The organism is Mesorhizobium sp. KR2-14 (genome assembly GCF_040049255.1).
In the GTDB taxonomy this organism is placed as follows: domain Bacteria; phylum Pseudomonadota; class Alphaproteobacteria; order Rhizobiales; family Rhizobiaceae; genus Pseudaminobacter.
On sequence record NZ_JBDZDR010000009.1, the window covers coordinates 114,594 to 170,653 of the forward strand.

Annotated in this window: 53 protein-coding genes (1 of these 53 only partly in view); 21 read left to right on the top strand and 32 right to left on the bottom strand. The window is 64.6% G+C overall.

Annotation, left to right across the window (positions count from 1 at the left end):
* From kynU to ABLE86_RS19870, 4 genes are all read right to left on the bottom strand, one after another.
* Positions 1–247 carry the 5' portion of a kynureninase gene (gene kynU, locus ABLE86_RS19855; RefSeq protein ID WP_348780716.1) on the bottom strand. The gene continues 1,001 nt to the left of window position 1, outside the view, so only the first 247 of its 1,248 coding nucleotides appear in the window; its start codon is at positions 245–247; its stop codon lies off the left edge, out of view.
* Between the two features lie 19 nt (positions 248–266).
* On the bottom strand, positions 267–1,196 hold the full coding sequence (locus tag ABLE86_RS19860; protein ID WP_348780771.1) for an ABC transporter permease: 930 nt from the start codon (positions 1,194–1,196) through the stop codon (positions 267–269).
* A gap of 6 nt (positions 1,197–1,202) precedes the next feature.
* Complete coding sequence (locus tag ABLE86_RS19865) at positions 1,203–1,982, bottom strand: ABC transporter ATP-binding protein (RefSeq protein ID WP_348780717.1); 780 nt, start codon at positions 1,980–1,982, stop codon at positions 1,203–1,205.
* 66 nt (positions 1,983–2,048) lie between these two features.
* Positions 2,049–3,035, bottom strand: a complete 987-nt coding sequence (locus ABLE86_RS19870; RefSeq protein ID WP_348780718.1) for an ABC transporter substrate-binding protein — start codon at positions 3,033–3,035, stop codon at positions 2,049–2,051.
* 154 nt (positions 3,036–3,189) lie between these two features.
* On the opposite strand from ABLE86_RS19870, the gene ABLE86_RS19875 reads away from it, so the two are divergent.
* Entirely contained in the window at positions 3,190–3,954 is a 765-nt protein-coding gene (locus ABLE86_RS19875) for a GntR family transcriptional regulator (protein WP_348780719.1), read from the top strand.
* A gap of 2 nt (positions 3,955–3,956) precedes the next feature.
* Positions 3,957–4,934 carry a pyridoxal-phosphate dependent enzyme gene (locus ABLE86_RS19880; RefSeq protein ID WP_348780720.1) on the top strand — a complete coding sequence of 326 codons (978 nt, stop codon included), beginning with the start codon at positions 3,957–3,959 and terminating at the stop codon, positions 4,932–4,934.
* Positions 4,935–4,946: 12 nt separating this feature from the next.
* Here ABLE86_RS19880 and ABLE86_RS19885 read toward each other — a convergent pair whose 3' ends face one another.
* Genes ABLE86_RS19885 through ABLE86_RS19920 form a run of 8 tightly spaced genes read right to left on the bottom strand, consistent with a single transcriptional unit; the run spans position 4,947 to position 12,554 of the window.
* Positions 4,947–6,347 carry an amidase family protein gene (locus tag ABLE86_RS19885; protein WP_348780721.1) on the bottom strand — a complete coding sequence of 467 codons (1,401 nt, stop codon included), beginning with the start codon at positions 6,345–6,347 and terminating at the stop codon, positions 4,947–4,949.
* Between the two features lie 25 nt (positions 6,348–6,372).
* Positions 6,373–7,131: an SDR family NAD(P)-dependent oxidoreductase gene (locus ABLE86_RS19890; RefSeq protein ID WP_348780722.1), complete on the bottom strand. Its 759-nt coding sequence runs from the start codon at positions 7,129–7,131 to the stop codon at positions 6,373–6,375.
* A 24-nt stretch (positions 7,132–7,155) separates the two neighbouring features.
* Entirely contained in the window at positions 7,156–7,911 is a 756-nt protein-coding gene (locus tag ABLE86_RS19895; protein WP_348780723.1) for an SDR family oxidoreductase, read from the bottom strand.
* Positions 7,908–8,729, bottom strand: a complete 822-nt coding sequence (locus ABLE86_RS19900) for a polysaccharide deacetylase (RefSeq protein ID WP_209709991.1) — start codon at positions 8,727–8,729, stop codon at positions 7,908–7,910. Before ABLE86_RS19900 ends, ABLE86_RS19895 begins: the two co-directional genes overlap by 4 nt.
* Before the next feature lie 16 nt (positions 8,730–8,745).
* On the bottom strand, positions 8,746–9,534 hold the full coding sequence (locus ABLE86_RS19905) for an ABC transporter permease (RefSeq protein WP_348780724.1): 789 nt from the start codon (positions 9,532–9,534) through the stop codon (positions 8,746–8,748).
* Entirely contained in the window at positions 9,531–10,382 is an 852-nt protein-coding gene (locus ABLE86_RS19910) for an ABC transporter permease (RefSeq protein WP_348780725.1), read from the bottom strand. The genes ABLE86_RS19905 and ABLE86_RS19910 overlap by 4 nt, the downstream gene beginning before the upstream one ends.
* Complete coding sequence (locus ABLE86_RS19915) at positions 10,379–11,467, bottom strand: ABC transporter ATP-binding protein (RefSeq protein ID WP_348780726.1); 1,089 nt, start codon at positions 11,465–11,467, stop codon at positions 10,379–10,381. Before ABLE86_RS19915 ends, ABLE86_RS19910 begins: the two co-directional genes overlap by 4 nt.
* Before the next feature lie 58 nt (positions 11,468–11,525).
* Entirely contained in the window at positions 11,526–12,554 is a 1,029-nt protein-coding gene (locus tag ABLE86_RS19920; protein ID WP_348780727.1) for an ABC transporter substrate-binding protein, read from the bottom strand.
* Positions 12,555–12,648: 94 nt separating this feature from the next.
* On the opposite strand from ABLE86_RS19920, the gene ABLE86_RS19925 reads away from it, so the two are divergent.
* Together ABLE86_RS19925 and ABLE86_RS19930 are read left to right on the top strand one after the other, a co-directional pair.
* Positions 12,649–12,798, top strand: a complete 150-nt coding sequence (locus ABLE86_RS19925) for a hypothetical protein (protein ID WP_348780728.1) — start codon at positions 12,649–12,651, stop codon at positions 12,796–12,798.
* Complete coding sequence (locus ABLE86_RS19930) at positions 12,788–13,303, top strand: MarR family transcriptional regulator (protein WP_348780729.1); 516 nt, start codon at positions 12,788–12,790, stop codon at positions 13,301–13,303. The genes ABLE86_RS19925 and ABLE86_RS19930 overlap by 11 nt, the downstream gene beginning before the upstream one ends.
* Before the next feature lie 65 nt (positions 13,304–13,368).
* Here ABLE86_RS19930 and ABLE86_RS19935 read toward each other — a convergent pair whose 3' ends face one another.
* The 7 genes from ABLE86_RS19935 to ABLE86_RS19965 form a co-directional block, all read right to left on the bottom strand.
* Positions 13,369–15,165: an ABC transporter ATP-binding protein gene (locus tag ABLE86_RS19935; RefSeq protein ID WP_348780730.1), complete on the bottom strand. Its 1,797-nt coding sequence runs from the start codon at positions 15,163–15,165 to the stop codon at positions 13,369–13,371.
* A 61-nt stretch (positions 15,166–15,226) separates the two neighbouring features.
* Complete coding sequence (locus tag ABLE86_RS19940; protein ID WP_348780731.1) at positions 15,227–16,171, bottom strand: acetamidase/formamidase family protein; 945 nt, start codon at positions 16,169–16,171, stop codon at positions 15,227–15,229.
* Positions 16,161–17,786 (bottom strand): ABC transporter substrate-binding protein, encoded by a 1,626-nt coding sequence (locus ABLE86_RS19945; protein ID WP_348780732.1) that lies wholly within the window; start codon positions 17,784–17,786, stop codon positions 16,161–16,163. The genes ABLE86_RS19940 and ABLE86_RS19945 overlap by 11 nt, the downstream gene beginning before the upstream one ends.
* 45 nt (positions 17,787–17,831) lie before the next feature.
* Positions 17,832–18,752, bottom strand: a complete 921-nt coding sequence (locus ABLE86_RS19950; RefSeq protein ID WP_348780733.1) for an ABC transporter permease — start codon at positions 18,750–18,752, stop codon at positions 17,832–17,834.
* Positions 18,752–19,645, bottom strand: coding sequence for an ABC transporter permease (locus tag ABLE86_RS19955; protein WP_348780734.1), 894 nt, complete (start codon positions 19,643–19,645; stop codon positions 18,752–18,754). Before ABLE86_RS19955 ends, ABLE86_RS19950 begins: the two co-directional genes overlap by 1 nt.
* Positions 19,642–20,241, bottom strand: coding sequence for an ANTAR domain-containing protein (locus tag ABLE86_RS19960; RefSeq protein ID WP_348780735.1), 600 nt, complete (start codon positions 20,239–20,241; stop codon positions 19,642–19,644). Before ABLE86_RS19960 ends, ABLE86_RS19955 begins: the two co-directional genes overlap by 4 nt.
* A complete protein-coding gene (locus ABLE86_RS19965; RefSeq protein ID WP_348780736.1) occupies positions 20,238–21,401 on the bottom strand; it encodes a transporter substrate-binding domain-containing protein in 1,164 nt (387 codons plus the stop codon). Before ABLE86_RS19965 ends, ABLE86_RS19960 begins: the two co-directional genes overlap by 4 nt.
* A 277-nt stretch (positions 21,402–21,678) precedes the next feature.
* Between ABLE86_RS19965 and ABLE86_RS19970 the strand changes: the two genes are divergently transcribed.
* The gene (locus ABLE86_RS19970; RefSeq protein ID WP_348780772.1) at positions 21,679–22,407 is read left to right on the top strand and encodes a Crp/Fnr family transcriptional regulator; all 729 of its coding nucleotides are present in this window, start codon (positions 21,679–21,681) and stop codon (positions 22,405–22,407) included.
* 5 nt (positions 22,408–22,412) lie between these two features.
* Here the strand turns inward: ABLE86_RS19970 and ABLE86_RS19975 are convergent, their stop codons facing one another.
* Positions 22,413–22,934, bottom strand: a complete 522-nt coding sequence (locus tag ABLE86_RS19975; protein ID WP_348780737.1) for a hemerythrin domain-containing protein — start codon at positions 22,932–22,934, stop codon at positions 22,413–22,415.
* Between the two features lie 184 nt (positions 22,935–23,118).
* On the opposite strand from ABLE86_RS19975, the gene ccoN reads away from it, so the two are divergent.
* The 10 genes from ccoN to ABLE86_RS20025 all read left to right on the top strand — a co-directional run bounded on the left by ccoN (position 23,119) and on the right by ABLE86_RS20025 (position 33,858).
* Entirely contained in the window at positions 23,119–24,732 is a 1,614-nt protein-coding gene (gene ccoN, locus ABLE86_RS19980) for a cytochrome-c oxidase, cbb3-type subunit I (protein WP_348780738.1), read from the top strand.
* A 9-nt stretch (positions 24,733–24,741) separates the two neighbouring features.
* Positions 24,742–25,473 carry a cytochrome-c oxidase, cbb3-type subunit II gene (gene ccoO, locus ABLE86_RS19985; RefSeq protein WP_348780739.1) on the top strand — a complete coding sequence of 244 codons (732 nt, stop codon included), beginning with the start codon at positions 24,742–24,744 and terminating at the stop codon, positions 25,471–25,473.
* Between the two features lie 10 nt (positions 25,474–25,483).
* Entirely contained in the window at positions 25,484–25,636 is a 153-nt protein-coding gene (locus ABLE86_RS19990; protein WP_348780740.1) for a cbb3-type cytochrome c oxidase subunit 3, read from the top strand.
* A 2-nt stretch (positions 25,637–25,638) separates the two neighbouring features.
* A complete protein-coding gene (gene ccoP / locus ABLE86_RS19995; RefSeq protein ID WP_348780741.1) occupies positions 25,639–26,502 on the top strand; it encodes a cytochrome-c oxidase, cbb3-type subunit III in 864 nt (287 codons plus the stop codon).
* 17 nt (positions 26,503–26,519) lie between these two features.
* On the top strand, positions 26,520–28,073 hold the full coding sequence (ccoG, locus tag ABLE86_RS20000) for a cytochrome c oxidase accessory protein CcoG (protein WP_348780773.1): 1,554 nt from the start codon (positions 26,520–26,522) through the stop codon (positions 28,071–28,073).
* On the top strand, positions 28,073–28,570 hold the full coding sequence (locus ABLE86_RS20005) for a FixH family protein (protein WP_348780774.1): 498 nt from the start codon (positions 28,073–28,075) through the stop codon (positions 28,568–28,570). The genes ccoG and ABLE86_RS20005 overlap by 1 nt, the downstream gene beginning before the upstream one ends.
* The gene (locus ABLE86_RS20010) at positions 28,567–30,837 is read left to right on the top strand and encodes a cation-translocating P-type ATPase (RefSeq protein ID WP_348780742.1); all 2,271 of its coding nucleotides are present in this window, start codon (positions 28,567–28,569) and stop codon (positions 30,835–30,837) included. Before ABLE86_RS20005 ends, ABLE86_RS20010 begins: the two co-directional genes overlap by 4 nt.
* Complete coding sequence (ccoS, locus tag ABLE86_RS20015) at positions 30,834–30,986, top strand: cbb3-type cytochrome oxidase assembly protein CcoS (protein WP_348780743.1); 153 nt, start codon at positions 30,834–30,836, stop codon at positions 30,984–30,986. Before ABLE86_RS20010 ends, ccoS begins: the two co-directional genes overlap by 4 nt.
* A gap of 462 nt (positions 30,987–31,448) precedes the next feature.
* Positions 31,449–32,546 carry a carboxynorspermidine decarboxylase gene (gene nspC, locus ABLE86_RS20020; RefSeq protein WP_348780744.1) on the top strand — a complete coding sequence of 366 codons (1,098 nt, stop codon included), beginning with the start codon at positions 31,449–31,451 and terminating at the stop codon, positions 32,544–32,546.
* Between the two features lie 46 nt (positions 32,547–32,592).
* Positions 32,593–33,858, top strand: a complete 1,266-nt coding sequence (locus tag ABLE86_RS20025) for a saccharopine dehydrogenase family protein (RefSeq protein WP_348780745.1) — start codon at positions 32,593–32,595, stop codon at positions 33,856–33,858.
* Between the two features lie 247 nt (positions 33,859–34,105).
* Here ABLE86_RS20025 and ABLE86_RS20030 read toward each other — a convergent pair whose 3' ends face one another.
* The gene (locus tag ABLE86_RS20030) at positions 34,106–35,068 is read right to left on the bottom strand and encodes a LysR substrate-binding domain-containing protein (protein WP_348780746.1); all 963 of its coding nucleotides are present in this window, start codon (positions 35,066–35,068) and stop codon (positions 34,106–34,108) included.
* Positions 35,069–35,271: 203 nt separating this feature from the next.
* Between ABLE86_RS20030 and ABLE86_RS20035 the strand changes: the two genes are divergently transcribed.
* On the top strand, positions 35,272–36,825 hold the full coding sequence (locus tag ABLE86_RS20035) for a trimethylamine methyltransferase family protein (RefSeq protein WP_348780747.1): 1,554 nt from the start codon (positions 35,272–35,274) through the stop codon (positions 36,823–36,825).
* An 82-nt stretch (positions 36,826–36,907) separates the two neighbouring features.
* Here the strand turns inward: ABLE86_RS20035 and ABLE86_RS20040 are convergent, their stop codons facing one another.
* The 5 genes from ABLE86_RS20040 to blh are packed head-to-tail and all read right to left on the bottom strand — an operon-like array spanning position 36,908 to position 40,146.
* On the bottom strand, positions 36,908–37,681 hold the full coding sequence (locus ABLE86_RS20040) for a sulfite exporter TauE/SafE family protein (RefSeq protein ID WP_348780748.1): 774 nt from the start codon (positions 37,679–37,681) through the stop codon (positions 36,908–36,910).
* A complete protein-coding gene (locus ABLE86_RS20045) occupies positions 37,678–38,109 on the bottom strand; it encodes a DUF6691 family protein (protein WP_348780749.1) in 432 nt (143 codons plus the stop codon). The genes ABLE86_RS20040 and ABLE86_RS20045 overlap by 4 nt, the downstream gene beginning before the upstream one ends.
* Positions 38,109–38,519, bottom strand: coding sequence for a YeeE/YedE family protein (locus ABLE86_RS20050; RefSeq protein WP_348780750.1), 411 nt, complete (start codon positions 38,517–38,519; stop codon positions 38,109–38,111). The genes ABLE86_RS20045 and ABLE86_RS20050 overlap by 1 nt, the downstream gene beginning before the upstream one ends.
* Positions 38,516–38,848, bottom strand: coding sequence for a sulfite-sensing transcriptional repressor BigR (bigR, locus tag ABLE86_RS20055; protein ID WP_348780775.1), 333 nt, complete (start codon positions 38,846–38,848; stop codon positions 38,516–38,518). Before bigR ends, ABLE86_RS20050 begins: the two co-directional genes overlap by 4 nt.
* A gap of 5 nt (positions 38,849–38,853) precedes the next feature.
* Positions 38,854–40,146 carry a bifunctional sulfur transferase/dioxygenase Blh gene (gene blh, locus ABLE86_RS20060; protein WP_348780751.1) on the bottom strand — a complete coding sequence of 431 codons (1,293 nt, stop codon included), beginning with the start codon at positions 40,144–40,146 and terminating at the stop codon, positions 38,854–38,856.
* Between the two features lie 620 nt (positions 40,147–40,766).
* Between blh and ABLE86_RS20065 the strand changes: the two genes are divergently transcribed.
* The gene (locus ABLE86_RS20065) at positions 40,767–41,345 is read left to right on the top strand and encodes an undecaprenyl-diphosphatase (protein ID WP_348780752.1); all 579 of its coding nucleotides are present in this window, start codon (positions 40,767–40,769) and stop codon (positions 41,343–41,345) included.
* A 31-nt stretch (positions 41,346–41,376) separates the two neighbouring features.
* On the opposite strand, the gene ABLE86_RS20070 is transcribed toward ABLE86_RS20065, so the two are convergent.
* Positions 41,377–41,616, bottom strand: coding sequence for a hypothetical protein (locus ABLE86_RS20070; RefSeq protein WP_348780753.1), 240 nt, complete (start codon positions 41,614–41,616; stop codon positions 41,377–41,379).
* A gap of 285 nt (positions 41,617–41,901) precedes the next feature.
* On the opposite strand from ABLE86_RS20070, the gene ABLE86_RS20075 reads away from it, so the two are divergent.
* On the top strand, positions 41,902–43,317 hold the full coding sequence (locus tag ABLE86_RS20075) for a deoxyribodipyrimidine photo-lyase (RefSeq protein WP_348780754.1): 1,416 nt from the start codon (positions 41,902–41,904) through the stop codon (positions 43,315–43,317).
* A gap of 127 nt (positions 43,318–43,444) precedes the next feature.
* A complete protein-coding gene (locus tag ABLE86_RS20080; RefSeq protein WP_348780755.1) occupies positions 43,445–44,161 on the top strand; it encodes a LuxR C-terminal-related transcriptional regulator in 717 nt (238 codons plus the stop codon).
* Between the two features lie 65 nt (positions 44,162–44,226).
* Here ABLE86_RS20080 and ABLE86_RS20085 read toward each other — a convergent pair whose 3' ends face one another.
* Positions 44,227–46,227, bottom strand: coding sequence for a glycosyltransferase (locus ABLE86_RS20085; RefSeq protein ID WP_348780756.1), 2,001 nt, complete (start codon positions 46,225–46,227; stop codon positions 44,227–44,229).
* A 125-nt stretch (positions 46,228–46,352) separates the two neighbouring features.
* On the opposite strand from ABLE86_RS20085, the gene ABLE86_RS20090 reads away from it, so the two are divergent.
* Complete coding sequence (locus ABLE86_RS20090) at positions 46,353–47,156, top strand: hypothetical protein (RefSeq protein ID WP_348780757.1); 804 nt, start codon at positions 46,353–46,355, stop codon at positions 47,154–47,156.
* A 57-nt stretch (positions 47,157–47,213) separates the two neighbouring features.
* Here ABLE86_RS20090 and ABLE86_RS20095 read toward each other — a convergent pair whose 3' ends face one another.
* Entirely contained in the window at positions 47,214–48,131 is a 918-nt protein-coding gene (locus ABLE86_RS20095) for a tetratricopeptide repeat protein (RefSeq protein ID WP_348780758.1), read from the bottom strand.
* Here ABLE86_RS20095 and ABLE86_RS20100 point away from each other — a divergent pair.
* The gene (locus ABLE86_RS20100; protein WP_348780759.1) at positions 48,098–48,910 is read left to right on the top strand and encodes a hypothetical protein; all 813 of its coding nucleotides are present in this window, start codon (positions 48,098–48,100) and stop codon (positions 48,908–48,910) included. The genes ABLE86_RS20095 and ABLE86_RS20100 overlap by 34 nt on opposite strands.
* Before the next feature lie 116 nt (positions 48,911–49,026).
* Here ABLE86_RS20100 and ABLE86_RS20105 read toward each other — a convergent pair whose 3' ends face one another.
* From ABLE86_RS20105 to ABLE86_RS20115, 3 genes are all read right to left on the bottom strand, one after another.
* Positions 49,027–50,424 carry an HlyD family type I secretion periplasmic adaptor subunit gene (locus tag ABLE86_RS20105; RefSeq protein ID WP_348780760.1) on the bottom strand — a complete coding sequence of 466 codons (1,398 nt, stop codon included), beginning with the start codon at positions 50,422–50,424 and terminating at the stop codon, positions 49,027–49,029.
* A complete protein-coding gene (locus tag ABLE86_RS20110) occupies positions 50,390–52,537 on the bottom strand; it encodes a peptidase domain-containing ABC transporter (RefSeq protein WP_348780761.1) in 2,148 nt (715 codons plus the stop codon). The genes ABLE86_RS20105 and ABLE86_RS20110 overlap by 35 nt, the downstream gene beginning before the upstream one ends.
* A gap of 250 nt (positions 52,538–52,787) precedes the next feature.
* Positions 52,788–55,931 (bottom strand): hypothetical protein, encoded by a 3,144-nt coding sequence (locus ABLE86_RS20115; protein ID WP_348780762.1) that lies wholly within the window; start codon positions 55,929–55,931, stop codon positions 52,788–52,790.
* Positions 55,932–56,060: the final 129 nt, after the last annotated feature.

A 56,060-nucleotide genomic window follows, 5' to 3' on the forward strand; every position in this document is an offset into this window, starting at 1 on the left:
CCTTGTCGCCCAGTTCGACGGTGAGGTCGAACCAGCCCGCCTTGTTCCAGCTGCGGATCAGGCCCTCGGCCCATTCTTCCCGCGCCGCCTTGTCCAACTCGACGAAGACATTCTTGGAAGCTGCGCCAAGCGAGTTTCCGTCGAGATAGATCACGCCTTCCGGCAGCACGAAGCGGTCGCGCATGTGGCGCAGCGGATCGGCGGCATCGCGGGCTTCGATCGACGCCAGGTCGGGAATTGCAGTCATGACTTCGACTATCCTCGTATTATTCGCGGAAGGCTTCGCGGGCGGGGGCCGGGCCGCGGCTGCGGCCGCGGCGCAGGCTCGGCAACGCCAGCATGGCGAGCACGAACAGGCCGGTGGCGAGCTTCAGGTCCGGGGGCGGCATGCCGGCCGCAAGGCAGAGCGACACGAGCTGGTAGTAGACAATGGCGCCGACGAAAGGCGCCGTCAGCTGGCGCAAGACCGTCTGCTTGCCGACGATGGCCTCGCCGATCATCAGTGCGGCCAGGCCGTTGATGAGGATGCCGAGACCCATGTTGACGTCGGCAAAGCCCTGCGACTGCACCATCACCGCCCCGCTGAGCGCGGAGAAGGCGCCGGCCAGCCCGACGCCGCCGATGGTCGCGGCCCAGACATTGATGCCCTGCGCCTCGGCCATATCAGGATTGGCGCCGACGGCGCGAACCGCCGTGCCCTGCTCGGTCTTGAAGAACATGTTGAGCAGGATGAACACGATGAGCGCGATCAGGCCGGCCGCAATGATCTTGCTGACCGGGAAGCCGGGCTGCACGAAGGGCACCCAGTCGAACACGGTGGGCGCACCGAACACCGACAGGTTGGACTTGCCCATGATGCGCAGATTGATGCTGTAGAGCATCGTCATCATGAGAATGCCGGCCAGCAGCGTGTGGATGCGGAAGCGCAGATGAATGAAGGCCGTGCAGCAGCCGGCGGCGAAGCCGGCCAGCAGCGCGCAGGCAATCGCCGTCAGCGGCGAAGCCCCGGCGGCCAACATGACGCCGCATACGCAGCCGCCGAGCGGAAACGCGCCCTCGCTGGTCAGGTCGGGGAAGCTCAGCATGCGGAAGGGAATCATGATGCCCAGCACCACGAAGCTGAGGATCAGGCTCTGCGCGAGCGTGACGGGAATGAGCGAGATGAAGCTCGCAACGGTGGTTTGAACGAAATCCAGCATCGGTCAGCTCGCCAGCAGCATGCGGTCGGTTTTCACGGCGAAATGGCCGATCAGGTCGGCGACAGTAACCTTCGCCTTCTCGTCGCCACCAATTTCGAGCCGAACGCGGCCGGCATCCAGCATGATCACGCGATGGCCGAAATCGACCGCGTGCTGCATGTTGTGGGTGACCATCAGCGTCGTCAGCTTCAGCGCCTCCACGGCGCGCACGGTAGCATCCATGACAATGTCGGCCGTGCGCGGGTCGAGTGCTGCCGTATGTTCGTCGAGCAGCAGCAGGTCGGGTGAGCCGCCCACCGCCATGATCAATGAGAGCGACTGGCGCTGGCCGCCCGAAAGCAGTTCAACGCGCGTGTCGAGGCGGTTTTCAAGGCCAAGGCCCAGGATGGAAAGGCGCTCGCGATAGGAAGTGAGCCGGGCAGCGGTCAGGCCGCGCCGCAACGTGCGCTTCGAGCTGCGCAATTCGGCAAGCAGCATGTTTTCGGCCACCGTCATGGAAGCGGCGGTGCCCTTCATCGGGTCCTGGAACACGCGCGCCAGCCGCACCGCGCGCTTGTGCACGGGCATGCCGGAAACGTCGTTGCCGTTGACCAGTATCTGTCCTGAATCGAGGCCCAGGGCGCCCGAAATGGCATTGAGCATGCTGCTCTTGCCGGCGCCGTTGGAGCCGATGACGACTCCGAACTCGCCGGTGGCAAGCTTCAGGTTCAGCCCGTCGAGGGCGACCTTTTCGTCTGCCTGTCCGCGGTAGAATGTTTTTTGCGCCGACCGGATTTCCAGCACGGGCACCTCCCTTTTACGGATGCGGCGGCGCGAACCGCGCCGCCGCATCTGTTGGATGACGACAAATCAGTCGACGAAGCAGTTGCAGTTTTCCAGCTCAGCCGGCAGCTCGGCGCCGAATTCCTTGAGGGTCGCCTTGTTGATCAGGGGCGCATGGTCCTCATAGGCCGGGCGGCTCGGAGCGATGGTCTTCGGGTCGGCGCCCTTCAGGATCTCGGCCGCGATCTTGCCGCCATTCATGCCGACCTGCGTGTAGTTGACGGCGAAGCTCGCCGGCACGATGCCCTTGCGCACGGCGTCGTCGTCGGAGTTGACGATCGGGATGCCGGCCTGGCGGGCAGCGGCGGCAACGGCGGCGATCGCCGGCTGCAGCAGGTTGGAGGCAGGCGTGTAGATCACGTCGGCCTTGCCGGCGAGGGAGGCGATGCGCTGCTGGATGTCGTTGACATTGTCGACGCCCACCGGAACGACCTCAAAACCGGCTGCCGGAGCGGCTTCCTTCACCTTGTCGAGCAGCGCCACGTCATTGGCCTCGCCCGGATTGTAGGGCTGGCCGAAGCGCTTGGCATTGGGCAGCAGCTTGCGCGTGAATTCCATCACCGCGGCGATGTCCTGCAGGTCGGTTGCGCCGGTGATGCCTTCGTCGCCGGCATCCCACGACGGAACCAGATTAGCCGCGACCGGATCGGTTACTGCGGTGAAGACGACCGGGATGCCCGAGCCGGCCAGCGCCTTCTTGGCGATCTGCGAAACCGGCGTGGTCACGGTGTAGATCAGCTTCGGGTTTTCCGCCTGCAGCTTGGCGATCATCTGCGGCACCAGCGAAGCGTCAAAATTGGTGTGGCTTTCGGTGTAGACGACGTCCGTGCCCTCGACATAGCCGGCGTCGGCCAGCGCCTTCTTGAAGCCGTCGATCGAGGCGTTGAGCTGCGGATGCTCGCCGAAATTGGCGATGCCGATCTTGATCGGATCAGCCAGCGCGGAGCCGATGCCCGCCGCGAAAACGCCAGCCGCCACGATGCCGCGCAGCCAGCCGGTCTTTGCCTTGTTCATGTCATTCCTCCCATATCGAAACCTGCCGCGACGATCGCGGACCGCAGCTGGTGGCTGCGATTGGAGAAGGATCATAGCCGGCGCAAATCACCTGTCAAACATTATATATAATTCTTGCGAAGCACCCTCATGATATATAACCCTTGTTACCGAGATGCAGAACGGCGAACACACCACCAAGACCGAAGCCGCCTACCAGACGCTGCGGCGGGACATTCTGGAGACGCGCCTGAGCCCCGGCCAGCACTTGAAGCTGGGCGCTCTGCGCACAGCCTATGGCATCGGCTGGACACCACTTCGAGAAGCCCTGTCGCGGCTGGAGGCGGAAGGCCTGGTGACGGCGGAGAGCAATCGCGGCTTTGCCGTCGCGCCCGTGTCGCGCGCTGAGCTGGAAGACCTCACCCGGGCACGGCAGGTGGTGGAGGTTCCGCTCTTCATCGAGTCGATCAAAAACGGCGGCAGCGACTGGGAAGAGGCTGTCGTGACGGCGCATTTTCGACTGTCGCGCTGCAAGCTGGCCGTGGACGATCCATCCGACGACGCCGTCAATGAATGGGACGAGAAGCACCAGGCCTTCCATGCCGCGCTGCTGAGCGCCGCCCACTCACGCTGGCTGCTCCACTTCCGCAAGACACTTGCCGACCAGTTGCGGCGGCATCATCGCTTCCTCGGCCTGGCGCCGACGCTTCGCGCCGCCGCCGGCCTCAAGAGCGGCTATGAGGAAGCCGTGGCCGCCCTGCGCGAAGCCATGGCTCTGGAGCACCACACCGCGCTGATGGAGGCCGCACTCGACCGCGATGTGGAACGCGCCAGGGCGTTGATGACCGAGCACATCGGCTACACGCTGCATGTCTACATTCACGCCGAGGAAGAGCGGTCGAGCTCCGCAGCTCCCGCAAAGGCCGAAGCGACCAGCTGATCATGATAGAGAAGACTGCTCCCCGTCGCCCGACGCTGGACGAGGTTCATGCCGCGCGGGACCGTCTCGCGCCGCATCTTGCCCGCACGCCTCTGATCCCTCTCGACCTTGGCCTGCCCGACCGCCAGATTTTCCTCAAGCTCGAAACGCTGTCGCCCATCGGCGCATTCAAGATCAGGCCCGCGCTCAATGCCGTGCTGACGCGCGATGCCACGGCCTTGCGCGACGGCGTCGCCACAGTTTCCTCCGGCAACATGGCCTATGGCATGGCCTGGGCCGCGCGCCGCGTGGGCATCCCGATGGCGGCCTACATGTATGCCGACGCGCCGAAGGCCAAGATAGATGGCGTGCAGAAACTCGGCGGCGAGGTGCGCTTCATCTCGCACGAGGCGTGGTGGCAATACATCACCGATGCCGAGCGCCCGGAGCTGACCGAACTTCTCATCAACCCGGTGACAGACCAGGCGGTGCTGGCCGGCAACGGCACCATTGGTCTGGAAATCGTGGAAGACCTGCCCGAAGTCGACTGCGTGCTGACGCCCTATGGCGGCGGCTCCCTGACCAGCGGTGTCGCTAGTGCGGTGAAGGCGCTGCGGCCCGAGGCAAAAGTCTTCGCGGTCGAAGGCGAGCACGCCGCGCCAGTCACGGCAGCCCTCGCCGCCGGCCGCATCGTCGATGTCGAAACCACGCCGGCCTTCATCAAGAGCATCGGCGGCCCTTCGCTACTGCCACAGATGTGGCCCCTGGTGCGCGAACTGATAGACGGCTCCGCCGTGGTCACGCTCGCCCAGGTGGTGGAGGCCATGCGGCTGCTGTTTGCCAGGGCGAGGATCGTTGCCGAAGGTGCAGGCGCTGCCGCACTTGCAGCAGCGATGACCAACCCGCACGCGACCGGCAATGTCGTCTGCATCGTCTCCGGCGGCAATATCGACGCCGAAGATTATATGCAGGTGCTGCGCGGGGAAATTCCTTCGGCCTGACCCCCTACGCGCTCACCGCGGCAAGAGGTGAGCCGACGAAAAGCCGACCGCCTCTTCCAGCTTCGCCGCGCAGTCGAGCAGGAAGCGGTCCTCGTGCCAGCGCCCGACAAGCTGCAGGCCGATCGGCAGGCCGGCGGACGACAAGCCGCTCGGAATGGACAGCGCGGGATGGCCCGTCAGGTTGAACGGGAAGGTGTAAGGATACCAGGCACCCCGGATCGTGCCTGCGTCCTGATCCGCGATCTCGACGCGGCCCAGCGGATCAAGCCCGACCGGCAGCGCCGGGGCCGAAAGTGTTGGCGAAGCAATCACGTCGCAGCGCTCGAGCACCTCCTGCACCTTGGCAAAGCAGGCAGTGCGCGCAAACTGCGCCTCGCAGAGATCGGCCGCCGAGTAATTCATGCCGGCCTTGATGGTCTCGATCAGGGTCGGATCGAGCTTTTCGGGGGTCTTTTCCATCGCCTTGCCAACGCGCGCCCAGAGCAGCGAGCGCAGCACGACCAGGAATGGCTCTTCCATAGATACGAAATCGAGCTCGACCGGCTCCACCTGCATGCCGAGCGCCTCGGCCTTGCGCATCGCCGCCACGGTCGCGGCCTCGACCTCCGGATCGAGGATATTGCCGCATTTCAGCAGAAAGCCGACGCGCACCGGCTTGACGGCATCGCGCTCGACCGGCGCGGGTGCCGCCTGGCCGAACGGATCGCGGCGGTCGGGTCCGGCCAGTACGTCGAACATCATCGCCGTGTCGGCGACGTTGCGCGCCATCGGCCCGACATAGGAATTCGCGCCGAACAGATCGGGCGCCTGCAGATTGGGGATGACGCCGAGCGTCGCTTTCAGGCCCACCACGCCGCAGCAGGCGGCGGGGATGCGTATCGAGCCCCCGCCGTCGGTGCCGAGCGCCAGCGGCCCCATGCCGGCCGCGACCGCCACGGCCGCGCCGCCGCTCGAGCCGCCGCAGGTGAAATCGGTGTTCCATGGGTTGAGCGTGCGGCCGAAGAACGGCCCTTCGGTAAAGGGCTTGTGCCCGAATTCCGGCGTCGTCGTCTTGCCGATCAGAACCGCGCCCGCCGCCCGCGCGCGGGCCACGCCGACCGCATCCGCCGCCGGGACCTGATCTGCATAAAGCGCCGAGCCTTGCGTGGTGGCAATGCCCTCGGTCGTGGTCAGGTCTTTTACCGAAAACGGCAGGCCGTGCAGCACGCCAAGCTCCTCGCCGCGCATGACGGCGGCCTCGGCCGCTTTGGCTTCTTTGCGGGCGCGCTCATGCGCCAGCGCCATGAAGGCATTGAGGTCGGAGCGTTCCTCGATGCGCGCGAAGGCCGCCTCCACAGCCTCGATCGGCGAAACCTCCTTCGCGCGGATCGCGGCGGCCAAGGCTACGGCGGACAGTTCAGCAATCTCGGTCATGGCAGCCCCCGGCGGAAAAATTCGGTCAGATCATCCAGCGGCCGCCGTCAATCAGCAGCGTCTGGCCGGTGATGAAGCGCGCGTCCTGGCTGGCGAGGAAGCAGACCACGCCAGCCACGTCTTCCGGTTCGCCCACGTAACCGGCCGGTGTCGCCGCCTTGATGCGGTCGAGCACCTCCGCCGGCATCTTGTCATGCGCGCGGGTGCGGATGGCGCCGGGCGCGACCGCGTTGACGGTCACGCCATGCGGCGCCAGCTCCCGCGCCAGCGAGCGCGTGAAGCCGACAATGCCCATCTTTGCCGTCGCATAGTCGACCAGCCCGGCATCGCCGACAAAGGCGGCGTCGCTCGACATGTTGACGATGCGACCGCCGCGCTCACGCATGGTGGGCGTAACCAGCCGCGACAAGCGCATGGTGCTGAATAGCGAGACTTCGAAGACAAAACGCCAGACATCTTCCTGCGAGGCATGGAAGGGCGCGGAGCGCTCGCGCCCGCTCTGGCCGACATTGTTGAAGAGGATATCGACCGGTCCGAATTTTTCCGTCGCTTCCGCATGGAAGCCTTCCAGCACGGCGGCGTCGATGCAGTCGCCGGCCATGGTCAGCACGCGGTCCTGCGGCAGGTCGCCAAGGCCTTCAGCCAAGCCGGCGGCATCGAGGTCGATTGCCGCGACGCGCGCGCCTTCCGTAACAAAGCGCCGGGCCGTCGCCGCGCCGATGCCGTTGCCGGCGCCGGTGACCATGGCGACTTTGCCCTCGAAACGACCCGTCCCTGCGCTCATGCGTTCAAACCTCAGTGGCCCCAATCAATGGAATGTGCGGCCACCGTCGACGGCCATGGCCGTGCCGGTGACATAGGACGACTCCGGCCCCGACAGCCAGAAGATCGCCGCCGCGATCTCGTCCGGCGTCGCGATGCGGCCGAGCGCATAGCGGTTGCGGATGGCGGCAAGGGCTGCGTCGGCGTCCTCTGTGATGCTGGAATGCAGCAGCGCCGTTTCCACAGCACCTGGGCACACCGTGTTGACGCGGATGCCGAACTCGGCCGCTTCCATGGAAAGCGATTTGGAGAACATCTGCAGGGCGGCCTTGGAAGCCGAATAGGCGCTGCGATGGCGCAGCGGCTGCAGCCCCGCGCCCGACGAGACGTTGACGATGGTGCCGCCGCCGGCAGCACGCAGATGCGGAAACGCCGCGCGGCAGACATGCATCGGGCCGCTGAGATTGACGGCCATGATGCGAGCCCAGGCCTCGTCGCTGATCGCCTCGATCGGGCTCACCAGGTCGACGCCAGCCGAATTGACCACGCCGTCGATGCCGCCAAGTGCTTCCGCGCAGGCTTCGATGGCCTGAGCCACCTCGGTAGAAATGGCTACGTCACAAACGGCAGTGTGGATGGTTTCAGCATCGAAACGCTCGGCCAAGCCCGCCAATGCCCGCGCATCGCGATCAAGGCAGCCGACCTTGCCGCCTGCCGCCACGAAGCGCTCAACAGTCGCAAGCCCGATGCCCTGTGCCGCGCCCGTCACGACGATGCGACGACCCGCAAAACCCTCGCTCACAGCCCGGCTGCCTTCAGCTTCGGGCGCATGTCGTCGACGATCTCGTCGCAGCGGCCGATCCAGACATTGGGGTGGCTCAGCGCGTGCTCGATCAGCGCTTCCAGCGCCTTCAGCCGCGAGGGCTGGCCGATGAGCTGCGGGTGCATGCCCACCATCATCATGCGGCCTTCGGCATAGAGCGTGTCGAACTCCGACTTCCACACCTCGGCCACGGCCGAGGGCGCCTGCATGGTGCGGCCGGGCAGCACGATCGAATACTGGAAGAACGGCGCGTCATCGAGCACCCAGCGGAAGGGCAGCTCGACGATGTCGGTCTTCTTGCCTTCCACCGTGTGCAGATAGGGCGAGTCGTCGTCGAAGAAGTTGGACGAGTAGTCGAAGCCGTATTCCACCAGCATCGGCATGGTGACGGCGCTGATCTCGGCCGCCGGCGAACGCCAGCCGCGCGGCTTGCGGCCGGTGACGCGCTGGATCGCCTCGATGCCCTTCTCCATCTCCTCGCGCTCCTGCTCGGGCGTGAGGCTAAGGATCCAGGCGTGGCTGTAGCTGTGGTGCGCGATCTCGTGGCCGGCCTTTAGTATCTGTTCCATCAACTCCGGACGCTGGTCGATGACGAGACCAGGCACGAAGAAGGTGGAGGTGACGCCGTAGCGCGCCAGCAGTTCCAGCACGCGGCCAGTGCCGACCTTCCAGCCATACGCGCCCTGCGACATCAGGATCGGCCGCGAGGCATAGGAGGGGTCGCGCGCCGTCCACATGGTCTCGGCGTCGAGATCAAAGGTGAGGAACAGTGGAAATCCCTTGCTCGTCAAGCTCATGTCGGTACCCGTATTTTCAGATGAAGCGGTGGAAGCCGGTCCAGCGCTCGGCCAGCCACAGAACGACGACCGTGGCGACGATCAGAAGCGTCGAGACCGCGGCGATGCTGGGGTCGACGCCCATTTCCACCGAGGAGAAGATCAGGATCGGCAGCGTCGTCTGCTTGGCGCTGGCGACGAAAATGGTGACCGGCACGTTCTCCATCGACGTCACGAAGGCGAACAGCGCACCGGCGACGAGGCCGGGCTTGATGAGCGGCAGGGTCACAAGCCGGAAGGCGGTGAAACCATTGGCCCCCAGCACGCGCGCGGCCTCCTCCACCGACATGTCGACGCCGGAGAGACTGGCGAGCGCGGAGCGCACGATATAGGGCACGGTGATGATGACATGCGCGAGCAGCAGCGCGGCAAAGCTGCCGCGCCAGCCGATCATGCTGTAATATTGCAGCAGCGCCACGCCGATCACGACCGAGGGCAGGATCAGCGGCGCCATCAGGAACGACGTCAGCGCCTCCGTGCCCGGCAGCATGCGCTTGAACAGCGCATAGGCCGCCGCCACGCCCAGCACCAGCGAGATCGCGGTGGAGCCCACCGCCAGCGTCAGGCTGATGCGGATCGCGTCGAGATAGACGGGATCGCTCAGCACCTTGGCGAACCATTTCAGGGTCAGCCCCTGCGGCGGGATCGTCAGGTAGGAAGTCGTGCTGAAGGCCGCGAGCACCACGACGATGACCGGCAACTGCAGGAACAATATGACCAGCAGCGCAATCGAGGTGATGGTGAAGCCCGGTTTGCTCTCGTTCATGCCATGCCCGCCCAGCGTTTGGTGATGCGACTGGAAGCCCAGATGATGGCGATGGCGATGACCGTCAGCGAGAACGACAGCGCCGAGCCGCTCGGCCAGTCGAGAAGCTGCATGTATTCGTCGTAGATCAGCGTCGCCATGACCTTGTAGGTCGGCCCACCCAGCATGCGCGGGGTGACCAGCGCGCTGATGGTGAGCACGAAGACCAGGATCGAGCCGGAGATGATGCCCGGCGCCGTCAGCGGCAGCGTCACGGAAGTGAAGACATGGCTGCGGCTGGAGCCAAGCGTAGCAGCGGCCGCTTCGACATCGCGCGGCACGTTCTGGAGTGCGGCCACCAGCATCAGCACCATGAATGGCAGGTAGATATGGGTCATGCCGATCATGAGGCCGGTGAGGTTGAACATCAGCTTCAGCGGCGCGCCGATCAGCCCTGTCTGGATCAGAAAATTGTTGACCAGCCCGCGATTGGACAGGAGCGCGATCCAGCCGAAGGAGCGCACGACGAGATTGAGCATCAGCGGGAAGATGACCAGCAGCGTCAGCGGCAGGCGCAGCCGCGCCGGCCCGCGCACGATGAGATAGGCCACGGGATAGCCTAGCAGCAGGCACGAAACGGTGACGCCAAGCCCGAGATAGAGCGTGCGCCACACCACCTCGCGATAATAGTCGTCGGCGATGATGCGGATGTAGTTTTCCAGCGTCCAGGAATCGGTGACGATGCCCACGCCGGGCGAATATTCATGGAAGCTGGTCGGCGCCAGCAGCAGCACCGGGACAATGAAGGCGCCGACAAGCAGCAGCGCCAGCGGCCCGAAAAGCAGCGCGCCCGCCTTCCAGTTGCTCACGAGCGCGCTCCCTTGGCCACGAGCGCGAAGACGTTGGCCGGTGCGACCGCGAGGAAGACCGACGCGTCCTTTTCGAGGTTGCTCGCAGCGCCGCTCGACGGCGCCTCGACCACGACTTCGGCGCCCGCGCCGATGCGCACCACATACTGCACATGCGCGCCCGAGAAGGAGCGCAGTTGCACCGTGCCGGGAATGGAGTTAGCCGAGGCTTCGGCGGGCGTTGTGCGCAGCTCAATGGCCTCCTGCCGCAGGAACAGCTCGACCTCGTCGCCGACCGCCGCTTCCAGCCGGTCGGCGTTCAGCGTCAGCCCGCCGCCGATCTCGACCGTGCCCCCTGCCCCGTTGCGGCTCGCGACCTTACCGGGCAGCCGGTTGGGCTTACCGATGAAGCTCGCCACGAAGGCGGTCGCGGGGCGGTGATAGATGTCCTCTGGCGAAGCGAACTGCTCGATATTGCCCTGCGCCATCACGCAGACGCGGTCCGAGAGCGACAGCGCCTCGGCCTGGTCGTGGGTGACGAAAAGCGTGGTAATGCCGAGTTCACGCTGAAGGCGCTTCAGCTCAATCTGCATCTCGTCCCGCAGCTTGGCGTCGAGGTTCGACAGTGGCTCGTCGAACAATAGCACGTCGGGGCGCGGCGCGATCGCGCGGGCCATGGCGACGCGCTGCTGCTGGCCGCCCGACATCTGGCGCGGATAGCGGTCGCCGAAGGCATCGAGCCGCACCAGCGCCAGCGCATCCTTCACGCGCTTTTCAAGCTCTGCGCCCTTTATGCCCTGCCGGCGCAAGCCGAAAGCGAGGTTCTCGAACACAGTGAGATGCGGAAACAACGCATAGGACTGGAACACCAGCCCGATCCGCCGCTTGTTCGGCGGCAGCACGGTAATCTCGCGCTCGCCGATTGTGATCTTGCCTCCGGTCGGCGCAATCAGGCCGGCGACCATGCGCAGCACCGTCGTCTTGCCGCAGCCGGAAGGCCCAAGCAGCGACACGAACTCGCCATTGGCGATCTCCAGCGAGAGGTCGCGCACGATGACGGCGTCGCCGTAGTGCTTCGAAAGATGGTCGAGTTTCAGGCTGCTCACGATCTACCTCGGAGGTTCCGCGGCGGGCGCTTCAAATGCCCGCCGCCGATAAAGCTTGTCAGCGCGCGACTTCGCGCTGCCACTGGCGCGTCCACTCGGGCAGCTTCTGCGACATAGTGTTGGGGTCCAGGAACAGGAGCATTTCGACGACCTCACCGGTCGGCACGATCTTGGAGGCCTCGTCGGAGAGCTTCACGTTCTTGTTGACCGAGCCGATGAAGGCGGCTTCCGAGAAGCACTTCTGGCTCTCGGCCGACAGCACCTGATCGATGAACTTCAGCGCGAGATCGCTCTTCTGCGTGCCCTTGGGCATGACCACGCTGGGCTTAATGGCAACCGCGCCCTCCTGCGGATAGGCGACCGCCACCGGCAGGCCCTTCTGCGCGGCAACGCCGGCGCGGTCCGGATACCAGACGGCGATGTCCACCTCGCCGCGCTCGAACAGAGACACGACCTGGTCGGCCTGCGTGTAGAGCACCACCGAGTTCTCGGCCAGCGGCTTGATGGCCTTCAGGCCGGGGGTGATGTCCTCGAGCGAGCCGCCTTCCATCTTGTTGACGGCCATCAGGAACTGCCAGCCGGTGGTGCCGGAAATGTCGCCAATGGTGACGCGGCCGGCATATTTCGGGTCGAACAGGTCCTTCCACGAGGTCGGCGGCGTGGTCACCGTCTGCGGGTTGTAGACGAGAGTGGTCGCGCTCAGCATCGCCACGACATAGGCGTCGTCCGCGCCCCAGGCGTCGGGGACGATCTCGTCGGCGTGGGTCAGCTTGGAGCGGTCGAGCTTCTCGGTCAGGCCTTCGTTCTTGAGCTGGGCGGCGAAGGCATCGTCCATGAACACGACGTCCATGTCGGACTCGCCTGCGGTGGCGCGCACGGAAGCGGCGTGCTGCGAGGAGTTCGCCAGCTTCAGCGTGACGGTCGCGCCGGTCGCCTTCTCGAAGGGCTCGACATAGCAGGCCTTGGCATTGTCGGCGAAGGAGCCGCCGAAGGCTCCCACGACCAGTTCCTCGGCGCCGGCGGCAGCCGGGAACAAGATGGCGCCGGCAAGAGCGGCGGCTTTGGCAATTCGGGCAGTGATTTTCATGTGCGCTCCCATTTCAGTGCGTGGGGCCAATTCCAGGCTTTTTATCTTTCCTGGCGCCGCGCCTGATGCGCCTGCGCCGGGCCGGACGCCTAACATGGAAGAATATGTCTTTCAAGAAAGAAAACCGGAAGATAAATTACCTGAACGGGAGCCTGCCGCAACGATGTGTCCGTTGCATGGCTTGCCGCGTGAAATTGAGTATGATGATTCCGAAGCAGACTGCCGGGAACGCGATGAAAGCTGAGCATGCCGAAATCTGGGCCAATGACAGGGTCGCGCGCGGCATGGCGCAATGGCGTCGCGAGCGCCCCGACATCGATTGTTCGGGCAAGGCCGTGGTCGGGCGCATCCTGCATCTGCACGACGTCATCCTGCGCGCGGTGGATCGCGTGCTTGCCCGCCACGGGCTAAAATATCCGACCTATGCGGTGCTGGCCACCTTGCGCGTGGCCGGCAGCCCCTATCGCATGTCGCCGGGCGAACTGCTGGACACGCTGCTGCTCTCCTCCGGCGGACTGTCGAACCTTTTGCGTCGGATGGAGAAGGACGGCCTGGTGCGCCGCATGGCCGACGAGCGCGACGGCCGCGGCGTGATCGTCGAGCTGACGGAGGAAGGTCTGAAAATCGCCGATGCGGCCATGGCCGAGCACGCCGAGGTGGAGCGCAAGCTGGTCTCGGTGCTTTCGGACGATGCACTGGACATGACGGCCGACGCGCTCGGCATGATGATCGCCGCTTCCGAACGCTGAGGCGACCGGCGGAACTCCAAGCGGCGGGCGGCGCTATGTCGTCGCGCCGCCCGCCGTAAAAATAGTCAGTTCCAGACCATGTGGCCGGCGCCCATGTCCTGCCTCACCAGCTTCGGCGGCACGTAGTCCAGCCCGTGGACCGGGCTTGGCAGGTCGCCGTCGGTGCGCACGAAAGGCTTGCGCAGGCGGTCCGGATCAGCAACCGGCACTGCTTCCATCAGCTTCTTGGTATAAGCGTGCTGCGGGTTCTCGAACACCTGCGCGCGCGTGCCGGTTTCGACGAAGCGGCCCATATACATCACCGCCACGCGGTGGCTGATCTGCTCCACCACCGCCATGTCATGACTGATGAACAGGTAGGATATGCCGGTCTCGTTCTGGATGTCCTGAAGCAGGTCCAGCACCTGCGCCTGGATAGACACGTCGAGTGCTGCCACGCTTTCGTCGGCCACGATGACCTTCGGCGAGAGCGAAAGCGCGCGCGCGATGCAGATGCGCTGCCGCTGCCCACCCGAGAACTCGTGCGGATAGCGCTTCATCTGGTCGGCCGAGAGGCCGGTGCGCCGGAACAGATATTCCACGCGGTCGTTGAGTTCCGACCCAGAAGCCAGCCCGTGGATCACCAGCGGCTCGGCCACCAGGTCGCCCACCCGCATGCGCGGATCGAGCGAGGCATAGGGGTCCTGGAAGATCATCTGGATGTCGCGCAGCACCTGCTTGCGCTCGGGCCGCGTGAGGTTGGCGGTTTCCTTGCCGCCGACGCGGATGCTGCCGTTCCAGGGAATGAGATTGAGCAGCGCCTTGCCGGTGGTCGACTTGCCGCAGCCGGATTCGCCCACCAGCGACAGCGTCTCGCCCGGCTTGATCTGGAATGACACGCCTTCCACCGCGTGCACGCGCTTGACCGGGCGCTGCAAAATGCCGCCCTTGATGTCGAAGCGCACCACCAGGTTGTCGACTTCCACCACCGGCGCCTCGGCGGCGGCCTGCGTCGGCGCGGCTTCCTCGCCCTTCGGCTGGGCAGGCGCCCGCTTGGGCTGGGTCGTGCCCGTCATTTCGCCGAGGCGCGGCACGGCAGCGAGCAGCGTGCGGGTATACTCGTCAGCAGGCTGGGTGAAGATCTGCTTCAGCGGTCCGCTTTCGACCTCCATGCCGCGGTTCATCACCAGCACGCGGTCGGCCATCTCGGCCACCACGCCCATGTCGTGGGTGATGAGCATCACGGAAATGCCGTTCTGGGCCTGGAGTTCGCGGATCAGCGCCAGGATCTGCGCCTGGACGGTCACGTCGAGCGCGGTCGTCGGCTCGTCGGCAATGAGGATTTCGGGTTTCTGCGCGAGCGCGATGGCGATCATCACGCGCTGGCGCATGCCGCCTGAAAGCTCGTGCGGATACTGGTCGAGCCGGCGTGCCGCGTCGGAAATCTGGACCTGGTCGAGAAGGTCCTTCGCCGCCTTCCTTGCTTCGGCTGCGGAAACGGGCTTGTGGGCGACGATGGCCTCGGCAAGCTGCCGCCCGACGGTCAGCACCGGATTGAGCGAGGTCATCGGCTCCTGGAAGATCATGCCGATGTGCCTGCCGCGCACATGGCGCATCTGGCTTTCGGAAAGTGCCAAGATGTTCTTGCCGTTGAGCATGGCCGTGCCGGAGGCAACCCGCGCCATTGGCTTGGGCAGCAATTGCATCAGCGACAGCGCGGTCATCGACTTGCCCGAGCCGCTTTCTCCGGCGATGCACAGCGTCTCGCCGCGAGCCAGGTCGAACGATAGCCGGTTCACCACGATCTTTGCGCCCTCGGGCGTCGCCACCTGGGTTACGAGATCTTTGACGCTGAGAAGCGTGTCCTGCGTTGGCTTGTTCATTATGCCTGGATAGCTCCGAGAGGGGGAGCGGGACGCGGACGAATGCCCGCGTCCCACGATTTCATTCGAATACGACGCGCGGGAAATAGAACGACACGACCCAGTTGGGCATGTCGACGATTTCGCTGATCCTCAGATCGCCGCAGACCGAGCACAGCATGTAGGCGTCTTCCGCCGACAGGTTGTGCTGCTTGCAAAGCAGGTCGACCATGTTGGACACCGCAGCCTTGGCGCCGCTCATCAGGTCGGGGCCGATGCCGGTGGTGACCTCGTAGCCCTTCTCGTCGAGATGGCGCGTGACCGGTCCCGGCGTGGTGAAGCGCGGCATGGAAAGGTTTGCGTCCTTTACCACGTCGAGCGTCACCGCCACGTTCATGGCGCTTTCGATCGCGGTGCCGCAAACCTCGCCGTCACCCTGGGCGGCGTGCGTGTCGCCGATGGAGAACAGCGCGCCTTCCACCTCGACGGGCAGGTAGAGCGTCGTTCCGGCGGCCAGATCGCGGATGTCGAGATTGCCGCCCACGCGCCGCGGCGGAACCACGGAGTGCAGTCCCTCCTCGGCAAGCGCCACGCCGATGGTGCCGGCGAAAGGCTTCAACGGCACGCGCGCATGCTTTCCGAACAGCGCCGGCTGCATCGTGTCGGGATCGTATTTCCACAGCGCCAGCGCCGGTTCCTTGAACTGGTCGGCGAGCAGGCCGAAGCCCGGAATGTTCGCCGTCCAGCCGAAGCCCGAGGGCTCGAACTGATGGATCGTGATCTTCAGCGCGTCGCCCGGCTTGGCCCCATCGACATAGATGGGGCCGGTGACCGGATTGACCTTGGAGAAGTCGAGCGTCGAGACGTCGCCAACCGTGCTGTCCGGCTTGAAATGGCCGGAACCGCTGTCGACGCACTCGAACTTCAGGCTCGACCCAGGCGCCACCGTCGCCACGGGCGGGATCGAACGATCCCACCCATAGTGATGGTTAAGGCTGTGGATTGTGTAGTCGCAGTTACTGCACATCTTTGGCGTAGACCTGATCGTAGTGAACGGGGATGTGGACCGGATCGACGAAGAGGTTGTCCGCACCGCCGATACGGGCCGAACGCACCGAGAAGCGCTCCTCGTTGAACACCGGCGCCCACGGCGCGTCTTCCATGATCTTCACGTAGATGTCGCGCCACATGGCCTCGCGCTCGCCCTGCTTGGCGGGATCGACGATGGAGTCGGCTTCGGTGGCCTTCTTCTCGAGATCCTCGTTGCAGTACCACGACCAGTTCCAGCCGCCCTGCACCGCGCCGCCGCAGCCCAGGATCGGGCCGTAGAAGTTGGACGGATCCGGGAAGTCGGCGATCCAGCCCATGCCGCCCGACCAGACCATCGGTGCGCCATCCGGCTCGCCGCCGGCCGCGATCACGTTGGCCTGCGCCAGCGCCTTGATCGAAGCCTTGATGCCGATGGCCGCCAGATCCTGCTGGATCGCCTGGGCGATGCGCGGCTGCGGATCGGTGTTGGCGACGAACAGCTCGGTCTCGAAGCCGTCGGCCAGGCCGGCCTCGGCCAGGAGAGCCTTGGCCTTCTCGACGTCATAGGCATAGCCGGCATAGTCCTTGGCGTAGCCCGGCATGGACGGCGGCAGCGGCTGGTTGGCGGGAATCGCGCGGCCGTTGATGATGCGCACGATGCGATCCTTGTTGATCGCCATGTTGACGGCCTGACGCACCTTCACATTGTCGAAGGGAGCGATCTTGACGTTCATGGTGACGTAGCCGGTGTGCAACTGGCCGCCCTGGATGATCAGGTCCTTGAACGCCGGGTCGTCCTTGACCTCGATGAACTTGGCCGGCGGGATGCCGTCGCCAGGAATGTCGACCTCGCCCTTCTGCAGACGCAGCAGCGCCACGATCGGCTCCTGGCCGACCTCGAAGGTGATCTGGTCGAGCTTGGGCAGGTCCGGGTTCCAGTAGTCGGCGAAGCGCTCGAACACCAGCTTCTGGCCGAGCGACCATTCAGCCAGCTTGAACGCGCCGGAGCCGACCGGGTGCTTGCCGAAGTCGGCGCCGTACTTCTCCACCTCTTCCTTGGGCACGACGTGCGAGAAGTTGATCGCCATCACGTGCAGGAAGGTTGCGTCCGGGCGCGAGAGCTCGAACTTGATCGTGTAGGGGTCGATGACCGTGATGCCGGAGAGGCCTTCCGCCTTGCCCTCGGAGGCTTCCTCGAAGCCGACGATGGAGCCGAAGAAGCCGGCGCCGGGGCTCTGCGTCTTCGGGTCGACGACGCGGTCGATCGAGTACTTGACGTCCTCGGCGGTCAGCTCGCGGCCGTTGTGGAACTTCACGCCCTTGCGCAGGGTGAAGGTGAAGGTCTTGCCGTCTTCCGAGATCGTGTAGTCCTCGGCGATGTCCTTCTTCAGGGTCGTCGTGCCCGGCTCGTAGTCCATCAGGCCGTCGAACAGCGACTTGATCATCGACCAGTTCTGCCAGTCGTAGCCGATCGCCGGGTCGAGCGTGGAGACGTCATCCTTGTAGGTGACGATCATCGAGCCGCCCTTCTTGATGTCGTCGGCGAAGGCCGGGCCGGCGATGGCGACGGCCAGAGCGAGCGACGCAACGCTCTTGAGAAGCTTTGTCTTCATATTCTGTTCCTTTACTCCAGGGTTCTTGTTGTCATGGATTGCACTTCAACGAAGCTTGATGCGCGGGTCGACCCACGGCGCGATCAGGTCGGCCAGCAGGTTGCCCAGCACGATTGCGAAGGCCGACACCATGGTCACGCCCATGATGATCGGGATGTCGATGCGCTGGATCGCCTGCCAGGCAAGCTGGCCGATGCCGGGCCAGCCGAACACGCTCTCCACCACCACGATGCCCGACATGAACAGGCCGATGTCGATGCCGATCATGGCGATGATGGGCAGGATGGCGTTGGGAATGGCATGCCCGAACAGGATCTTGGCGCGGGTCAGACCCTTGGCCCGCGCGGTGCGGATGTAATCCTGCCGAAGCACGTCGAGCAGCGACGAGCGCATCATGCGCGAATACCAGCCGGCGCCGAGGAAGCCGAGCGTGATCGACGGCAGCACGAGATGCGCGAAGGTACCGTAGCCGCCGATCGGGAACCAGCCGAGCTGCACCGCGAAGACATAAAGCAGCAGGATGCCGATCACGAACTGCGGCGCCGAGACGCCGAGGAAGGAAACGATCATCAGGCCGTTGTCGACCTTGGTGCCGCGGCGCAGCGCTGCGATGACGCCCATGGTCAGGCCCAACAAGAGCTCGCAGAAAATCGCGCCGCACATCAGAAGCAGGCTTGCCGGCAGGCGCGACCAGATCAGTTCGGCCACTTCCGTCTTCTGCAGGTAGGAGCGGCCGAGGTCGCCCTGCAGCAGGCCGCCCAGATAGCGCAGATACTGCTGGTAGAACGGCAGGTTCAGGCCGAGCTGCTCGCGGATGTTGGCAACAGTCTGCGCGGTGGCGCTGCGCCCGGCGATCTGGCGCGCCGGATCGGCCGGCACGAGATAGAGCAGGACAAAGGTGACCAGGCTGATCCCGAGCAGGATCAGCACCGTTTGCAGCAGGCGGCGGGAGATATAGGCGAGCATCAGTGGTGTCCCTGCTGCGTCGGGTCGAGGATGTCGCGCAGGGCGTCACCCACGAGGTTGAAGGCAAGCGCGAGCAGCAGGATAGCCGCACCCGGAATGAACACCAGCCAGGGCGCGCTGGTGAAATAGGTCTGGTTTTCGAAGATGATGTTGCCCCACGACGGGATCGGCGGCTGAACGCCAATGCCGAGGAACGACAGCGTCGCCTCCAGCAGCACGGTAGTGGCGATGCCGAGCGTCGCCCACACGATGATGGTGGAAAGCTGATGCGGAAGAATGTGCCGCAGCATGATGCGCATATGCCCTGCCCCCATCGCGCGCTCGGCGTCGATGAAGTCGCGCTCCGACAGCGAACGCGTCTCGGTGTAGATGACGCGGGCGATCTGCACCCAGTTGACCATGGCGATCACCATGGCGACGATCCACAGGCTGGGCGTGAAGATGGCGGCCAGAACGATGGCCAGCAGCAGCGCTGGGAAGGCCATCATCAGGTCGGTGAAGCGCATCAGGATCGTCTCGACCCAGCCGCGGAAATAGCCGGCGCAGATGCCGACGACGGCGCCAGTGAAGACGGCGGTTCCGTTGGCCACGACGCCGATGATGAGCGAGGTGCGCGCGCCATAGATAAGCCGGCTGAGCAGGTCGCGGCCGACGAGGTCGGTGCCGAACCAGAATTTCGCATCGGGCGGCAGCGGCGCGCCTTCAAGGGTCAGCCCGTCGAAGAACTGCTCATAGGGATCATAGGGCACGATCCATGGCCCGAAGACCGCGGCGAACACCGCGACGGCGATGATGATCAGTCCGAACACTGCCAGCGGGCGCCGGACAAGCCGGCTCCACACGCCCCGGGAAGGCGCGGTCGCGACGGGTTGGGTTGCTTCAATGGTGGTCATCGGGCCAGTCTTGCCTCGCTGAATGTGTTGACAAGGCGCTCGGCAGCCGCTTCCAGCGTTTCGCGGTCAGCCATGGCCATGAGCCGCAGCTTCTGGAAAGCCGCCTTCGCGCTGATGTTGTCGCGCAGCATCAGCACGGCCGTCGCCTCTGCCAGAAGTTCGCGGCTGTCGAGGCGCGCGCGCAACGCCGCAACTTCCGCCAGCAGCGCCTTGCGCTGCGCAAATGCATGGGATGCCGCCACCAGCGCGCTGTAGAGACCGGCGCTGCCGATCGGCTTCAGCATCTGGGCGTCGGCGCCCTGGTTCATGGCCCAGGAAACGCGCCCCGGCGCCTCGCTGCCGATGAGCGCGATGGTGGGCACCGGCGCCTCGCCGGGCTTCCACGGGAACTGCCCGTCATAGCCCATGTCGGCGTCGATCAGCACCACGTTGAACTGGTCGAGGTCCGGCAGGTCGGCGATTTCCGGCCAGCAATGCGAAGCCGCCATGCCGATGCGCTCGAACTGCAGCAGCAGCGCGTCGACGTTTGGATGCGGCTTGTGCACCACCAAAGCCCGCCAGCCGATGAAGGATGGTGTCGGTCGCGACATGCTCATTGGACAACCCTCAAATGAGCGGGCTTGGCCTCGCCCCCGGCCGTCGGAACGCCAAGGCGCGTGCGCGTCAAGAATGGGTCGGGCTCGATTGCCTGGGCAGCCTCATGGACGACGTCGAAGTCGCCGTCGGCCCGCGCCTTGCCGATATGGGCCGGCATGAGCACGTGATTGGTGCGCGCATCCACGACGCTTTCGCCGAAGGGCGCCGAGAAGCGATGTGCCTTGGCGGCTGCCAGAACCTCGGTGATTGCGTCCGTCCCGGCCTGCCTGATCGCATTGGCGATCATCAGCACGCTGGTATAGCTCTGGGCGAAGAAGCTGGTCACCTGCTCGGTGCCGGGCCGGCCTTCGACGGCCTTCAGGAAGGCCTGGTTGGCCGGCGTCTGCAAGGACTGGAAATAGCAGCTCACCGTGTAGTGTCCGGCAACGGCTTCGCCGAGCAGCGCCCCCTCGCCTTCGTAGAAATTGCAGCTCAGCACCGGCCGCGCGCCCGGCGCGAAGCTCGGATCTGCAAGCCCGAGCTCGTAATAGGCCTTGAGGAAGGCGTAGGATGAAGGGCCGATCAGATTGTTCAGGATGAAATCCGGCTTCTTGGCCCGGATCTCGCCCATGATGTGGTGGATGTCGACGTCGCCGATCGGCACGAAGCGCTCGCCCAACACGCTGCCGCCGGAATGGTGCAGCACCTCGCGGGCGATGCGGTTCATCTCCCAGCCCCAGATGTAGTTCGATCCGGTCAGGAAGGCGTTACGCCCGAAGCGCGGCACGATGTAGTCGAGCAGCGGCAACAGGTGCTGGTTGGGGCTGGCGGCGATATAGACGACGTTCTCGCTCGCCTCGAAGCCCTCGTAGACGCAAGGATACCACAGCAGCGCGTCCGCCTTTTCCACGACCGGAATGACTTCCTTGCGGCTCCAGGAGGTGGTGCAGCCGACCACGTGGCGCAGCCCCGTGCGCTTGATCATGTCACGGCACAGCCCGGCATAGCGGTCCGTGTTGCCTTCTGGATCGGCCGCATGGGCGACGAATTCGAACGGATGATCGGCGCTGGCGTTGACCGCCTCGATCGCGGCCAGGGCGCCATAGAAGCCCTGCTGCCCGGGAGCCCAATAGGGTCCGGACCGCGAAAACAGCAACCCGATCGGTATCGATTTCCCCATGCCTTGCGGCCCACTCCAAAAACGCAAACGGCCTCGCTCACGGAACATGAATTCCGGAACAAGGCCCAAGTGCCAAGCAAAATCTGATTGTCGGCTACAGTCTTCCGGCCTCTTGAACCGCTGTCAAGTGGTTTTCGTCGCCGCAGGGAAAGCCAGCGCACAGCATATTGCCGCAGCGCCAAGGTGCTGTTCGGGACGGCGGGAGACAAACTGACGCGAGATTTCCGCAACGGGACGCTGTAAGACAAGAACTTCAATGGTCAGATCGGCAATCAAGATGAATGTCAGGCAAGACATCCACAATTCGGACATTCCGGTGCTTTGCCAGGCGTGCGAGGCGAGGCACCGTGGAGTCTGCGGCGCGCTTGCGCCCGAGCAACTGCTGGCGCTCAGCAAGCACTCGTCCAAACACGAGATCGCGGCCGGCACCGAGCTCATCGGCGACAGCGAACCCATCACCACCTTCTCGAACATGCTGTCGGGCGTGGTCAAGCTCAGCAAGGTTCTGTCGGACGGGCGCCAGCAGATCGTCGGACTGCAATTCGCACCCGACTTCCTTGGGAGGCCCTTCAAGTCGGAAAGCACGCTCAACGCGGTTGCGGCCACGCCGGTTTCGCTTTGCTCCTTCCCCAGGTCGGTCATCGATCGGATGATCAAGGAAGCCCCGGAGCTCGAGCACAGGCTCCTGAAGCAGACGCTGGACGAACTGGACGAAGCCCGCGACTGGATGCTGACCCTCGGCCGAAAGACGGCCGCGGAAAAGGTCGCGAGCTTCCTGCACATGGTGGCAATCCGCATCGATCCGGAAGCTTCGGCCGGCGACGGGCCGATCACCTACGACCTGCCGCTTACCCGCGCCGACATCGCCGATTTCCTCGGCCTCACCATCGAGACGGTCAGCCGCCAGATGACCAAGCTGCGCAAGGACGGCGTGATCGAGATCGAGAACAATCGGCAGATCACGATCCCCGATATTGCGCGCCTGGCCAAACGGGCAAACGTCTAGGTCGCTCACGCCTTTTCCGAAAGCAGCGGCGCCATCGCCTCGCGTTCGCCGGCGACATGGCGACGCACCGCCGAGAAGAAGCCGCGCAGCATATAACCCAGCGCGTCGGCGTTGGGCATGTCCGAGCCGGTGGCGACTAGCGACAGCCCCTCCGCCAGCTCGGTTGCGAAATCCACGTCCTCGATGTGCTCGGCCTTCAGGCGGGCAATCAGTTCGTCTGCCTGCGGCGTCGCGCCCTGGCTGGCGACATAGGCGGGAAACAGCACCTCTTCCTCGTAGGCGTGAACGGCCCGCATCAGCGGCTCCAGCGTGGCGGCAATCTCGGCGCATCGGGCGCGGTCAAGGTCCTGCGGAAGTGAATCGGCAACCTCTTCCAGCAGGTCGCACAGCGCCAGCTTCTGGGCGTGCAGACGCGCCATGACGTCAGCAGGAGGGCCATCGCCAAGCCGGCAAACCTTGTCTTCGAAGTCGTCTTTCTCGGGCCTTGCTGAAAGCACGCTGCTTTCCTCCGTCGCCGCCATGAACATTCCCCCTCCCTCCCACAACAGCGCCGCTTTACGGCCCCCAGGGTGCGACCAAGATGCACGTCTGCATGCCCCTGCTCTTTGATCCAGATCAAGGAGAGGGCACCGCGGGGCGGCCAATGTCCGGCCGCGGATCGACCGTCCTTCCGGGGGATTCGCTGTCGAATTGCCTCATAGGGGACCGTTCATGAAATTTGGTGTCGAAATCATCGGCGTCACAGTCGCTGCCTTTCTGGCACTACTGGGCGCCGCCTTTGCGGGGGACGACCTGTTCCGCGCACATATGTGGGTGCTGTTCTTCGCGCTGACGTCCGGCGCGATATTGCTGATGCGCAATACCCGCTTCGGCGCGGCCGCCACCGCAGCCGATACGTCCGAGTATCTGGACGGCCCGATCCGCTACGGCGTCATCGCGACCGTGTTCTGGGGCGCAGTGGGCTTTCTGGTCGGCGTCCTCGTCGCCGCACAGCTCGCCTTTCCGGACCTCAACCTGGAGCCCTGGTTCAATTTCGGGCGCGTTCGCCCGCTGCACACCTCGGCGGTGATCTTCGCCTTCGGCGGCAACGCCCTGATCGCGACGTCGTTCTACGTTGTCCAGCGCACTTCCCGCGCGCGGCTGTTCGGCGGCAATCTCGCCTGGTTCGTCTTCTGGGGCTACCAGCTCTTCATCATCATGGCCGCCACGGGCTATCTGCTCGGCATCACCCAGAGCCGCGAATATGCGGAGCCTGAATGGTATGTCGACCTCTGGCTGACGGTCGTCTGGGTCGCCTATCTGGCCGTGTTCCTCGGCACCATCCTGAAGCGCAAGGAACCGCATATCTACGTCGCGAACTGGTTCTACCTGTCCTTCATCGTGACGATCGCCATGCTGCACATCGTCAACAACCTGGCGGTTCCGGTCTCCTTCCTCAGCTCCAAGAGCTATTCGGCCTTCGCCGGCGTGCAGGACGCGTTGACGCAGTGGTGGTATGGCCATAACGCGGTCGGTTTCTTCCTCACCGCCGGCTTCCTGGGCATGATGTACTACTTCATCCCCAAGCAGGCCGAGCGCCCGGTCTATTCCTACCGGTTGTCGATCATCCACTTCTGGGCGCTGATCTTCCTCTATATCTGGGCCGGCCCGCACCACCTGCACTACACCGCCCTGCCCGATTGGGCGCAGACGCTGGGCATGGTCTTCTCGATCATGCTGTGGATGCCTTCCTGGGGCGGCATGATCAACGGCCTGATGACGCTCTCTGGCGCCTGGGACAAGATCCGCACCGACCCCATCATCCGCATGATGGTCATGGCCGTGGCCTTCTACGGCATGGCGACCTTCGAAGGCCCGATGATGTCGATCAAGACGGTCAACTCGCTGTCGCACTACACCGACTGGACCATCGGCCACGTGCACTCCGGCGCACTCGGCTGGAACGGCATGATCACCTTTGGCGCGGTCTATTTCCTTGTGCCGAGATTGTGGAACCGCGAGCGGCTCTACTCGATCCGCATGGTTAGCTGGCACTTCTGGCTCGCAACCCTCGGCATCGTCATCTACGCGGCCGCCATGTGGGTCGCCGGCATCCAGCAGGGCCTGATGTGGCGCGAATACGACGAGCAGGGATTCCTGGTCTACTCCTTCGCCGAATCCGTGGCCGCCATGCTGCCCTACTACGTGCTGCGCATGATGGGCGGTGTCCTCTACCTGGCTGGCGGACTGATCATGGCCTGGAACGTCTTCATGACCATTCGTGGCCATCAGCGCCAGGAAAAGCCGATCCCCGGCACGACACCCGCGCTGCAGCCGGCCGAATAGGAGCTTTAAATGTCATTGCTCGACAAACATTCCATCATCGAGAAGAACGCGACGCTGCTGCTGATCGGTTCGTTCCTGGTCGTCACCATCGGCGGCATCGTCGAGATCGCGCCGCTGTTCTATCTCGACAACACCATCGAGAAGGTGGAGGGCATGCGCCCCTACTCGCCGCTGGAGCTGGCGGGACGCAACATCTACATCCGCGAGGGTTGCTACACCTGCCATAGCCAGATGATCCGGCCCTTCCGTGACGAGGTGGAACGCTACGGCCACTACAGCCTGGCGGCCGAGTCCATGTACGACCACCCGTTCCAGTGGGGCTCCAAACGTACCGGGCCGGACCTCGCCCGCGTCGGCGACCGCTACTCGAACGAATGGCACGTCCAGCACCTGATCGAACCGCGTTCGGTGGTGCCGGAATCGGTCATGCCTTCCTACGCCTTCCTCGCGACCAGCCGGCTCGAGGTGAAGGACATCAAGTATCACCTCAAGGCCAACAAGGCCGTGGGCGTTCCCTATACCGAGGAGATGATCGAGAGCGCGGATGCCGACCTGAAGGCCCAGGCCGATCCGAACGCCGACACGTCGGCCCTGCTGGCCCGCTACCCGAAGGCGAAAGTAGGCGACTTCGACGGCAACCCCGCGGTCCTCACCGAGATGGACGCGCTGGTCGCCTACCTGCAGATGCTCGGCACGCTGGTCGACTTCTCGACCTACGACGCCGCCGCCGGTTACCGCTGAGGAGGTCGCGATGGAAACCTACACAGCAATGCGCCACTTCGCCGACAGCTGGGGGCTGTTGGCCATGGTGTTGTTCTTCGTCGGGGTCGTTCTGTTCGCCTTCCGCCCCGGCAGCCGCAAGCATGCCGAGGCGGCCGCGCAAATCCCGCTCAAGGATGAATGACTATGACGAAAAAGCATATCGACGAAGTTTCCGGCGTCGAAACCACCGGTCATGAGTGGGACGGCATCCGCGAACTCAACAACCCCATGCCGCGCTGGTGGGTGTTGTGCTTCTACGCCACCATTGTCTGGGCGGTCGGCTACACCATCGCCTATCCGGCCTGGCCAATGCTGACGTCCGCCACCTCCGGCATACTCGGCTATTCGAGCCGCGGCGAGCTCAAGAAAGAAATGGCCGTGGCGGATGCTGGCAAGCAGAGCTTCGCCGACGCCATTGCGGCCAAGTCGGTCAGCGAGATCATGGCCGACGACCAGCTGCGTGACTTCGCCACCGCGGCGGGTGCGGCCGCCTTCAAGGTCAACTGCATCCAGTGCCACGGCTCTGGCGCGGAAGGCTCGCCCGGCTTCCCCAACCTCAACGACGACGACTGGCTGTGGGGCGGAAGTGCCGACAACATCTACCAGACGATCGCCCACGGCATCCGTTACGCCGGCGACCCGGACACCCATTCCTCCGAGATGCCGGCATTCGGCGACATTCTCGACAAGGACCAGATCCGGCAGGTTTCCTCCTATGTCGCTAGCCTGACGGGCAACGCCGCCGACGCAACGGCGGCCGCCGCCGGCAAGGAGGTGTTTGCCGACAATTGCGCCAGCTGCCACGGCGAAGACGCCAAGGGCAACCGCGACTTCGGCGCCCCGAACCTCACCGACGCGATCTCGCTCTACGGATCGACCGAAGCCGAGGTGGCCAGGCAGGTTCGCGCACCCAGGCATGGCGTGATGCCGGCCTGGCTGGGCAGGCTGGGCGACAGCACGGTGAAGGAACTCACCGTTTATGTTCACTCGCTGGGCGGGGGAGAATAACGTTGGACAAGCGCACCATGGAGCGGGCCGACATCGAACGGCTTGAGGCGACACCGGTCAACTCGGCCAAGAGCCGTCAGCCGCTCTATGCGCCGCGCAAGAAAATCTTCCCGAAGCGTGCTTCGGGAAGTTTTCGGCGTTTCAAGTGGTTGATCATGGCGGTCACGCTGGGCATCTACTACCTGACGCCGTGGCTGCGCTGGGATCGGGGGCCATACGCTCCCGACCAGGCCGTGTTGCTCGACATGGCCAACCGCCGCTTCTACTTCTTCCCCATCGAGATCTGGCCGCAGGAGTTCTTCTTCGTCGCCGGCCTCCTGGTCATGGCCGGCATCGGCCTGTTCCTCATCACTTCGACGGTCGGCCGCGCCTGGTGCGGCTACACCTGTCCGCAGACGGTCTGGGTCGACCTGTTCCTGGTCATCGAGCGCGCCATCGAAGGCGACCGCAACGCCCGCATCAAGCTCGATTCCGCGCCCTGGTCGTTCGACAAGCTCTGGAGGCGGGTGACAAAGCACCTGATCTGGCTGCTGATTGCGGTGGCCACCGGCGGCGCCTGGATCTTCTACTTCGCCGACGCCCCCACGCTGCTGAAGGAGCTGTTCACGTTCCAGGCCGCACCGATCGCCTACATCACCGTCGCAATCCTCACCGCCACCACCTACACCTTCGGCGGGCTGATGCGCGAGCAGGTATGCACCTACATGTGCCCGTGGCCGCGCATCCAGGCTGCGATGCTCGACGAGAACTCGCTGACGGTCACCTACAACGACTGGCGCGGCGAGCCCCGCTCGCGCCACGCCAAGAAGGCCGCCGCCGCCGGCGAGACGATTGGCGATTGCGTGGACTGCAATGCCTGCGTGGCCGTCTGCCCGATGGGCATCGACATTCGCGACGGCCAGCAGCTCGAATGCATTACCTGCGCGCTCTGCATCGACGCCTGCGACAGCGTCATGGACAAGATCGGCAAGGAACGCGGGCTCATTTCCTACGCCACGCTGAACGACTACCAGGCCAACATGGCGCTCGCCACCGGCAACGGCGCCCATGCGATCGACCCGGCCAAGGTCCGCACGCCTGCGGGCGCGCTTTCCGAAAAGGTAGCGCAGTTCCGCCTGGGCAAGCTGGTGCGGCCGCGTACCATCATCTATTTTGCGGCATGGTCGCTGGTCGGCCTCGCGCTGTTCTATGCGCTGCTCAGCCGCGACCGGCTTGAGCTCAGCGTTCTGCACGATCGCAACCCGCAGTTCGTCACCCTTTCCGACGGCTCGTTCCGCAACGGCTACACCGTCAAGCTGCTCAACATGATCCCCGAACCGCGCACCGTCGTGCTGTCGCTCGACGGCCTGCCCGGCGCCACAATGTCGGTGGTGGGCATGGAGCACGCGGAAGACCGGTCGGTCGAGGTCGCGCTGGAACCGGACCGGCTGAAGACTCTCAAGGTCTTTGTACGACTGCCGAGGTATCGCGTGCCGGGCACCGCGACTTCCTTCAAGTTCATGGTCGAGGACCAGGCGAGCGGCGAGCATGACGCCTATGTCGCGACCTTCAAGGCACCGGAGAAGAGATGATGATTGCGCGCGCGTTCCGCCCCAGGCAATTCACCGGCTGGCACATGCTGGTCGTGATGGTGCTCTTCTTCGGCACCATCTTCACCGTGAACATCGTCATGGCGGTCTACGCAAATACGAGCTGGACCGGGCTCGTGGTCCAGAACACCTATGTCGCCAGCCAAGAGTTCAACCGCAAGGCTGCCGAAGGCCGCGCGCAGGCCGCACGCGGCTGGAAGACCACGCTGGAACTGCAGCTCGGCCTGGTGCGCTTCGCCCTTGCCGACGCAAGCGGCGCGGCGGTGCACCCCAAGGGCGTGACCGCCAAGTTCCGCCGCCCCGCCTATGAAGCGGAAGACGAGACTATCACGCTGAAGCCATTGCCCGACGGCGCCTATGGCGCCGAACGGACGATCCGCGACGGCATCTGGATCGTGGAAGTCGAGGCCGATATCGGGGAAGCCCTGCCCTACCGCGATGTCCGGCGCATCGTCGTGAAGGAGGGAGCTTCCAAATGAGCTGCTGCGCCCCCACCGAAATCGTCTCCGACCTCGAGCGCGCCGAGCGCGCCGGCCCTTCGCCGGAGGAAATGCTGCTGGCCAGCCGGGCCGTCGGCGAAGGACTTCGCCAGAGCGACCTTGCGGTGCCCGGCATCCATTGCGGGGCCTGCATCCAGAAGATCGAGAGCGCCCTTTCCCGCCTCGAAGGCGTGGAAAACGCCCGCGTGAACCTGTCGACGCGCCGCGTCAGCGTGCGCTGGCACGAAGGCCGGGTGCCGCCGATCGTGCCTACCATCGAGGGCCTCGGCTACGAAACGCACCTGTTCGACCCAGAGGTCGGCCAGAAGGACAAGACGCTTGCCGAACTGATCCGGGCGTTGGGAATATCGGGCTTCGCCTCGGCCAACATCATGCTGCTTTCGGTTTCAGTGTGGTCGGGCGCCGAAGGCTCGACCCGCGACCTGTTTCACTGGGTTTCGGCGCTGATCGCCATTCCAGCACTTGTCTTTGCGGGCCGCATCTTCTTCCGCTCGGCGTGGAACGGCCTCAGGCGCGGCCGCATGAACATGGACGTGCCGATCTCGCTCGGCATCCTGCTCGCCTATGGCATGAGCATCTATGAAACCATGCATCACGGCCAGCACGCCTATTTCGACGCTTCGGCCACGTTGCTGTTCTTCCTGCTGATCGGCCGCACCTTCGACCATGTCATGCGCGAACGCGCCCGCGAGGCGGTGAAGGGGCTGGCGCGGCTTGCCGCGCGCGGCGCCATGGTACTGCGCCCCGACGGCTCGCGCGACTATCTGCCGGTCGACGAAATCGAGCCCGACATGCGCATCCTGCTCGCCGCTGGCGAGCGCGTGCCGGTGGATGCGCGCATCGAGGAAGGCGCCTCCGATCTCGACTGCTCGCTGGTGTCTGGCGAAAGCGAGCCGCAGCACGTGGCGCCGGGCGCAGAAATCCGCGCCGGCACGCTCAACCTCACCGGCCCGCTGACCATCCGCGCGCTGGCGGCGGCGAAGGATTCCTTCCTTGCCGAAATGGTGCGGATGATGGAAGCGGCCGAAGGCGGTCGCAACGTCTATCGCCGCATCGCAGATCGCGCCTCCGCGCTCTATTCGCCGGTCGTCCACCTCACAGCCTTGCTCACCTTTATCGGCTGGGCAGCGATGACCGGCGACCTGCACCGCTCCATCACCATCGCCATTTCGGTGCTGATCATCACCTGCCCCTGTGCGCTGGCGCTGGCGGTGCCGATCGTGCAGGTCGTTGCCGCACGCCGCCTGTTCGAGAGCGGCATCATGGTCAAGGACGGCTCTGCGATGGAACGCCTGGCCACCATCGACACGATCGTCTTCGACAAGACCGGCACGCTGACCGTCGGCACGCCGAGGCTGGTCAACACCGAAGCCATCGATCCCAAGGCGCTCGGCATCGCCGCCGCCATGGGCGCGCATTCGCGCCACCCGCTGTCGAAGGCGCTGGCCCAGACCGGTGCCGAGGGTCCCGGCTTCGCGCTTGGCGACATCCAGGAACTGCCCGGCTACGGCATGGAGGCGACCGCGCGCGGCGACCTCTATCGCCTCGGCCGCGCGGATTGGGCGCTGACCGACGGGCAGGCGCAAGCGGAGGCTAGCACCGTGCTGACCAAAAACGGCAGGATGCTGGCGCAGTTCGTCTTCGAGGATCGTCTGCGCGACGGGGCGACCGATGCCGTCAGGCAGCTTTCGGGCAAGAGCCTGCGCATGGAGGTACTCTCCGGCGACCGCCCGGCGGCCGTGGCAATGTTGAGCCAGGCGCTCGGCATCAAGGACTTCCGCGCCGGCGTGCTGCCGGGTGACAAGGCTGGCCGCGTGGCCGAGCTCGCCGCCGAGGGGCGCAAGGTGCTGATGGTCGGCGACGGACTGAACGACGCGCCGGCACTGGTGGCCGCGCACGTCTCCATGGCGCCTGCCACCGCAGCCGATGTCGGCCGCAACGCCGCCGATTTCGTCTTCCTGCGCGAAAGCCTGGCCGCCGTGCCGCTGGCGCTGCGCATCTCCAGGGATTCCGGCCGGCTGATCCGGCAGAACCTCGCCATTGCCGGCATCTACAACGTCATTGCTGTGCCGATCGCCATTTTGGGCTATGTTACCCCTCTGGTAGCGGCGCTTTCCATGTCGTTCTCCTCGGTGCTGGTGGTGTCCAACGCGCTTCGTCTCAAGGGCGCGGAAAAATCCACCGCCAAGGCGTCCAAGGAAAACGGCACGCACCGCGCAATGGGCACGATGGAACCGGCCAAATGACGATCCTTGTCTACCTGATCCCGATCGCCCTGCTCCTGGGCGGCCTTGGCCTGGCCGCCTTCCTCTGGTCGCTGAAAAGCGGCCAGTACGACGATCTTGACGGCGCCGCCTCCCGCATCCTGATCGACGACGGCGACAAGCCGGCCTGACGCCCTCCCACCGAGGGTGCCGCCTGCCAGCGCAACGGCAATATGTCCCAGGGCGCTTGCTTGACATCGCCCCACCTATGGCTACCATGCGCGCATGGTCGAATTCCGCCTCATCTTTCAGCGAGAGCCTCAGCGCATAAAAGCGGGAATTTAGCCCGGGCGCGATCGAAGCCTGGCTTCGCGTCCGGGGCAGCCAGGTTGCTCAACTACAACCCAGCCGCACCCATTTCGCCGAAGGGCGATAACCACAAATGGAAGCCTGATGATGCGGGGCCGCGCTTCGGCGGGTCCCAACGGCAGGACCGCCGGGAACACGGCTCTATCGCCTTTCGAGCCCAAATTGCTTGAGATTGCGACCGTCACTTCCTAAAAGGCCAAAAATCTCCCGCAACGCGCACCGTATCGCCGGACCGGCATGCGGCACGCATTGAACCGAAAGCCTCTTGAGCCAGCACTGAATTGATGATCCAGACCCCCTACTATCTTGTCGACAAGTCCCGGCTGCTCCCCAACATGGAGAAGATCGCCTATGTGCGCGAGCATTCCGGCGCCAAGCTGCTTCTGGCGCTGAAGTGCTTCGCCACCTGGTCGGTCTTCGACCTGATGCGCGAATATATGGACGGCACCACTTCGTCGTCGCTCAACGAGGTCAGGCTCGGCCGCGAAAAGTTCGGCGGCGAGACCCACGCCTATTCGGTCGCCTATGCCGATCACGAGATCGATGAGGTCGTGGCCAATGCCGACAAGATCATCTTCAATTCCATCGGCCAGCTAGAGCGCTTCGCCGACAAGGCGAGCGGCCTTGCGCGCGGCCTTCGCCTCAACCCGCAGGTCAGCTCGTCCAGCTTCGATCTCGCCGATCCGGCGCGCCCCTTCAGCCGTCTGGGCGAGTGGGACGTGGCCAAGGTCGAGGCCGTGATGGACCGCATCAGCGGCTTCATGATCCACAACAACTGCGAGAACGAGGACTTTGGCCTCTTCGACCGCATGCTCTCGCAGATCGAGGAGAAGTTCGGCGCGCTGCTCGGCCGCGTCGAATGGGTGAGCCTTGGCGGCGGCATCCACTTCACCGGCGAGAACTACCCGCTCGACAAGTTCTGCGCGCGCCTGAAGGCATTTTCCGAGCGCTACGGCGTGCAGGTCTATCTGGAGCCGGGCGAAGCCGCCATCACCAAAAGCACGACGCTGGAAGTGACCGTGCTTGACATGCTGAACAACGGCAAGGACCTCGCCATCGTCGACAGCTCGATCGAGGCTCACATGCTCGATCTGCTGATCTACCGCCAGGACGCCAAGGTCTCGCCCGATGCGGGGCCGCACAGCTACATGGTCTGCGGCAAGTCGTGCCTGGCCGGCGACATCTTCGGCGAGTTCCGCTTCGAGGAAAAGCTCAAGGTCGGCGACCGGATCTCGATCCAGGACGCCGCCGGCTACACAATGGTCAAAAAGAACTGGTTCAACGGCGTGCGCATGCCGTCCATCGCGGTGCGCGAGCTGGACGGCACCGTGCGCGTGGTGCGCGAGTTCGGTTTTGAGGATTACGTCGCAAGCCTCTCGTGAGGCTTGCCGGGTTTTGCCAACGGGACAGAAGGAGACAAACGCCCGAATGAAGAAGAACGTTCTGATCATCGGCGCGGGCGGCGTGGCCCAGGTCGTCGCTCACAAATGCGCACAGCATAACGACGTGTTCGGCGACATCCATGTCGCTTCGCGCACACTCGGCAAATGCACTGCCATCATCGAGTCTATCCGGCAGAAGAACAGCCTGAAAAAGGCTGACGGCGTGTTGGAAGCACACGCGCTCGACGCGATGGACATCGAGGCGACCAAGGCGCTGATCGAAAAGACCAAAAGTCGAATCGTCATCAATGTCGGCTCGGCCTTCCTCAACATGTCGGTGCTGTCTGCATGCATCGCCACGGGCGCGGCCTATATCGACACGGCCATCCACGAAGATCCGACCAAGATCTGCGAAACGCCGCCATGGTATGCCAACTATGAGTGGAAGCGCCGCGAGGAATGCGAGAAGGCCGGCGTCACCGCCATTCTCGGCGCTGGCTTCGACCCCGGCGTGGTGAATGCCTATGCCAAGCTGGCTTTCGACGAGTATTTCGACAAGATCGATTCCGTCGATATCGTCGACATCAACGCCGGCAGCCATGGCAAGTATTTCGCGACGAACTTCGACCCGGAGATCAACTTCCGCGAATTCACCGGCCAGGTCTGGTCGTGGCAGGACAACCAGTGGGTCTCGCACAAGATGTTCGAGGTCGGCCAGGAGTGGGACCTGCCGGTGGTCGGCAAGCAGAAGGCCTACATGACCGGCCATGACGAGGTGCACTCGCTGTCGCAGATCCTCGGCATTCCGACGGTCCGCTTCTGGATGGGCTTCGGCGACCACTACATCAACGTCTTCACCGTGCTGAAGAACCTCGGCCTTCTGTCCGAGAAGCCGGTCAAGACCGCCGAAGGCGTGGAAGTCGTGCCGCTCAAGGTGGTCAAGGCAGTCCTGCCCGATCCGTCCTCGCTGGCGCCGTCCTACAGCGGCAAGACCTGCATCGGCGACTTCGTGAAGGGCGTGAAGGACGGCAAGGAACGCGAGGTCTTCATCTACAACGTCGCCGACCATGCCGAAGCCTATCAGGAAGTCGGCAGCCAGGGCATTTCCTACACGGCCGGCGTGCCGGCCGTGGCCGCCGCGCTCCTGGTCGCGAAGGGCGACTGGGACGTCAAGAAGATGGCCAACGTCGAGGACCTGCCGCCCCGGCCGTTCCTGGGCGTGCTCAACGAGATCGGCCTGCCGACGCGCATCAAGGATGCCGATGGCGACCGCGCGCTTGAGTTCCCCGAATTCCGCATGGCCGCCGAATAAGGCTGACGAAACGTGGCATTGCCGCATTGAAGCCCTTCGCGCCCCCTCCCTCGGGAGGGGGCGTTTTCATTTGAAGCTACCCCTACCCCCTCCCCACAAGGGGGAGGAGAATCTCGCGGCTTGGCCGTCTGGTACCAACCTTCAGCGTTTTGGAGATCACGGCGGCGAAATCGTCCCCCTCCCCCTTGTGGGGAGGGGCTAGGGGCGGGGGTACAAACCGCCTCGAAGCATCCGTATAGCGATAGCCCTACCCACCGGAGGGGGCGTTTTCGTTTGCGAAAAGGCTGTTCTCAAGCGGCCTGGGCGGTGTCGCGTCGGCCTCTGCCCGTATCCAGTTCAGGAAGGACGCCACCGAGGCCTTCGGGACCCCGTGCTTCAGCACGACATAGTAGGCCGAGCGCGGCCGCAACGTTTCCACCGACACGCGCACCAGCTGGCCGCGCTGCAGCAGATCATCCACCAGCCGATGCCAGCCCAGCGCAATGCCTTCGCCGCGCATCGCCGCGTAGAGCGCGTCGGTGTAGAAATTGCAGCTAAGCGTGATGTTCTTGCGCTCGCCGCCGTGCCCGAACGCGCCCAGCCAATGGTCCCAGTCGACCCAGGTCGGCTCATGCGCGTCGCTGGCGATGAGATTGTGGCGGGCAAGGTCGGCGACGCAATCGGGCGCGCTGCGCTGGGCAAGATAGTCGGGGCTGCACACCGGAAACACGTCGTCGCCGAACAGCAGGATCGCCTTGCCGTCCGGCCAGTTGCCGTCGCCGTAGCGGATCGCCACGTCGATCTCGTCGCGCAGCAGGTCGACGCTGGGGTCCTGGGTCACGATCTTGAGCTTGATATCGGGATCGGTGCGCCGGAAGCTCGAAACCTTCGGCAGCAGCCAGAAATGCGAGAACGCCACCGTGGCCGAGATGGTCAGTTCGCCGGCATCCCTGCCGCTGGTGATGGTGCGCACCGTCTGCGCCACGATGCCGAGCGCCTCCGACATCGAGGCGGCCAGTGCCCTGCCCGGCTCCGTCAGCTCGATCGCGCGATGCATGCGGCGAAACAGTGGAAAGCCGAGGCTGCTTTCCAGCGCCTGTACCTGCCGGCTCACCGCCGCCTGGGTGATGCCAAGCTCGGCCGCCGCGCGGGTAAAGCTTGCCTGTCGGGCCGCCGCCTCGAACACCACCAGAGCCGTCATCGAAGGCAATTGCCTGCGAAACCCTGACATTACAAAACCTCATGCAAGGCGTTCCAAAAAATGCCGTTGACGCTTTATCGCATAATGACCGCTTATGCACTGTCGATATCCGCAGGCCCTGCTTCGCAGCGGCGCTTCTTGCGGGAGGAGATCGCAATCGAAACATGACGCCGCAGGCGCGCAACGCCGGGGCATCGTGTTCGCGCAGCAGCTGAGAAACGGAATTCGAGACCATGACCACCCCTGCCACGCCCACCCAGGAACAGAGATCGGGCGGACGCGAAGCGCGCCGGCGCGCCCGCATGAGCCGTTCGCCGAGCGGCCTGCACCGGCCCTACATCGTGCGCGGCATTCCCACCTACGACGTGATGTCGGAGGAGAACCTGCTGCGCATCGAGGCGACCGCAGATCGCATCCTTGCCGAGATCGGCATCGAGTTCCGCGATGACCCGGTGGCGCTGGACCACTGGAAGCGCGCGGGCGCAAAGGTCGAAGGCGTGCTGGTCAAGTTCGAGCCCGGCATGCTGCGCGAGATCCTCAAGACCGCGCCGGCCGAGTTCACCCAGCATGCGCGCAACCCCGCCAATTCGGTGCGCATCGGCGGCAAGAACGTCGTGTTCTCGCCGGCCTACGGCTCGCCTTTCGTCATGGATCTCGACAAGGGCCGCCGCTACGGCACCATCGAGGATTTTGAGAACTTCGTGAAGCTGGCGCAGTCCTCGCCCTGGCTGCATCACTCCGGCGGCACGGTGTGCGAGCCGGTCGACGTGCCGGTCAACAAGCGCCATCTCGACATGGTCTATGCCCATATCCGCTATTCGGATCGCGGCTTCATGGGCTCGGTGACGGCCGAAAGCCGGGCCGAAGACTCCATCGACATGGCGCGCCTCGTCTTCGGCGAGCAATTCACCGACGAGAACTGCGTCATCCTTGGCAACGTCAACGTCAACTCGCCGCTGGTGTGGGACGCCACCATGACCACGGCGCTGCGCGCCTATGCCCGCGCCAACCAGGCCGCTGTCGTGGTGCCCTTCATCCTCGGCGGCGCCATGGGCCCGGTCACCAATGCCGGCGCGATTGCCCAGTCGCTGGCCGAAACCATGGCTGGCTGCGCGCTGACCCAGCTCGAGCGGCCCGGCGCGCCGGTGATCTTCGGCAACTTCCTGTCCTCCATGTCGCTGCGCTCGGGCTCGCCCACTTTCGGCACGCCGGAGCCGGCGGTCGGCTCTATGGTCATCGGACAGCTCGCGCGCAGGCTCGGCCTGCCGCTCAGGTGCTCGGGCAACTTCACCACCTCGAAGCTGCCCGACGCCCAGGCCATGAACGAGGGCACTGTGTCGATGCTGGCTGCCGTGCATTGCGGCGCCAATTTCATCCTGCATTCGGCCGGCTTCCTCGACGGGCTGTTGTCCATGTCCTACGAGAAGTTCGTCATGGACACAGACTTCTGCGGCGCGCTGCACAGCTATCTCGACGGCGTGAAGGTGGATGACAACCAGCTCGCGCTCGACGCCTTCCAGGAGGTCGGCCCGGGCAACCACTTCTTCGGCTGCGCCCACACCATGGGGAACTACGAAACCGCCTTCTGGGATTCGGAGATCGCCGACAACGAGGCCTTCGAGAAATGGGAGGCCGCCGGCTCCGAGGACGCCGCCACCCGCGCCAACAAGCGCTGGAAGAAGGCGCTGGCAGAGTACGAGGCGCCGCCGCTCGACGAAGGCATCGACGAGGCCTTGAAGGATTTTGTCGCACGCCGCAAGGCATCGATGGACGACGCCTGGTATTGATGTGAAAAAAGGCTTCCGCCGGTCTCGGCGGAAGCCTTTTTCTTCTCGGTCGCCCCCTACCAGCCGCGCCGGCCCGGGCAGCTCAATGCGCCGCGAGGCTGTTCCACAGCATGTAGATCGCGACCGCGAAGATGATCGCCGCGAAGATCCGGTTGAGCAGGCCCTTCTTGCCGGCAAGCCTTGCGGCAAGCGCCGTTCCCACGAAGCCACCGAGAATACCGCCGCCGATGAACTCGGCCGCCAGCGGCCAGTCCACGAGGCCCGACGCGGCATAGTTCACCGCCGTGGCAAGACCGAGCGCGCCCACGGCCAGCAGCGAGGAGCCCACGGCACTGAACATCGGCATGCCGGTGGCAAACATCAGCCCCGGCACGATGAGGAAGCCGCCGCCGATGCCGAAGAAGCCGGAGGCCATGCCGGCCATCAGCGCGACCAGCGCCGTCATCAGGCACATGCGCAGGTCCACCGGCCGTTGCGCCGAGCCCCGGTCCCGGCGCGGCTTCAGCATCAGGCCGCCCACAACCATCATCAGCAGCGCGAACAGGGCAAGCAGGTGCTGTCCGTCCATCGCCTTGCCAATGCTCGAGCCAACCAGGGCTCCGAGCGTGCCAATGACGGCGAAGACGATGGCGCAGCGCCACCAAACATTGCCCTTCAGCGCATGGCCGGTGAAATTGGCGAAGGCATTGACCGACACGGCCAGCGCGCCAGTGCCGATCGCCACATGCGGGCTGGCCACGCCGACGACATAGAGCAGCAGCGGCGTGGCGAGGATCGAGCCGCCACCGCCGACCAGGCCGAGCATGAAGCCGACCAGGCTGCCCGAGCCGACCGCGCTCAGCATTGTCCCGGTCATGACCGGAGCCTCCGATAGCGGCGGTCATGGACAACCATCCCCGTCACCATTGCGGCAACGAAAAGCGCGGTCTGCCAAATGCCCAGCGATAGCGACGCGACGGCCGGGCCGGGGCAGAAGCCGCCAAGCCCCCAGCCCAGGCCGAAGATCGCCGAGCCCAGGATCAGCCGGCCGTCGATCCGGTTCATCTCCGGCAGGTGGAAGGCCGGCTCGAAGGCGGGGCGGCTCATACGCCGGGCAAGCGTCACACCGCCGAACGCCACGATGACGGCTCCGCCAAGAACGAAGGCCAGGCTCGGGTCCCAGTTGCCGAAAATGTCCAGGAAGCCCTGCACGCGCGCCGGGTTGAGCATGCCCGAAAGCGCCAGGCCGAAGCCGAAGATCACGCCCGCGGCGAGCGCTACGAAAATCTGTGCCGAACGTGCCATTAGAGTCCAAGCCCCCGAAGAATGGCGACTGCCACGATGCCGGCCGCAAGGAAGGTCAGCGTTGCCACGAAGGACCGCGGCGAAAACCGCGCCAGGCCGAGCACGCCATGGCCGCTCGTGCAGCCCGAGCCCATGCGCGTGCCGAAGCCAACCAGCAGGCCGGCGACGATGATGATCGGCCAGGCAACCGTGACGGTCACCGCCGGCCACTGCCCAAACAGCGACAGGAACAGCACCGGCCCGAGCAGAAGGCCGACGACGAAGGCTAGGTTGGTGGAAATGTTGATCCCGCAGGCCAGGCGGCCGACGATGCCGCTGATGCCGGCGATGCGTCCGTTGAGCACAAGCAGGATTGCGGCGGAAAGCCCGATCAGCATCCCGCCTGCGAGCGAGGGCCAGTATGCGGTCATGCCCGCTCTCCTTCATTACAATAGATGCCATAGAGCGCCTCGATGAGGCGGGCGGCCTTCTCCTCCGTTAGCCGGTAGAAGATCTGCTTGCCCTCGCGGCGCGTTTCCACGATGCCGGCCTGGCGCAGCACGGTAAGCTGCTGCGAAAGGGTCGGCTGGTGGATGTCGAGTTTTTCTTCCAACTCGCCCACCGAATACTCGCCTTCCACCAGGGTGCAGGCGAGCATCAGGCGCACAGGGTGAGCCAGCGTCTTGAGCAGCACAGCCACCTCTCCGGCGCTCGCCGCCATGTCGGCCAGAGGCTTGCCCACCGGCCGGATGTTTTCCATCACGTTCACCATTTTGCTCCTTCCAGCGCATCGAGCGGGAATTTCAGATACCGCCGGCCGTTGCTTTCGGGCTCCGGCAGCCTGCCACCCCGCACATTGACCTGCAGCGCGTGCAGGATCAGCTTCGGCATCGGCAGCGTCTTGTCGCGCGCTTCCCTGATCTTCACGAAGGAGGCCTCGTCCATGCCGGCGATATGCGGGTTGGCGCGCTTCTGCTCCGCCACCGTGCTTTCCCAGCGCGGCGCACGGCCGTTGGGCTGGTAGTCATGCCCGGTGTAGATGCGGGTCTCGTCGGGCAGCGCCAGGATGTCCTGGATCGAGCGCCACAAAACCTGCGCGCTGCCGCCCGGAAAGTCCGCGCGCGCCGTACCGCTGTCGGGCACGAACATCGTGTCGTGCACGAAGGCCGCATCGCCGATCACATAGGTGATCGAGGCCAGCGTGTGGCCGGGCGAGAACAGCACATGCGCTTCGATATTGCCGACCTTGAACTTGTCGCCATGGGCGAACAGCCGGTCCCACTGCGAGCCGTCGGTCTTCAACTCGGGCCAGTTGTAGATCTCCTTCCACAGCTTCTGGACGTCGACGACATGCTCGCCGATCGCGGTCGGCGCGCCGGTCTTCTGCTTCAGGTAGTGGGCGGCCGAAAAATGGTCGGCATGGGGATGGGTGTCGAGAATCCATTCGACCCTCAGCCCCTCTCTCTCGACATAGGCGAGAATGGCGTCGGCGCTTTCCGTGGAGGTCGAGCCGGACTTCTCGTCGAAGTCGAGCACGGGATCGACGATGGCGCATTTCTTCGTCTCGGGATCGGTCACCACATATTGCACGCTCCAGGTGCGCGGGTCGAAGAACGCCTCCACGTCCGGATGCTTGCGGTCGCGCGCCAGCCAGTTGGCGGCCATGGAAAGGTCGAGGCCGTGCGCCTTGCCGAAAGACAGCACCTCATCCGCCTTCATGCGGCCGTCGAGAACTTCGCCCAAGGCATACAGCGCCAGCGCTCGCGCGCCGCTCTTGCAATGCGCCACCACAGGGCCCTTGGCCTGTGCAACTGTCGCCTGAAAGGCACGAATGTCGGCCTCGGTGATCGTGGGTCCCGTGACGGGGATGAAGTCATAGCCGATACCCGCGCTCTCGGCCGCGCGCCTTTCGGCGGCCGTTCCGGGCTGTCCGGCTTCTTCGGCATCGGGGCGCACGTTGACAAGCTTCGAAACCCCCTCTTCCGCCAGCCGCGCGAAATCGGCGAGTTGCGGTTGTCCGGCGACAGAGAGCCGCTCGTCGATCTTGATCGTCTGCATGGGTAGCTTCCCTTTCCAGAACTCAATATACGTTCTCATATATTGTATTTTGTCTAAATGACAAGAGGCTTTCCCAAACCGCGCATGCGCAATGGACCGGCCAGGAAAAAGCGCCTCAGGCGCCCGTCGGATCTTTCCGCAATTGTCGAGGCAAGCCGGCGGATCCCACAAAAATTCGCGACGAGCGGTGCCGGTCCGAGCCCGCCGCCACCCCTTCAGGATCGTCGGAAGAAAAGCGGCTGTGGAAAAACTTCGATAGCCTTATCATTTTAAGGGTTCGGTTTAAGTGTCGTTAACCCTGCGTCAGGCAGGGTCACGACGCATGAAATTCTCCCTGAAGTTCATGCAGGCGGCTCCGGTTCCCCCAACACCCCACCCGGAGTCGCCACCCACGGGCGGCGTGGCCGCCTTCCCGGTCAGAGCACCGGTTCCCGATGGCTCGTCCTCCCCCATCTCCGCACCGAACCACCGTCCGCCGGTGCGCGGAAATTTCGCCGCAATGCCATCCAAATCCGCTGGCAAGGCGAAGTGGTTTCACTGGCCGAACAAGAAAACTGATTGGTCGATTAATAATTTGTTGAGCGCCTACGATGACCATCGTGGCGCCCCTGAGACCGCGCATGTTCCAATTCGATAATGATCTGTTCCTGCTCCTGAATGCCGGCTCGGCGCCCAACGCCACGGTGGCGTGGCTGGCTATTTTCATAACCAGGTTTCTCGTCCTGCTGATTCCACTCGGCCTGGCCGGCCTTTGGATTTCCGGCGGGCGCCGCAATCGGCTCACCGCGATAGCTCTCTGCGCCGCGCTGGCAATCGCCATCGTCATGAGCGCCATTGTCGGGCTGGTCTTCTTCAGGCCTCGCCCCTTCATGGTCGGTCTCGGCCACGCATTGGTCGACCACCGCCCCAACTCCTCATTCCCCAGCAATCACGCGCTCGCCTTTGCCACCTGTGCAGCAGTGCTGTTCATGGTCAGGCGCAAGGGAGCCGCCTGGATCGCGACGGCGGCGGGCATCATCGTCGCCTGGTCGAGAATTTATATCGGCGTCCACTACCCTCTCGACATGCTCGGCTCCATCGTGCTCGCCGTATTGGCGGCCATGGCCTCGCTCTGGATCATGGATCGCCACGGCGCGCAGTTGCTGTCTCTCGCGGAGCGCATGGAGAGGCTTGTCCTGGCGCCGTTCAGCAAAACATAGGAGCTCCGTGCCCCGGCCCGGCAAGGCTAGGTCACCACCGGGCGGTCCTGCGGCGATGCTGAAACTCAAGCGCCACCAGATGCCCCCTCAGGGCCTTGGCAAGCCCCGCCCCGTCGACCACGCCGTCCTGAAACTTCCGCGTGAGGAATTTCGCTGCATCTCGTCCCTTTTCGGAGGGCACACCCTTAACGAAGCCGGCGTCGGCCAGGACCTGCTCGATGAGCGCCATGTCAGAGGACGAAAGATATTGCCGGTGACTGTGGGAAGTCATCCCGTTCTCCCAATTGGATTGTCTGCAGCCCCCCGGCAATCGGCAGCAATGGTGCCGACATGGCAATGTTGCACACCACCGACGGTGGCGTCTATTCGAGACAATGCCCGACCAATGACAGGTCTTTTACGGACAATACCCATTGCGGATATGCATGTTTCATCCAAATTATCCTTGCCGCAGGGTTTTCCGGTTCCATAACGTGAACATCGTTACGGCGGGTTTTGCCGCCGACCACCAGATGACATGATCGACCAGGACCCTCGCGGAGAGATGGAAACCAGCATGAGTGGCTGTTCGCTCGTCTGGCTGCGCAACGACCTGCGCCTAGCCGACAATCCCGCGCTCGCGTCGGCAATCGCCCGCGGCGCAGGCGTGGTCGCGCTCTATGTTCACGAGACCGCTCCCGGTCTCAGGCCTCCCGGGGGCGCGGCGCGCTGGTGGCTGGAAAGAAGCCTCGCTTCGCTTCGGGACAGTCTCGCTGAAGCGGGCATCGAGCTTCTGGTCGAGACCGGCGACGCCAGGGAAATCGTGCCGGAGCAGGCCGCGCGCCTGAAGGCGGCTTTCGTATGCTGGAACCGCAGACATGCGCCCGCCGAGCGTGAAACCGACGCCGCCATAAAAACAACCCTGCGCGAAAACGGAGCCGCCGCCGCATCCTTTCCCGGCAATGTGCTCGTCGAGCCCTGGGAAGTTCGCACCGGCGGCGGCGGGCCCTACCAGGTCTTCACCCCTTTCGCCAAGGCAGTACGCCAGCATCTCGTGGCGCCTCCACTCTCTCACCCGAAGGCAGGCTCCCTAACAACCGCGACCTCCTCGGCTGTTGAAGGCCCCCCCACCGGCGAGCCGACCTGGTCGCAAAAGCTCGCGAAACACTGGCTCTTGGGCGAAGAGGCCGCCCGCGCGGCTCTGCTGCGCTTCCTGGACAATTGCCTTGCCGGCTACGCCGAGAACCGCGACCGCCCGGCCATCGACGGAACCTCATCGCTATCGCCATATCTGCGCTTCGGCGAGATCAGCGCCAGGCAAGTGTGGCACGCCGCCAGCGCCGTCTCGGCACAAGACCCGGTAAAGGCAGCGCAGGTGGAAAAATTCCTTTCCGAGCTGATCTGGCGCGACTTCAACTATCACCAACTCTATCATCGCCCCGATATCGCCAGCCTCGACATGCGCGACAGCCTGGCCAGCCTGGAATGGCGCAACGACGAAGCTGCGCTGCGTGCCTGGCAGCGGGGTCTCACCGGGTTCCCGATCGTGGATGCCGGCATGCGCCAGCTTTGGGAAACCGGATGGATGCACAACCGCGTGCGAATGCTGGCGGCGTCACTGCTGACAAAGAACCTGCTCATCGACTGGCGGCTGGGCGAAAGATGGTTCTGGGACACGCTGGTCGACGCGGACATGGCCAGTAATCCAGGAAACTGGCAGTGGGTGGCCGGCTGCGGCATGGACGCCGCGCCCTATTTCCGCATCTTCAACCCCGTCCTGCAAGGCCAGCGGTTCGACCCGGACGGCGCCTATGTCAAACGCTGGGTGCCTGAACTGGCCGGCCTGCCCGCCACCTGGGTGCACCGCCCGTTCGAAGCCCCCGAAGACGAGCTCACGGCCGCCGGCGTGATCCTGGGCGAAACCTACCCACGCCCGCTCGTCGACCTGAAGGCCTCGCGAGACCGCGCAATGCGGGCCCGAGCAGTATCATAGCTTGCCGACATCCGCGGCTGGGCGCGGGCTCGCTCTCACTACCTGTGCTGGCATTTTTTTTGCACTTGACATCCAGAGGTAGAAACCTACTTGGCGGTGTACCCAAACCTAAGAGGGAAGAGGAAGTATGCCAAAGCAACGACCTCGACCGAAGAGATTGCGCGCGACGGCGCCCGGGTCCACTCAAGATGAGACAAAGCCAAGGCTCCTTCTCGCGGGATATGATCCGGCGGCCACAGGCTATGCGCCCGTGTTACAGCCGGGTCATCCTCCGGAACGCCCGCTCATATTCATTGTCGACCACGACCATGAGGTTCGCGACAGGATTCGCAGGATCCTTGTGCAGTCTGGCTGGACCGTCGAGGACCATGGAACGCCCGACGATTATCTCGAGGCCTGCCGTCTGCATCCACCGGATGAAACTTGCCGTTGGTCGCCTGCCATCGTCATTGCCAGCAAGAGTGACATGTCGATGGCCATCCAGGTCATAAAGATAAGCGCATCGAACTTCATTTCAAAACCGGTCAAACGCGACGAATTGCTGCTTGGGCTCGAGCGTGCGCTTGAGTGGGCAAGGCGAGGGTTCAGGCCACCCGACCCGGAAGAGTTTTCCGGCAGCCATATCTCAAGGCTGACACCCCGGCAGGTGCAGATCATGGAACTGGTACTCGCCGGGCACCCAAGCAAGAACATCGCTGCGGATCTCGGCATCAGTCGACGCACGGTCGAGAACCATCGCTCCGCCATCATGAAAAAGGCAGGCGTGAAATCTCTGCCGGCCTTGACCAGGCTGGCGCTTGCCAGGTCCTGGAACGCGACGGACACCTCAGCCCCTGACGAATAAGCTCCGTCGCAGAGTCAGCCGCTGGGTTCGTGGCAGACGCTGCCACAGGCGCTTTCAAGTAAACGCTAGATCTTACCGGAATCATGTCCGGATCTTAGATATTCGTCGATATATTTTGCTATCGCGTCAGTTCCTTCCGGCACGTGATACTCATGGCCCTTGGCGAATGCCAGGTATCCATAGACCTGCCTGTTATCGATATACTGTGAAATCCCGCCGGTTCTCGCACTTTCCGAAAACACTACGTATTCGTGGCGGCCGGTATCATCGGTGTATCGCAGGTTCTTTGCGACGTCCGAGCGTACGAGATAGGTGCAGTGAACGACTGGCACCTCATGGACACCGCGAATCCATCTGTTCAAAATCCAGTAATACTGGTCGCAGTCCTTGTAGTAACCATTCTCGTCGATCTCCGCATGGAAGTTCGAATAGATCAAATGAGGATTCATGGATCGCAACAATGGCGAGGCAATCGGAACATTTAGCGAAAGCAACTCGCGCAGTGTGGAGGGTATCAGGAAATTGTCCACATCGGCCACGAAGTAGAAATCGCAATCATTCTCGACGGCGCGCCTCAGGCTGATGTCGCGGATTTCGCCGAGAACCCGGAACCGCGTTGGGTTCCATTCGTGCACGGCATACTGCTCGACGCGGGTCTCAACGTCCTCCGCATTGAATTCAACACCGGCGTAGAGATGCCCCACACGTCCCACCCAATCGCGCAGGATACCTTCCGTTCCGTCGGTGTTGTTGTTGGTGCGGATGTACAGGAAGATGGAAGACTTCGGGTATTCGAGCGCTTCGATGCACCGGAGATATCGCGGCAGAAACTCCTCTTTCTGCTTGGCCAAGATGGCAAGAAGCACCCTTGGCGATCCAGCTACGCGCGAATGGAGCCATCTCGGCGGCATCAGGGCATGTTGTTCCGCGAAGCTCTTGGCTGCCGCCGATCCCAGGTCCGGCTCCTTCGTCAATCGTCCGCTCGCAAACCGGGCGTTCGACACCACACGAGAAAGATCGGTGCCCGCGAGTTTTCCCGTCGCGAGGATTTTCAGGCAGGCGTCGAGGCTCTCCGCATAGTGCCCTGACCAGTATGCGTTGACAGAAAACTCATCCAGAAGGCCGGTCTCGTAGATCCAGCGCTCGACGAACAGCCCGTCGGCCGGCATGGCTATGGCCAATCCCCGCTTCGCAAGCTGGTACCCTTCCTCGTAGCGCTTCCTGTGGCGGCAGAATTTGCTCGCTGCGTGCAGGGCCTCGGATCGGGTTGCCAAGGCATTCGACGCGCGAACATATGCATCGATCACCTCCTGCTCGGGATGGCCAAGCCACTCCTTGAGCTGGGCCGCATAATAGAGGCTGACGAATACTTCCTGCGGCCAGAACCCCATCTCGGCCCTGATCAGGTAATTTTCCAACGCCTTTCCGCGCTCGCCGCAATCGCGGTAGCTCTGCGCAAGGTAAAACCGGTAGCGCGAGAGCAGGAACGCGCTGGTCTCCGTCTCCAGCGCGGCCTCAAGCACCGCAGCGTCGCGCCGATAGGTCTGCGGGTCTTTCCGGCGCGCACCGTCGTGGTTTCGTCTCATGCGGATCCCGGAGAGGTGCCCTGAAGGGCCGGCATCATCGCAGGTGATGTATTCGTGCAGAACGCCTTCGTAGCGCCACGGCAGGGCGCTTCGCACCAGCTGCGTGCGTCGGTACGCGATCGTGGTATCGGCAATGTCTATCGAGTAGGAGTCTGCCGCCAGTGGAGGAAGACCTCCGCCGGGCCCGATCTCCAGGGTGTCGTCCGCATCGATGATCAGCGTGTACTCGCTCTTCCCGCGGGCCAGATCGAGGGCTTCGGAGCGATTGTGGGCAAAGTCGCGCCAGGGCCTCTCGTGCAACTCGCCGGGCAGGGTGCGCATGTGCTCGCGGATAATGTCCTGGGTGCCATCGGTGGACCCGGTATCGACGATCACCCAGTAGTCGATGATCGGCCGCACACTGTCGAGACACCGGCGGATCACCGCCGCCTCGTTCTTGACGATCATGTTCAGGCAAACTTTCCGGCTTGGGGTGGTCATCGTATACTCCGTCGAGAAGAGCTGGATGATGAGGTGCACTCATGCCCGCCTGCGGCCATCCCATGAAGAGACGGCATTTTCTGTCTTTGCTCGGGATTGGCGTAGCGCTTCCGTTGAAGAATGCCATGGCGCGCCCCACTTCTTCGAACGTGACGCTGCTCAACGCCGAACTGGAGCTTGGGGGTGAGTGGGGCGGATCCGCGCCTGCAGATGCAGCCGCAGTGATCGAGCGTATGCGCAGGGCCTGTTTGGCGGATGTTGCCCTGCTCTCCGACCGCCAGCCCCAAAGACTTCGCGTCGACGACAAGTCGGGGAGCAATCCCTCTATCTGGCTTCACACCGACAAGCCGACGACCGCCTGGATCAACGTCATCGTCGGCACTCGCGACTGGTGCAATCTCGCCTATCAGTTCGGGCATGAATTCGGCCACGTGTTCTGCAACAGCTGGCAGCGGGATGCCAAGCCGCGCAACCCCTGCCAGTGGATAGAGGAAGCGCTGGCCGAAGCCTTCTCGCTGCGCGGCCTGCGGCTCCTGGCCGACGACTGGATGCGCGCACCTCCCTTCCCGAACGACGCGAAATACGCCAGCTCCATCCGGAACTACCGGGAAGCTCTTGTGACCGGTTATCGCAAGACTGCGCAGGAACAACGCGTTCCGGCGGGGTTCAGTGCCTGGTTCAAGAGCCAGAAGCCTTTCCTCGACGAGCAGGGTGGCCTTGCTTCCGCGCGCGGCGCGGTGCTGACGATGCTCGATCTTCTGGAAGGCGATCCCGCCATGGTCGCGGACTTGGGAGCACTGAACCGATGGCCGGAGCGGAGCGGCGTTCCCTTGCACGACTACCTCGACTTCTGGAAAAAGAGCTGCACGGATCTGAACGCGCCTGGCCTCTTGCCGGCGCGACTGGGCGAGCTTTTCGCCGACCCCTGAGCGGACGCCGTTTCGGATGGGCCCCTGCTTTTGCCGAGGTCGAGTGATGCCATTCCCCTACCCCCTTTCCATATCCGCCAGCGAAGCCGTTCCGGGCACCGCTTCCGTCTGGCGAAGCGGCACGCGCTCGAGTGCGGCGAGCTCGTCGCTCGCCTCGGCTGCTCCGAGGGAAGCCGCATGCGCATACCAACGTTTTCCTGCTTCCATATCCTGCGGCCCGCCCAAGCCTTTCACCGCATAGCGCGCAAGCATCACGGCAGCCGTCGGGTGGCCTTGGTCGGCGGCCTGAGCGAACCAGCGCCGGGCCTCCTGATGATCGGTCTCAAGATCATGATCGCCGCCGTGAAGGACGCCCAGAGCGAACATTGCGCCCGAGTGCCCTCCGCTCGCTGCGCGCAGGAGCCAGGATCTTGCCAGTTGATGATCGCGCGGCACGCCGCGGCCGACCACAAGCAGCTCCGCAAGCGCCACCTGTGCGTCCGCCAAACCGGCCTCTGCGGCACGGGCAAGCCAGATCGCGGCCTCGGCATCGTCCCTTGCCACGCCGCGGCCCTCGACAAGCATTCGGCCAAACCAGTATTGCGCGTTCGGAACTCCCGCCGCAGCGCGCTTCAGCCAGAAAGCGGCAAGCTCGTCGTTGCGGGGTTCGCCCACGCCTTCAGCTAGACAGACGGCGTAGTTGAACGCGCCGATCAGGTCGCCTTGCTCGGCCGCGCGCTTGAACCACTCATGCACGGGCGGTGGTTCGCTCTCGAGCGAGGCTGCCTCTCCCGTCTGCAACAGTACCGCGAGGTCGGTTTGGGCTTCCTGATGGCCGGCCTCAGCCGCCCGATTGAACCAGATGGCTGCCTCGTCCGCGTCCCGCACGACGCCAGCACCGGTAAGATAAAGCATCCCAAGCGCACGCGCCGCCGCTCCGTGCCCGCGCTCGGCCGCGGTGTGTGCGCGGCCTCGGCGTAGTTCGGCGGCATGCACCCGCCACGGGCATAGATATCGCCGAGCATGGCTGCCGCGTCGCGGTCGCCGCCGACAGCGGCGCGGCGCAGCCAGCTTTCGCCGTTGAGCGGATCGGCCGGCCCCCCGCGGCCCTCGAGCAGCATCATGCCAAGCCTGGCCTGGGCGTTGCCGTGCCCGGCCTCCGCGGCGACTTTGAAGTGATGCCGCGCCTTTGCATCGTTCGGCGCGCCAGCATCGCGTTCGGCGCTTACGCCGAGCAGGTAATGCGCGGTGGGCAAGCCTGCTTCCGCGGCGCGGGCGAGCTCGGCATGGGCGGCCATCGTCATGGTCGTTCTGTTCGCGCGTACTATCAGCGCAATGGCATAGCCAAGCCTGCCTTGCGGGCAACCCTGCCGGGCCGACTTGCGGTACCAGCTGAACGCTGCGTCTGGATCGCGCAAATCATCGGGTCCGGACGAAAGGATGAAGGCGAGCATTGCCTGCGCATCCGGTGCACCCGCCTCGGCCGCGCGACGCGCCCAGAGCGCGGCCGCATGGTAATCGGGCTCGGCATTCTGCGCCGCAACCGGCTCGAACAAACCGCCGCCCTGCTCCACCGCAGCCTGCGGCAAACCGAACAGATGGAGTTGGGCCAGACGGCACTGCGCACGCACGTGGCCGGCCTTGGCAGCGCGATGATACCAGCGAGCCGCGGAAGCCTGGTGTTGCACCGTGCCGTTGCCTCCAAGGTAACGCTCGCCGACGATAAACGCCGCTTCCGCATCGCCTCGTTCGGCCGCCGCAACGAACAGGGTTAGAGATCGCTCCGGCTCCTTCTCCGCGAGGCGTTGCGCACGCGAGCGTGCCCACCTCGCCGAGCGGGATGCGAGACGGTCTAATGGCGTGGCCAGTAGGTTCAATCCGGTCATACGAGTCACGGCTCGCGCATGCTGTCATAGGCAACGGGAAGGATCTTGTTGACGAAGTAGGCCAGGATGGAGCGCGTCCCGACCTTCACATCGGCGGTCAACGGCATGCCAGGCATGAGGCGAAAGCCAGGCGGCGTCTCGTGCAGCAACAACTTTCCGATTGCGATGTCGGCTTTGTAATAGAGCGTGCTTGGCCGGTTCGGCAGCGCCGTGCCGCCTTCCTGCGCCGTGGTTTCGGGACTGAAGCTATCCGCGCTGATCGAGCGCACCACGCCATGTGCACTGCCATATTGGAGAAACGGCAAGGTATCGAATTTGATCGTTACCTCGTCGCCCGATCGGACATAGCCGCTTTCGATACCCGAAATGTCGGCCTCGACCGAAAGCGGCGCGTCGAGGGGCACCAGCTGGATGAGCGGCTCGGCCGTGGTGACGACCGAGCCTGCCGAAACCTTGGCCACCGAAAGCACGACCGCATCGCGCGGTGCGGTGAGCACCACAAGCTCGCTATGCAGGGTGGCTTTGGAATAGTCCTGCTGGGCCTGCACCAGCTTGCGACGCGTCTCTGCGAGATCTTGCGAGTTCTGGCTGCTCCAATGCTGGACGAAGGTTTCACGCTCAGCCTGCAAGGCGGCCACCTTGCGGCGCGCTTGGGCGGCATCCGATTCCGCCTGGGAAAGCGAAGCCTGCATGGTGAGCCGAACGTCCTTTGCAAGCATCGTGTTGAGCAGGCTGCCGACCTGTAGATCCTGCAGCTTCAGGCGCATGTCTTCTATGCTGGTGGCGAGGCCGATGCGCTGGCGATAATAGGTGGCCTGCGCTTCATCGCCCGCGATCTGCGTCTTCAGCTGGTCGATCTTCTGGTCGAAATTCTCCAGGGAAAATTTGCGTTCGTTGTTCTGCTGGACGAAGATCGCCATCTGCAGGCTGGCGTGCGGATTGGTCCGATCGGGCGCGTAGTCATCGCCGTCGCCTATTGCCTGCAATCGCGCCGCCGCGGCACTGAACAAATCGACCTGATCCTTCAGGGCGGTAAGATCGGCGGTGCTGAAAGTCGGGTTGAAACGGGCAAGTACCTGGCCCTTCCGGACGATGTCACCCTTCCTCACGTCGATGCTCTCGATGATGGTCTGATCGAAGGGCTGAATGACGATGTTGGGCGCCTCGGCGACGAGCTTGCCGCTGGCAGAAACAATCTTGTCGATGCGGATCAGCCCGCTTGCCGCCAGCATCGAAACGACCAGAAGAAAGACCAGGAAGGTCATCGCGCGCGCCAGGTTCGGCACCGGAGTGGCGATGATCGCAGCCGAAGGACTGCCGAATTCCAGGGCGGCGAGTGGCAGCGGGCCGCCGCCCGCTGACGCGCTGTCATTGGCGGGCGAGAACCGGAGCCGGGTTCGCATGGGCCTTTCCTCGAGGATCTATATGGCGGTTCTGTTGCAGCCAGAGATGGCGATAGACGGCGCAGCGCTCGACCAACTCATCATGCGGCCCGAGATCGATGACCTGGCCGCGGTCGAGCACAAGGATCTGGTCGCAATAGAGCAGCGAAGACAGGCGGTGCGAGACGATCACCATCGTGCGTCCGCGCGCTATGCGCTGGAGGTTGGCGTTGATCAGCGCCTCGCTCTCCGGGTCGAGCGCGGAGGTGGCTTCGTCGAGGATCATGAGCTTCGGATCGACGATCAGTGCGCGCGCTATGGCAAGGCGCTGGCGCTGGCCGCCGGAAAGGTTGGGCGAGCCTTCCTGGATCCAGGTTTCATAGCCCTGCGGCAGGCGCTCGATGAACTCCTCCGCGCCGGCGAGCCTGGCCGCGCGCACCGCGTCCTCGAAGCTAAGGCCTGGTCGCCCGGCGAGGATATTGTCCTTGACTGTGCCGCGGAACAGGAAATTCTCCTGCAGCACGACGCCGAAGCTCTGGCGCAGATGGCGCAGATTGATCTCGCGCAGATCTGTCCCATCGATCTTGACCGCCCCCGAATACTCGCGGTTGATACCCATCAACAGCCGCGTGACGGTGGATTTGCCGGAGCCCGAACGACCTACCAGCCCGAGCATGGTGCCGGGCGCGATGGAGAAACTGACTTTGTCGAGCGCGGGGGTCTTGGTGCCTTCGTACTTGAAGGTGACATCGTCGAAATTGATCGCGCCTTCGAATTTCGGCCGCAACCCATGGGTCAGCGCCCGCTTCTCGGTCGGCCGGTTGAGAACGGAGCCGACCTGCGAAAGCGCCTCGCGCGCCTCTTGCACATCCTGCAGCAGGCGCGCGAGATTCACCAACGGGCCGGCGACGCGGCCGCCAAGCATCATGAAACCGATCAAACCGCCGAGCGACAGCGGGTTGCTGGATGTAAGCGCAATATAGGCGCCAAGCGCCAACACGCCGGCCTGGGTGTATTTTTCAAACGGCATCACCAGTACCATCGGCCAGTTGCTCAGCCTGCCCATCTGCAGGTTGAGTTCGCCTACCCTCGCCGTCCGCTGATCCCATTCCGCCGCGCGGCTGTCTTCCAGGCAGAGCGACTTGACGGTGCGGATGCCGTAGATGCTTTCGACAAGCGTCGAGCCCCTGTCCGACTCTGCCTGGACCTGCTTGGCCGTCATGCGAGCCAGGGGCTTGAGGAAAACCGCTATGACCAGCGTGACGCAGCAGGCGGCGGCCAGCACGGTCCATGCAAGCGTTGCCTCCATGTAGAACAGCACAGGCAACAGCAGCAGAACCATCGAGAGATCGAGGAACGTCGTTATCATCCGCCCTGTCAGGAACTCGCGCACGCGGTAGAGCTGGCTGACCTTGTAAGACAGTTCGCCCGCCTGGTTCCGCTCGAAGAAATCCATCGGGAGCGCCACCAGCCGGACGAAGATGGCCAGGTTCATCCTGGTGTCCAGGCGGCTGGCGAGAATGACGAGCAACATCCGCCGCGACCAGGCGATGAGCATCTCGAAAGCAAGTGCGATCACCAGGATGACGACAAGCAGGGCGAGCGTGTTGGAGCTTTGATGCATCACCACCGTGTTCAGGGTCGTCATGATCATCAGGATGGGCATCACACTGAGGATGGTGATGGTGATCGAGCCGATCGCCACGTCGCGCAGGATCGTCTTTTCTCCCCACACAAGGCGGGTAAGCAACCCGAGGTTGAACGGTGCCTCGTCTTCATTGTCCTGGCGTGAGGTGCGAACCAGCATGGTTGCGCCGTCCCAGACCTGCCTGAGACGAAGTTCGTCGACTTCTACCGGCGCTTCCGAGTTCGGCGCGCAGGGATCGCGCACCAGAAGCATCTGATGCTCGTGATCACGGCCGACGACCAGGGCAGCATCGCCATCGGCGAGCAGCAACAGGATAGGTGCCGGGCTGTCGATCTTCAGCAGTTGACGAAAGGTAAGACGCACGCAGCGTGCCCACAGCCCCGACTGGCGAAACCAGTCGGTCAGAACTGCCGGGGAAGGCACGGCTCCCGCAGCACCGAGCTTCAGCGGGTCAGGATCGGCCCCGTAGTAGCTGGCAACTTTCATGGCAGCAGCCAGGCGTGCACCCGCCCGGCGCGCTCCGCGGCTTGCAGCGGCGGCATTTGCAGGTCCGTCAGCCGCAGCCTCTTGCGGCATCGGCCCAGCCGGGCAGAAATTCCTATCGGCTGCAGACGCTAGTTTTTTGCTCATCTTGGACCACTCGGTAGAAGCTGGCAGGCAAGAGCAGGAAACCAGCTGATTTCTCTCGAAGTGAAGAGACCGGCCACGAAGGCCGGTCTCCATTCACCATTCGGGCTTAGTCCTTTGGCATCGTCAGTTTACGTGCGTAGTCCTCCAGGTTGAGCGAGGTCATCGTGCCCGAGTGACCGGTCTGCTGGACGGTCGTTCCGATCGACGCGAGCGCAGTGTTTCCGCTGCTTGCAGGCAACGACGATCCCCAATGCGGCACGATATCGGTTGGCGTCAGGTTTCCGTTCAGCCCCTGCGCAATGCTCCGGAGAGACACTTCACTGCCGAACGTGACACCATCTGCCGTCGACCCTACGCCTCGATAGGCATTTTGAGCGGGCATGAAGGACATGTGGTCTTTCAACTGCCCCAGATTGCTCCAGCCGGGGAGCCATTTCGGCCAGCCAGGCCATCCATGCCCACCGGTATGTCCGCCAGGCGGATCTGCCGGGCCTCTCGGGCCTGTCGGGCCCGTCGGGCCAGCTGGACCCGTCGGCCCAGTCTTGCCGGTGGCGCCGGTCGCGCCTGTCGGACCGGTCTTGCCCGTGGCCCCGGTCGCGCCGGTCGGGCCCGTCTTGCCGGTCGCGCCGGTCGCGCCCGTCGGGCCGGTCTTGCCTGTCGCGCCGGTCGGGCCTGTCGGGCCGGTCTTGCCGGTGGCGCCTGTCGAGCCGGTCTTTCCGGTAGCGCCGGTCACGCCGGTCGGGCCGGTCTTGCCGGTGGCACCGGTCGCGCCTGTCGGGCCGGTCTTGCCGGTGGCACCGGTCGGACCTGTCGGGCCGGTCTTGCCGGTGGCACCGGTATCGCCGGTCGCGCCGGTGTCGCCCGTGGCACCCGTATCGCCCGTGGCACCGGTATCGCCGGTCGCGCCGGTATCTCCCGTCGCGCCAGTGTCTCCCGTGGCGCCAGTGTCACCCGTCGCGCCGGTGTCACCCGTCGCGCCAGTGTCTCCCGTCGCGCCGGTATCGCCCGTCGCACCGGTGTCACCCGTCGCGCCGGTATCGCCCGTGGCGCCGGTGTCGCCTGTCGCGCCGGTGTCACCCGTGGCACCGGTGTCACCAGTGGCGCCAGCATCACCCGTCGCACCGGTGTCACCCGTGGCACCGGTATCGCCAATCGCGCCGGTATCGCCAGTCGCACCGGTGTCTCCCGTCGCACCGGTATCGCCAGTCGCACCGGTGTCGCCCGTCGCACCGGTGTCACCCGTCGCACCGGTATCGCCCGTCGCGCCGGTATCGCCCGTCGCGCCGGTATCGCCCGTCGCGCCGGTATCGCCCGTCGCGCCGGTATCGCCCGTCGCGCCGGTATCGCCCGTGGCGCCGGTATCTCCCGTCGCGCCAGTGTCTCCCGTGGCGCCGGTATCACCCGTCACGCCGGTGTCACCCGTCGCACCAGTGTCTCCCGTCGCGCCGGTATCGCCCGTCGCACCGGTGTCTCCCGTCGCACCGGTGTCACCCGTCGCGCCGGTATCGCCCGTCGCGCCGGTATCGCCAGTCGCGCCGGTATCGCCCGTCGCGCCGGTATCTCCCGTCGCGCCAGTGTCTCCCGTGGCGCCGGTATCACCCGTCACGCCGGTGTCACCCGTCGCACCAGTGTCGCCGGTCGCGCCGGTGTCACCCGTGGCTCCGATATCGCCAGTCGCACCAGTGTCACCCGTGGCGCCGGTATCGCCAGTCGCACCAGTGTCACCCGTGGCGCCGGTGTCGCCAGTGGCTCCGGTATCGCCGGTCGCGCCGGTGTCACCCGTCGCGCCGGTGTCACCCGTCGCGCCGGTGTCGCCGGTCGCGCCGGTGTCACCCGTGGCTCCGGTATCGCCAGTCGCACCAGTGTCACCCGTGGCGCCGGTATCGCCAGTCGCGCCAGTGTCTCCCGTGGCGCCAGTGTCACCCGTCGCGCCGGTGTCGCCGGTCGCGCCAGTATCTCCCGTCGCGCCGGTGTCACCCGTGGCGCCGGTATCGCCAGTCGCACCGGTATCGCCCGTGGCGCCGGTATCGCCAGTCGCGCCAGTGTCGCCGGTGGCGCCGGTGCCACCCGTGGCGCCGGTGTCGCCAGTCGTGCCAGTATCTCCCGTCGCGCCGGTGTCGCCAGTCGCGCCGGTGTCGCCCGTGGCGCCGGTATCGCCAGTCGGGCCGGTGTCACCCGTGGCACCGGTGTCTCCCGTCGCGCCGGTGTCGCCTGTCGCGCCGGTGTCACCGGTCGCACCGGTGTCTCCCGTCGCGCCGGTGTCGCCCGTTGCGCCAGTGTCACCCGTGGCACCGGTGTCACCCGTCGCGCCAGTATCGCCAGTCGCACCGGTGTCTCCCGTCGCACCGGTGTCTCCCGTCGCGCCTGTATCACCCGTGGCACCGGTGTCTCCCGTCGCGCCAGTGTCGCCCGTGGCGCCAGTGTCTCCCGTCGCGCCGGTGTCGCCGGTCGCGCCAGTATCTCCCGTCGCGCCGGTATCGCCAGTCGCGCCGGCATCGCCCGTGGCGCCAGTATCGCCAGTCGCACCTGTATCACCCGTCGCGCCGGTATCGCCAGTTGCGCCGGTATCGCCGGTGGCTCCGGTATCGCCGATGGCACCAGTGTCTCCCGTCGCGCCGGTGTCGCCAGTGGCGCCGGTGTCACCAGTGGCACCGGTATCTCCGGTTGCGCCGGTGTCGCCGGTCGCGCCGGTGTCGCCAGTCGCGCCGGTATCGCCCGTGGCGCCGGTATCGCCAGTCGCACCGGTGTCGCCCGTCGCGCCAGTGTCACCAGTGGCGCCAGTATCACCCGTCGCGCCGGTGTCGCCCGTGGCGCCGGTATCGCCAGTCGCACCGGTGTCGCCCGTCGCGCCAGTGTCACCAGTGGCGCCAGTATCACCCGTCGCGCCGGTGTCGCCCGTGGCGCCGGTATCGCCCGTCGCGCCAGTATCACCCGTCGCACCGGTGTCGCCGGTGGCACCGGTGTCACCAGTGGCACCGGTGTCGCCCGTCGCGCCAGTATCTCCCGTGGCGCCAGTATCGCCAGTGGCTCCGGTATCGCCGGTGGGGCCCGCGGCGCCCGTAATTCCTGTTACAGTGAAATCAGTTCCATTTGTCTGAAGTATTCCGGCTTGATTATAGACAACAATATTTGCCGGATCAGCGCCCTCTGGAAGATATACGAGCGCCGAATAAGAGCCCAGGGGCACCCCTGTCGGTATCGCCGTCAGCGGGTTTGTATTGCTCGTACTTCCGAGGAGAGTATAGGTCACGCCATCGAGCTAATAAATGTACTCGGTGGTACCGGCGATATCTATACCTTGAACGCTGTAAAGCATGACACAACTCCGCTGCTAACGGGCAAACACGATGCGGCTGGCGGGAGGTGGGCTGATGGCAGT

Excerpts from the sequence above, each read along its gene's own strand:
- ABLE86_RS19870 (WP_348780718.1), bottom strand. The coding sequence starts at position 3,035 with ATGAACAAGGCAAAGACCGGCTGGCTGCGCGGCATCGTGGCGGCTGGC.
- ABLE86_RS19875 (WP_348780719.1), top strand. The coding sequence starts at position 3,190 with ATGCAGAACGGCGAACACACCACCAAGACCGAAGCCGCCTACCAGACG.
- ABLE86_RS19880 (WP_348780720.1), top strand. The coding sequence starts at position 3,957 with ATGATAGAGAAGACTGCTCCCCGTCGCCCGACGCTGGACGAGGTTCAT.
- ABLE86_RS19885 (WP_348780721.1), bottom strand. The coding sequence starts at position 6,347 with ATGACCGAGATTGCTGAACTGTCCGCCGTAGCCTTGGCCGCCGCGATC.
- ABLE86_RS19890 (WP_348780722.1), bottom strand. The coding sequence starts at position 7,131 with ATGAGCGCAGGGACGGGTCGTTTCGAGGGCAAAGTCGCCATGGTCACC.
- ABLE86_RS19900 (WP_209709991.1), bottom strand. The coding sequence starts at position 8,729 with ATGAGCTTGACGAGCAAGGGATTTCCACTGTTCCTCACCTTTGATCTC.
- ABLE86_RS19905 (WP_348780724.1), bottom strand. The coding sequence starts at position 9,534 with ATGAACGAGAGCAAACCGGGCTTCACCATCACCTCGATTGCGCTGCTG.
- ABLE86_RS19920 (WP_348780727.1), bottom strand. The coding sequence starts at position 12,554 with ATGAAAATCACTGCCCGAATTGCCAAAGCCGCCGCTCTTGCCGGCGCC.
- ABLE86_RS19925 (WP_348780728.1), top strand. The coding sequence starts at position 12,649 with ATGGAAGAATATGTCTTTCAAGAAAGAAAACCGGAAGATAAATTACCT.
- ABLE86_RS19930 (WP_348780729.1), top strand. The coding sequence starts at position 12,788 with ATGAAAGCTGAGCATGCCGAAATCTGGGCCAATGACAGGGTCGCGCGC.
- ABLE86_RS19935 (WP_348780730.1), bottom strand. The coding sequence starts at position 15,165 with ATGAACAAGCCAACGCAGGACACGCTTCTCAGCGTCAAAGATCTCGTA.
- ABLE86_RS19940 (WP_348780731.1), bottom strand. The coding sequence starts at position 16,171 with ATGTGCAGTAACTGCGACTACACAATCCACAGCCTTAACCATCACTAT.
- ABLE86_RS19945 (WP_348780732.1), bottom strand. The coding sequence starts at position 17,786 with ATGAAGACAAAGCTTCTCAAGAGCGTTGCGTCGCTCGCTCTGGCCGTC.
- ABLE86_RS19950 (WP_348780733.1), bottom strand. The coding sequence starts at position 18,752 with ATGCTCGCCTATATCTCCCGCCGCCTGCTGCAAACGGTGCTGATCCTG.
- ABLE86_RS19955 (WP_348780734.1), bottom strand. The coding sequence starts at position 19,645 with ATGACCACCATTGAAGCAACCCAACCCGTCGCGACCGCGCCTTCCCGG.
- ABLE86_RS19960 (WP_348780735.1), bottom strand. The coding sequence starts at position 20,241 with ATGAGCATGTCGCGACCGACACCATCCTTCATCGGCTGGCGGGCTTTG.
- ABLE86_RS19965 (WP_348780736.1), bottom strand. The coding sequence starts at position 21,401 with ATGGGGAAATCGATACCGATCGGGTTGCTGTTTTCGCGGTCCGGACCC.
- ABLE86_RS19970 (WP_348780772.1), top strand. The coding sequence starts at position 21,679 with ATGAATGTCAGGCAAGACATCCACAATTCGGACATTCCGGTGCTTTGC.
- ABLE86_RS19975 (WP_348780737.1), bottom strand. The coding sequence starts at position 22,934 with ATGTTCATGGCGGCGACGGAGGAAAGCAGCGTGCTTTCAGCAAGGCCC.
- ccoN (WP_348780738.1), top strand. The coding sequence starts at position 23,119 with ATGAAATTTGGTGTCGAAATCATCGGCGTCACAGTCGCTGCCTTTCTG.
- ccoO (WP_348780739.1), top strand. The coding sequence starts at position 24,742 with ATGTCATTGCTCGACAAACATTCCATCATCGAGAAGAACGCGACGCTG.
- ABLE86_RS19990 (WP_348780740.1), top strand. The coding sequence starts at position 25,484 with ATGGAAACCTACACAGCAATGCGCCACTTCGCCGACAGCTGGGGGCTG.
- ccoP (WP_348780741.1), top strand. The coding sequence starts at position 25,639 with ATGACGAAAAAGCATATCGACGAAGTTTCCGGCGTCGAAACCACCGGT.
- ccoG (WP_348780773.1), top strand. The coding sequence starts at position 26,520 with ATGGAGCGGGCCGACATCGAACGGCTTGAGGCGACACCGGTCAACTCG.
- ABLE86_RS20005 (WP_348780774.1), top strand. The coding sequence starts at position 28,073 with ATGATTGCGCGCGCGTTCCGCCCCAGGCAATTCACCGGCTGGCACATG.
- ABLE86_RS20010 (WP_348780742.1), top strand. The coding sequence starts at position 28,567 with ATGAGCTGCTGCGCCCCCACCGAAATCGTCTCCGACCTCGAGCGCGCC.
- ccoS (WP_348780743.1), top strand. The coding sequence starts at position 30,834 with ATGACGATCCTTGTCTACCTGATCCCGATCGCCCTGCTCCTGGGCGGC.
- nspC (WP_348780744.1), top strand. The coding sequence starts at position 31,449 with ATGATCCAGACCCCCTACTATCTTGTCGACAAGTCCCGGCTGCTCCCC.
- ABLE86_RS20025 (WP_348780745.1), top strand. The coding sequence starts at position 32,593 with ATGAAGAAGAACGTTCTGATCATCGGCGCGGGCGGCGTGGCCCAGGTC.
- ABLE86_RS20030 (WP_348780746.1), bottom strand. The coding sequence starts at position 35,068 with ATGTCAGGGTTTCGCAGGCAATTGCCTTCGATGACGGCTCTGGTGGTG.
- ABLE86_RS20035 (WP_348780747.1), top strand. The coding sequence starts at position 35,272 with ATGACCACCCCTGCCACGCCCACCCAGGAACAGAGATCGGGCGGACGC.
- ABLE86_RS20040 (WP_348780748.1), bottom strand. The coding sequence starts at position 37,681 with ATGACCGGGACAATGCTGAGCGCGGTCGGCTCGGGCAGCCTGGTCGGC.
- ABLE86_RS20045 (WP_348780749.1), bottom strand. The coding sequence starts at position 38,109 with ATGGCACGTTCGGCACAGATTTTCGTAGCGCTCGCCGCGGGCGTGATC.
- ABLE86_RS20050 (WP_348780750.1), bottom strand. The coding sequence starts at position 38,519 with ATGACCGCATACTGGCCCTCGCTCGCAGGCGGGATGCTGATCGGGCTT.
- bigR (WP_348780775.1), bottom strand. The coding sequence starts at position 38,848 with ATGGAAAACATCCGGCCGGTGGGCAAGCCTCTGGCCGACATGGCGGCG.
- blh (WP_348780751.1), bottom strand. The coding sequence starts at position 40,146 with ATGCAGACGATCAAGATCGACGAGCGGCTCTCTGTCGCCGGACAACCG.
- ABLE86_RS20065 (WP_348780752.1), top strand. The coding sequence starts at position 40,767 with ATGTTCCAATTCGATAATGATCTGTTCCTGCTCCTGAATGCCGGCTCG.
- ABLE86_RS20070 (WP_348780753.1), bottom strand. The coding sequence starts at position 41,616 with ATGACTTCCCACAGTCACCGGCAATATCTTTCGTCCTCTGACATGGCG.
- ABLE86_RS20075 (WP_348780754.1), top strand. The coding sequence starts at position 41,902 with ATGAGTGGCTGTTCGCTCGTCTGGCTGCGCAACGACCTGCGCCTAGCC.
- ABLE86_RS20080 (WP_348780755.1), top strand. The coding sequence starts at position 43,445 with ATGCCAAAGCAACGACCTCGACCGAAGAGATTGCGCGCGACGGCGCCC.
- ABLE86_RS20085 (WP_348780756.1), bottom strand. The coding sequence starts at position 46,227 with ATGACCACCCCAAGCCGGAAAGTTTGCCTGAACATGATCGTCAAGAAC.
- ABLE86_RS20090 (WP_348780757.1), top strand. The coding sequence starts at position 46,353 with ATGGCGCGCCCCACTTCTTCGAACGTGACGCTGCTCAACGCCGAACTG.
- ABLE86_RS20105 (WP_348780760.1), bottom strand. The coding sequence starts at position 50,424 with ATGCGAACCCGGCTCCGGTTCTCGCCCGCCAATGACAGCGCGTCAGCG.
- ABLE86_RS20110 (WP_348780761.1), bottom strand. The coding sequence starts at position 52,537 with ATGAAAGTTGCCAGCTACTACGGGGCCGATCCTGACCCGCTGAAGCTC.